Annotated in this window: 52 protein-coding genes (1 of these 52 running past the window's edge); 39 read left to right on the top strand and 13 right to left on the bottom strand. The window is 48.0% G+C overall.

The window, feature by feature from the left end:
* From H9L42_RS11965 to H9L42_RS11940, 6 genes are all read left to right on the top strand, one after another.
* A protein-coding gene (locus tag H9L42_RS11965) for a hypothetical protein (RefSeq protein ID WP_187303636.1) crosses the window boundary here: on the top strand, positions 1-425 show its 3' portion. Its footprint begins 409 nt before the window's first position; the window shows 425 of its 834 coding nt (coding positions 410-834); the start codon falls outside the window, past its left edge; it ends in the stop codon at positions 423-425.
* A 268-nt stretch (positions 426-693) separates the two neighbouring features.
* Positions 694-1359 carry a response regulator transcription factor gene (locus tag H9L42_RS11960; protein ID WP_465270665.1) on the top strand — a complete coding sequence of 222 codons (666 nt, stop codon included), beginning with the start codon at positions 694-696 and terminating at the stop codon, positions 1357-1359.
* Positions 1356-2348: a sensor histidine kinase gene (locus tag H9L42_RS11955; RefSeq protein ID WP_187303634.1), complete on the top strand. Its 993-nt coding sequence runs from the start codon at positions 1356-1358 to the stop codon at positions 2346-2348. Before H9L42_RS11960 ends, H9L42_RS11955 begins: the two co-directional genes overlap by 4 nt.
* A 114-nt stretch (positions 2349-2462) precedes the next feature.
* Positions 2463-3230: an ABC transporter ATP-binding protein gene (locus H9L42_RS11950; protein ID WP_187303633.1), complete on the top strand. Its 768-nt coding sequence runs from the start codon at positions 2463-2465 to the stop codon at positions 3228-3230.
* Positions 3223-5175: an FtsX-like permease family protein gene (locus H9L42_RS11945; RefSeq protein WP_187303632.1), complete on the top strand. Its 1953-nt coding sequence runs from the start codon at positions 3223-3225 to the stop codon at positions 5173-5175. The genes H9L42_RS11950 and H9L42_RS11945 overlap by 8 nt, the downstream gene beginning before the upstream one ends.
* A 230-nt stretch (positions 5176-5405) precedes the next feature.
* Positions 5406-5969, top strand: a complete 564-nt coding sequence (locus H9L42_RS11940) for a manganese efflux pump MntP (RefSeq protein WP_187303631.1) — start codon at positions 5406-5408, stop codon at positions 5967-5969.
* 49 nt (positions 5970-6018) lie between these two features.
* Here the strand turns inward: H9L42_RS11940 and H9L42_RS11935 are convergent, their stop codons facing one another.
* The 4 genes from H9L42_RS11935 to H9L42_RS11920 all read right to left on the bottom strand — a co-directional run bounded on the left by H9L42_RS11935 (position 6019) and on the right by H9L42_RS11920 (position 9826).
* Positions 6019-7047, bottom strand: a complete 1029-nt coding sequence (locus tag H9L42_RS11935) for a 1-aminocyclopropane-1-carboxylate deaminase/D-cysteine desulfhydrase (RefSeq protein ID WP_187303630.1) — start codon at positions 7045-7047, stop codon at positions 6019-6021.
* Between the two features lie 16 nt (positions 7048-7063).
* Complete coding sequence (locus tag H9L42_RS11930; protein WP_465270664.1) at positions 7064-8413, bottom strand: DUF711 family protein; 1350 nt, start codon at positions 8411-8413, stop codon at positions 7064-7066.
* Positions 8414-8442: 29 nt separating this feature from the next.
* Positions 8443-8706 (bottom strand): ACT domain-containing protein, encoded by a 264-nt coding sequence (locus H9L42_RS11925; RefSeq protein WP_187303628.1) that lies wholly within the window; start codon positions 8704-8706, stop codon positions 8443-8445.
* Between the two features lie 64 nt (positions 8707-8770).
* Complete coding sequence (locus H9L42_RS11920) at positions 8771-9826, bottom strand: elongator complex protein 3 (protein WP_187303627.1); 1056 nt, start codon at positions 9824-9826, stop codon at positions 8771-8773.
* A 93-nt stretch (positions 9827-9919) separates the two neighbouring features.
* Between H9L42_RS11920 and H9L42_RS11915 the strand changes: the two genes are divergently transcribed.
* Both H9L42_RS11915 and H9L42_RS11910 read left to right on the top strand, forming a co-directional pair.
* Positions 9920-11158 (top strand): polysaccharide deacetylase family protein, encoded by a 1239-nt coding sequence (locus tag H9L42_RS11915; RefSeq protein WP_187303626.1) that lies wholly within the window; start codon positions 9920-9922, stop codon positions 11156-11158.
* A 345-nt stretch (positions 11159-11503) separates the two neighbouring features.
* Positions 11504-12043: a putative immunity protein gene (locus H9L42_RS11910; protein WP_187303625.1), complete on the top strand. Its 540-nt coding sequence runs from the start codon at positions 11504-11506 to the stop codon at positions 12041-12043.
* A gap of 241 nt (positions 12044-12284) precedes the next feature.
* Here the strand turns inward: H9L42_RS11910 and H9L42_RS11900 are convergent, their stop codons facing one another.
* Positions 12285-12776, bottom strand: coding sequence for a YczE/YyaS/YitT family protein (locus H9L42_RS11900; RefSeq protein WP_465270663.1), 492 nt, complete (start codon positions 12774-12776; stop codon positions 12285-12287).
* A gap of 320 nt (positions 12777-13096) precedes the next feature.
* On the opposite strand from H9L42_RS11900, the gene mraZ reads away from it, so the two are divergent.
* The 27 genes from mraZ to H9L42_RS11765 all read left to right on the top strand — a co-directional run bounded on the left by mraZ (position 13097) and on the right by H9L42_RS11765 (position 42931).
* Complete coding sequence (gene mraZ, locus H9L42_RS11895; RefSeq protein WP_187303623.1) at positions 13097-13528, top strand: division/cell wall cluster transcriptional repressor MraZ; 432 nt, start codon at positions 13097-13099, stop codon at positions 13526-13528.
* On the top strand, positions 13518-14456 hold the full coding sequence (gene rsmH, locus H9L42_RS11890; RefSeq protein ID WP_187303622.1) for a 16S rRNA (cytosine(1402)-N(4))-methyltransferase RsmH: 939 nt from the start codon (positions 13518-13520) through the stop codon (positions 14454-14456). Before mraZ ends, rsmH begins: the two co-directional genes overlap by 11 nt.
* A gap of 3 nt (positions 14457-14459) precedes the next feature.
* Entirely contained in the window at positions 14460-14894 is a 435-nt protein-coding gene (locus H9L42_RS11885; RefSeq protein WP_187303621.1) for a cell division protein FtsL, read from the top strand.
* 118 nt (positions 14895-15012) lie between these two features.
* Complete coding sequence (locus H9L42_RS11880) at positions 15013-17013, top strand: penicillin-binding transpeptidase domain-containing protein (RefSeq protein ID WP_187303620.1); 2001 nt, start codon at positions 15013-15015, stop codon at positions 17011-17013.
* An 8-nt stretch (positions 17014-17021) separates the two neighbouring features.
* Entirely contained in the window at positions 17022-18212 is a 1191-nt protein-coding gene (locus H9L42_RS11875) for a UDP-N-acetylmuramoyl-L-alanyl-D-glutamate--2,6-diaminopimelate ligase (RefSeq protein ID WP_187303619.1), read from the top strand.
* Complete coding sequence (locus H9L42_RS11870; RefSeq protein ID WP_187303618.1) at positions 18184-19584, top strand: UDP-N-acetylmuramoyl-tripeptide--D-alanyl-D-alanine ligase; 1401 nt, start codon at positions 18184-18186, stop codon at positions 19582-19584. Before H9L42_RS11875 ends, H9L42_RS11870 begins: the two co-directional genes overlap by 29 nt.
* 2 nt (positions 19585-19586) lie before the next feature.
* Positions 19587-20546 (top strand): phospho-N-acetylmuramoyl-pentapeptide-transferase, encoded by a 960-nt coding sequence (mraY, locus tag H9L42_RS11865; RefSeq protein ID WP_187303617.1) that lies wholly within the window; start codon positions 19587-19589, stop codon positions 20544-20546.
* Between the two features lie 10 nt (positions 20547-20556).
* Complete coding sequence (gene murD, locus H9L42_RS11860; RefSeq protein ID WP_187303616.1) at positions 20557-21933, top strand: UDP-N-acetylmuramoyl-L-alanine--D-glutamate ligase; 1377 nt, start codon at positions 20557-20559, stop codon at positions 21931-21933.
* A gap of 22 nt (positions 21934-21955) precedes the next feature.
* Positions 21956-23083 (top strand): putative lipid II flippase FtsW, encoded by a 1128-nt coding sequence (gene ftsW / locus H9L42_RS11855; protein WP_187303615.1) that lies wholly within the window; start codon positions 21956-21958, stop codon positions 23081-23083.
* Between the two features lie 13 nt (positions 23084-23096).
* On the top strand, positions 23097-24200 hold the full coding sequence (gene murG / locus H9L42_RS11850; protein WP_187303614.1) for an undecaprenyldiphospho-muramoylpentapeptide beta-N-acetylglucosaminyltransferase: 1104 nt from the start codon (positions 23097-23099) through the stop codon (positions 24198-24200).
* 53 nt (positions 24201-24253) lie between these two features.
* Positions 24254-25507 (top strand): UDP-N-acetylglucosamine 1-carboxyvinyltransferase, encoded by a 1254-nt coding sequence (murA, locus tag H9L42_RS11845; RefSeq protein ID WP_187303613.1) that lies wholly within the window; start codon positions 24254-24256, stop codon positions 25505-25507.
* Positions 25504-26349, top strand: a complete 846-nt coding sequence (locus tag H9L42_RS11840; protein WP_187303612.1) for a cell division protein FtsQ/DivIB — start codon at positions 25504-25506, stop codon at positions 26347-26349. The genes murA and H9L42_RS11840 overlap by 4 nt, the downstream gene beginning before the upstream one ends.
* A gap of 134 nt (positions 26350-26483) precedes the next feature.
* Entirely contained in the window at positions 26484-27608 is a 1125-nt protein-coding gene (gene ftsZ, locus H9L42_RS11835; protein WP_187303611.1) for a cell division protein FtsZ, read from the top strand.
* Between the two features lie 56 nt (positions 27609-27664).
* Positions 27665-28456 carry a TrmH family RNA methyltransferase gene (locus tag H9L42_RS11830; RefSeq protein WP_187303610.1) on the top strand — a complete coding sequence of 264 codons (792 nt, stop codon included), beginning with the start codon at positions 27665-27667 and terminating at the stop codon, positions 28454-28456.
* A gap of 19 nt (positions 28457-28475) precedes the next feature.
* Complete coding sequence (gene pheS, locus H9L42_RS11825) at positions 28476-29498, top strand: phenylalanine--tRNA ligase subunit alpha (protein WP_187303609.1); 1023 nt, start codon at positions 28476-28478, stop codon at positions 29496-29498.
* 12 nt (positions 29499-29510) lie between these two features.
* Positions 29511-31943, top strand: coding sequence for a phenylalanine--tRNA ligase subunit beta (gene pheT, locus H9L42_RS11820; protein ID WP_187303608.1), 2433 nt, complete (start codon positions 29511-29513; stop codon positions 31941-31943).
* Positions 31944-31954: 11 nt separating this feature from the next.
* A complete protein-coding gene (locus H9L42_RS11815) occupies positions 31955-32509 on the top strand; it encodes a cell division protein ZapA (RefSeq protein WP_187303607.1) in 555 nt (184 codons plus the stop codon).
* Between the two features lie 8 nt (positions 32510-32517).
* The gene (locus tag H9L42_RS11810) at positions 32518-34896 is read left to right on the top strand and encodes an endonuclease MutS2 (RefSeq protein ID WP_187303606.1); all 2379 of its coding nucleotides are present in this window, start codon (positions 32518-32520) and stop codon (positions 34894-34896) included.
* 10 nt (positions 34897-34906) lie between these two features.
* Positions 34907-35356 carry a 2-thiouracil desulfurase family protein gene (locus H9L42_RS11805; protein WP_187303605.1) on the top strand — a complete coding sequence of 150 codons (450 nt, stop codon included), beginning with the start codon at positions 34907-34909 and terminating at the stop codon, positions 35354-35356.
* Positions 35343-37058 (top strand): arginine--tRNA ligase, encoded by a 1716-nt coding sequence (argS, locus tag H9L42_RS11800; RefSeq protein WP_187303604.1) that lies wholly within the window; start codon positions 35343-35345, stop codon positions 37056-37058. Before H9L42_RS11805 ends, argS begins: the two co-directional genes overlap by 14 nt.
* Before the next feature lie 11 nt (positions 37059-37069).
* Complete coding sequence (locus tag H9L42_RS11795; protein WP_187303603.1) at positions 37070-37942, top strand: radical SAM protein; 873 nt, start codon at positions 37070-37072, stop codon at positions 37940-37942.
* Position 37943: 1 nt separating this feature from the next.
* A complete protein-coding gene (locus H9L42_RS11790) occupies positions 37944-39440 on the top strand; it encodes a B12-binding domain-containing radical SAM protein (RefSeq protein WP_187303602.1) in 1497 nt (498 codons plus the stop codon).
* Positions 39441-39449: 9 nt separating this feature from the next.
* Positions 39450-40679: a tetratricopeptide repeat protein gene (locus H9L42_RS11785; RefSeq protein ID WP_187303601.1), complete on the top strand. Its 1230-nt coding sequence runs from the start codon at positions 39450-39452 to the stop codon at positions 40677-40679.
* A gap of 11 nt (positions 40680-40690) precedes the next feature.
* On the top strand, positions 40691-41476 hold the full coding sequence (locus H9L42_RS11780) for a DUF2238 domain-containing protein (protein ID WP_187303600.1): 786 nt from the start codon (positions 40691-40693) through the stop codon (positions 41474-41476).
* Between the two features lie 78 nt (positions 41477-41554).
* The gene (locus H9L42_RS11775) at positions 41555-41755 is read left to right on the top strand and encodes a hypothetical protein (RefSeq protein WP_187303599.1); all 201 of its coding nucleotides are present in this window, start codon (positions 41555-41557) and stop codon (positions 41753-41755) included.
* A gap of 20 nt (positions 41756-41775) precedes the next feature.
* On the top strand, positions 41776-42150 hold the full coding sequence (locus H9L42_RS11770; RefSeq protein ID WP_187303598.1) for an adenine nucleotide alpha hydrolase family protein: 375 nt from the start codon (positions 41776-41778) through the stop codon (positions 42148-42150).
* Between the two features lie 25 nt (positions 42151-42175).
* On the top strand, positions 42176-42931 hold the full coding sequence (locus H9L42_RS11765) for an HdeD family acid-resistance protein (protein ID WP_187303597.1): 756 nt from the start codon (positions 42176-42178) through the stop codon (positions 42929-42931).
* Positions 42932-43006: 75 nt separating this feature from the next.
* Here H9L42_RS11765 and H9L42_RS11760 read toward each other — a convergent pair whose 3' ends face one another.
* Positions 43007-43858, bottom strand: a complete 852-nt coding sequence (locus H9L42_RS11760) for a metallophosphoesterase (RefSeq protein WP_187303596.1) — start codon at positions 43856-43858, stop codon at positions 43007-43009.
* Positions 43859-43997: 139 nt separating this feature from the next.
* Here H9L42_RS11760 and H9L42_RS11755 point away from each other — a divergent pair, with 139 nt between their 5' ends.
* Positions 43998-45203 (top strand): aminoacetone oxidase family FAD-binding enzyme, encoded by a 1206-nt coding sequence (locus H9L42_RS11755; RefSeq protein ID WP_187303595.1) that lies wholly within the window; start codon positions 43998-44000, stop codon positions 45201-45203.
* Entirely contained in the window at positions 45178-46674 is a 1497-nt protein-coding gene (locus H9L42_RS11750) for an NAD(P)/FAD-dependent oxidoreductase (RefSeq protein WP_187303594.1), read from the top strand. Before H9L42_RS11755 ends, H9L42_RS11750 begins: the two co-directional genes overlap by 26 nt.
* A gap of 208 nt (positions 46675-46882) precedes the next feature.
* Here H9L42_RS11750 and gpmI read toward each other — a convergent pair whose 3' ends face one another.
* Positions 46883-48412: a 2,3-bisphosphoglycerate-independent phosphoglycerate mutase gene (gpmI, locus tag H9L42_RS11745; protein WP_187303593.1), complete on the bottom strand. Its 1530-nt coding sequence runs from the start codon at positions 48410-48412 to the stop codon at positions 46883-46885.
* A gap of 96 nt (positions 48413-48508) precedes the next feature.
* On the opposite strand from gpmI, the gene addA reads away from it, so the two are divergent.
* Positions 48509-52000, top strand: coding sequence for a helicase-exonuclease AddAB subunit AddA (gene addA, locus H9L42_RS11740; RefSeq protein ID WP_187303592.1), 3492 nt, complete (start codon positions 48509-48511; stop codon positions 51998-52000).
* A gap of 95 nt (positions 52001-52095) precedes the next feature.
* Positions 52096-52572 carry a hypothetical protein gene (locus H9L42_RS11735; RefSeq protein WP_187303591.1) on the top strand — a complete coding sequence of 159 codons (477 nt, stop codon included), beginning with the start codon at positions 52096-52098 and terminating at the stop codon, positions 52570-52572.
* Here H9L42_RS11735 and H9L42_RS11730 read toward each other — a convergent pair whose 3' ends face one another.
* From H9L42_RS11730 to H9L42_RS11705, 6 genes are all read right to left on the bottom strand, one after another.
* Positions 52573-53154 (bottom strand): GDSL-type esterase/lipase family protein, encoded by a 582-nt coding sequence (locus H9L42_RS11730; RefSeq protein WP_187303590.1) that lies wholly within the window; start codon positions 53152-53154, stop codon positions 52573-52575.
* An 18-nt stretch (positions 53155-53172) separates the two neighbouring features.
* Positions 53173-54099: an AEC family transporter gene (locus tag H9L42_RS11725; protein WP_187303589.1), complete on the bottom strand. Its 927-nt coding sequence runs from the start codon at positions 54097-54099 to the stop codon at positions 53173-53175.
* The gene (ytvI, locus tag H9L42_RS11720) at positions 54096-55238 is read right to left on the bottom strand and encodes a sporulation integral membrane protein YtvI (RefSeq protein WP_187303588.1); all 1143 of its coding nucleotides are present in this window, start codon (positions 55236-55238) and stop codon (positions 54096-54098) included. The genes H9L42_RS11725 and ytvI overlap by 4 nt, the downstream gene beginning before the upstream one ends.
* A gap of 99 nt (positions 55239-55337) precedes the next feature.
* Positions 55338-56075, bottom strand: a complete 738-nt coding sequence (locus H9L42_RS11715) for an amidohydrolase family protein (RefSeq protein ID WP_187303587.1) — start codon at positions 56073-56075, stop codon at positions 55338-55340.
* On the bottom strand, positions 56069-56614 hold the full coding sequence (locus tag H9L42_RS11710) for an ECF transporter S component (RefSeq protein WP_187303586.1): 546 nt from the start codon (positions 56612-56614) through the stop codon (positions 56069-56071). Before H9L42_RS11710 ends, H9L42_RS11715 begins: the two co-directional genes overlap by 7 nt.
* 180 nt (positions 56615-56794) lie before the next feature.
* On the bottom strand, positions 56795-57418 hold the full coding sequence (locus H9L42_RS11705; protein ID WP_187303585.1) for a thiamine diphosphokinase: 624 nt from the start codon (positions 57416-57418) through the stop codon (positions 56795-56797).
* Positions 57419-57671: the final 253 nt, after the last annotated feature.

Here is a 57671-nt window from a genome sequence, read left to right as displayed (position 1 = left end):
GATTTAAAGCCGTTCCGGAGATGTTCCGAGCCGTGGGCGCTTTTCTGGACAAGGACCCTTGGTACATTCTGTTTTTCGTGGAAGGAGTGATTCTGATCCTCCTATCCCTGCTGAAAAGCATTTACCAGATCTACGCGTCGCTGGCTATCGGGCAGCTTGCCAATAAGCACAGAGTGCTACTGGCCCTTGGCGCTTATATCGGGCTGAATCTTGTGATTACAATCCTCTCCGCGATTGTCATGGTGGCGGCGGAAAACCTGGGGATCAGCCAATGGCTCAATACGGTTATTTCCGGAGGAGCGGATAACGTCTTCCGGGCCGGGCAGATTGGCGCGGGAATTCTGTTTCTCCTAACCGCGGTCCAGCTTGTGGGGTTCCATGTGATAACGGAACGGATTCTCAGCTTAAAGCTGAACCTGCAGTAAAGCCTGAATTGTATTGGAGTGGAGAGTAAAGGGAAAAGGATATGTATCAAGTGCCCGATACATATCCTCTCCTTTTATTAAGGTCGCTTTTTTCTTGCTGATTTTGACATTTTCTATTTTGTCTGGAGTCATTGTACTATAATTTAAAGCACTTGAAAAGAGGAGAAGTATTCTTAAAAGTCAGGATTGTATCAACTGCTTATTTTTGATAAACTGAAAATAAATCAGGAGGGAATGATAGAAAAAGGGGGAACGTGATTTGTACAAAGTGTTGATTGTGGAGGATGATCCGACCATAGCGGGAATTGTGGCGGAACATCTGGGAAAATGGGGATATGAGACAAAGAAGGTCAGCGACTTTGAGAAGGTGATGGAGGAATTCGGCGCCTTTCAGCCCCACCTTGTTTTGCTGGACATCGGTCTGCCTTTTTTCAACGGCTATCATTGGTGCGGCGAAATTCGGGCTGTTTCCAGGGTGCCTATTGTGTTTCTTTCCTCGGCGGATGATAATATGAACATCGTTATGGCGCTTAACATGGGCGGAGATGATTTCATTACAAAGCCCTTTGATCTGAATGTGCTGACGGCGAAGATTCAGGCGCTGCTACGGAGAAACTATTCCTTTCAGGAGCCATCCGCCGCGCTGGAATATCAGGGCGCGGTACTGAATCTGAGTGACGCGACGCTCACTTATGAGGGAAAGCGCGTTGAACTGACGAAAAACGAGTACCGGATTCTTCAGTGTCTGATGTCCCGCGTCGGGGAAATCGTTTCCAGAGACGCGATTATGAAAGCGCTGTGGGAGGATGACAGCTTCGTGGATGACAACACTCTGACCGTCAACGTAACGCGTCTTCGCAGGAAGCTTTCTGACGCCGGTCTTTCGGACTTTATACGGACAAAGAAAGGTATTGGCTATATGGTGGGAGCATGAGGATACTGGGAGATTATTTGAGATATCATAAAAAAGCGATCCTCCTGTTCTTTGTATGTGTGTGTATTTTCTCCACCGTATTTTTTCTGAGCAGGATCCCTCTGGACGCGGTGCTGTACGGAGGGCTTTTATGTCTGATTGCGGCAGGGGTTATAGCGGCCTATGATTTCCGCAAATATGCCGTCCAGCACAGGCAGCTGCAGCGCTTAACGGAAGTCATTGACGCGCAGATCGAAGATCTGCCGGAACCTGGAAACCAGATCGATGAGGATTATACCGAAATTATCAAAGAACTTCACCGGCAAAAACGGATGTCGGAATCCCGCGCCTATGTGGAAAAGAAAGAACTGATCGACTATTTTACGCTGTGGGCCCACCAGATCAAAACTCCCATTTCGGCGATGGGACTGCTCCTTCAGAAAAAAGGCGCCCAGGCAGGTGAGGACGGCAGGCAGATGTCCATGGAGCTTTTTAATATTGAGGAATACGTGGATACCGCCATGTCCTGGGTGCGGGCGCGGGATATTTCTTCGGATCTGATGTTTGAACAGGTGGAGCTGGACGCCCTGATTGCCAGAGTGCTGAAAAAATACGCGGCCCTGTTTATCGGCAGGAAGATCCGCGTGGATTTTCAGAAAACCGGCTATACCGCCGCCACCGATGAAAAATGGCTGTTTATCGTATTGGGGCAGATCCTTTCCAATTCTTTAAAATACACGCCGCCGGGCGGGAGCATTTTCATCTGGATGGAAGAAGAACAGCTTTTTATCCGGGATACGGGAATCGGCATCCGGGCAGAAGATCTGCCCCGTGTATTTGAAAAGGGCTTTACCGGGGAAAACGGACGGCAGTACAGCAAATCCACAGGTCAGGGGCTGTACCTGTGCAGGCTCATTATGGAAAAGCTTTCCTACGGAATTCGCGCTGAGTCGGAAGAAGGTAAGGGAACCGTGGTGATTCTGGATCTGAGGCGGGAAAACTTTTCCTGAAGGGGGCAAGGTTACGAAAATGTAAGGTGGATGTAAGCCGGATCGATGGCAGAGCATCCGCCTTTTTTCTATAATGTAGACAGATTCAATGAAGAGGGAAAGGAGAAAAACAAAATGCCATTACTGGACGTTAAAAACGTTGAAAAAATTTATACCACCCGGTTCGGAGGCCAGAAAGTCCGGGCTCTGAAGGATGTCAGCTTTACGGTGGACGAAGGAGAGTACATTTCCATTATGGGGGAATCCGGGTCCGGAAAGACCACGCTGCTCAATATCCTGGCCGCCCTGGACAAGCCGACGAAAGGGGAGGTGCTGCTGGAGGGGCAGAGCATTGTATCCATTAAAGAGAAAAATATCGCGGAATTCCGGAGAAACAATCTGGGATTCGTATTTCAGGATTTTAACCTTTTGGATACCTTTTCCGCGGAAGACAATATCTATCTGCCTCTGGTGCTGGCAAGAAAGAATTATCAGGAAATGAGCCGCAAGCTCACTCCCATTGCGGAAAAACTGGGGATTTCCGGGATCCTGAAAAAATATCCCTACGAGCTTTCCGGCGGGCAGAAACAGCGGGTTGCCATTGCCAGAGCCCTGATTACCGATCCTAAGCTGATTCTGGCTGACGAACCGACAGGAGCCCTGGATTCCCGCGCTTCCGAACAGCTTCTGAGCCTGTTTTCAAAGGTAAACGGAGAAGGGCAGACCATACTCATGGTAACCCACAGTATTCAGGCTGCCAGCAAAGCGGGACGGGTTTTGTTCATCAAAGACGGGCAGGTATTCCATCAGATTTACAGAGGGGATATGAGCAATGACCAGATGTACCAGAAGATCTCCACCGCTCTGACGGCGCTGGCTACAGGAGGTGGAAACCGTGCGTAAATCCTTTTACGGAAGCCTGGCGCTGAACAATGTGAAGAAAAACGCTAAAGGCTATGTGCCTTATATGCTGACCTGTATCATCAGCATTATGATCTTCTATATTATGGCCGCGATTGTCTACAATCCGGATGTAACGAAGATGTTCGGGGGTACGACTCTGCGGAGCCTGCTGCAGTTCGGAATGTGGGTGGTAGGTATTTTTTCCGCTATTTTTCTGTTCTATACAAACAGCTTTCTGATTAAACAGCGGAAAAAAGAACTGGCCCTTTACAACATTCTGGGCATGGCGAAACGCCATATCGGAAAAGTCATGCTGCTGGAAACGCTCTTCGTTTCCGCTGTCTCGCTGATCATCGGGTTGATCGCGGGCATGGTATTTGGAAAGCTGTTTTTTCTGCTGCTGCTGCGGATTCTGGTTGTGGAGCTTCCCATGGGATATCAGATTTCCGCGGACGGGGCGTTGCTGACAACGGTGCTGTTCGGAGCGATTTTCCTGGTAGTACTGCTGTGCAATCTGGGAAGAATCAGCCTGGCAAACCCGATTCAGCTTATGGCGGGAAGCCGTCAGGGAGAAAAAGAGCCTAAGACAAAATGGTTGTTGGTTTTGCTGGGTCTGGGAATGACGGGAGCCGGGTATTATATGGCGATTACCGTTGTTTCTCCGATTCAGGCTCTGGGTGTGTTTTTCGCGGCCACCATTCTTGTAATCGGGGGAACCTATCTTCTATTTACCGCCGGGAGCATCGCCCTTCTGAAAATGCTGAAAAAGAAAAAGTCTTTTTATTATAAGACCGAGCATTTTACCGCTGTTTCTGGCATGCTCTACCGGATGAAACGCAACGCGGCGGGACTTGCCAGCATCTGCATTCTCAGCACCATGGTTCTGGTAACTATTTCCACGACGGTTTCCATGCAGGTGGGAATCAGCGATATTCTGGATCGGCAGGTTCCCTATGATATTCAGGCCAGAAGTCAGAAGCCACTGACAGAAAATAAGGCGGCGGAGCTGGAAAACCAGTTTGAGACGATTCTCAGCCGATATGGAGCGGAGCATGGAAAGGTGGTGTCCTACCCCTGTGTTGCCGCTTATGGGGAAGAACAGGGAAACCGCGTGATTCCGATTGACACCTTCTCCGTGGATAAGGAACTGGTGCAGATTTATCTGGTGCCTATGGAAGGGAGCCGTCTGGAAAAGGACTACGGGCCTCTTGAGGAAGATGAAATTATCATCGGAGGCGAGCGGGAAGTGAATTCGGAGACCTTCGGCATCGGTTCCATGGAATTTCGGGTAAAGGATGGGTCTTCGGATTTTAAGACCGCCGCTGAGCTGGGAACCATTGCCATTCCTTATTATATCCTGGTGAAAGACCAGCAGGTGGTCGATGAGATTCGGAACACGGCCAAAGAAGCGTTTTCTGAGGAAACCTATTTTACCGGTGTGGATCTGGATATTCAGAGCAACAGCAAAACCCGGGCGATTGCGGACACACTTTCAGAAGAAACCGGAAGATCGATTTATATTGAAAACCGGGAGACCAGCGCTATGGAGCTGCATTCCGTTTACGGAGGGCTGCTGTTTGTAGGGATTTTCCTGGGCCTTCTGTTTACCATCGCTACGGTTCTGATGATTTATTACAAGCAGATTACCGAAGGCTATGAGGACAGTGAAAACTATCACATTATGCAGAAGGTGGGCATGAGTCTTGCCGAGGTGAAGCGGTCTATCCGCAGCCAGATTCTGATCGTGTTCTTCCTGCCGCTGATCGCGGCCATCTTCCATGTGGCGGCTGCCTTTAATATGATGAGCCGGCTCCTGATTGCCATTCAGATTACAAATGTATGGCTCTTTGTGGGGGCTACGGCCGCTACCATCCTGGCCTTCGCGGTTATCTATATAGCCGTATACAGCCTGACAGCGAGGGAATATTACAAACTGGTAAAATAAGCGCGGGCGGATTTTCTCAAAAACTGCTTGCATATTCTCAGAAAATCCTTTAGACTACTAATGAAAGAGTAAGGGAGTAGTCAGCGCCTTGTGCGTGATAAAGTCAACACACTGGAAGAATTAAGAATTCCTGGCTTTGTATGAAATGACGAGACTTATCTGTGTTTTGAATGCAGAGGAGTCTCGTTTTTGTTTGCTCTCTTTCTGAAGCAAAAGGAGACATACATATTATGAGTTTATGGGAGTTGTTTGTAATTGCGGTAGGGCTGTCCATGGACGCTTTTGCGGTATCCATCTGCAAGGGTCTTTCTGTACGGCGGCTGAAGCCGAAACATGTTTTAATCGCAGGACTGTATTTTGGAGGATTTCAGGCGCTGATGCCGCTTTTGGGTTATTTTCTGGGCAAGCAGTTCCAGTCGCTGATTACCAGCGCGGATCACTGGATCGCCTTTATTCTTCTGGGGCTGATCGGCTTTAATATGATTCGGGAAGCCAGAAATGGAGACGAAGAGAACCTCAATGATTCTATGGGGGTAAAAGCCATGCTTCCTCTGGCTGTGGCTACCAGTATTGACGCTCTGGCTGTGGGTATCACTTTCGCGTTCCTGCAGGTGCAGATCGCGCCTGCCGTTTCCTTTATCGGAGTAACGACCTTTCTCCTTTCCGCCGCGGGTGTGAAAATCGGAAACGTTTTTGGAATGAAGTACAAGGCGAAAGCGGAACTCTTCGGCGGGATCGTTCTGATTCTCATGGGTCTGAAAATCCTGCTGGAGCATCTGGGTATTTTAGGATAAAAAAACGCTTCTGTTTCGGTTTGTTCCGAATTCAGAAGCGTTTTTTCGTTTATAAGATTTTAATTCCGTCCATCAGTTCCTGTTCCATTTCCAGACGGTGGTGGGGCGTATTAATGCCGGGCTGTCCGCCGGTATGGACAAAGATGATGGTCTCTCCCTGTTCAATTTTCCGGTCGCGGATCATCTGGCAGATGCCGTTGAAGGCCTTGCCTGTGTAGCAGGGGTCCAGAATAATGGCTTCTTTTCTTGCCATGTTATAGATGGCTTCGCGCACTTCCGGAACCGGATTGTTGTAGCCTCCGCAAGTATAATCTTCATCAATGTGGAAATCGGATTTTTCCGCGTCGAATTCCAGTCCATAGCACTCCTTTACCTTATCAAAATAGGATTTGGCAAAGGCGCGGACGCTTTCCTCGTAAGGCGCGATCAGAACCCCGCTCAGAGTAAGGGGGGATTCCAGATCTTTTAATCCGCAGAACAGCCCCATGTACGTTCCCATGCTGCCGACAGGAACGATAATACGGCTGTCGGAAATTCCCAGTTCCGCAGCCTGCACGGTCAGCTCTTCGGCGCAGTCGTAATAGCCGAGGATACCCAGTTCGTTGGAACCGCCTGTAGGAATGTAGTAAACCGTCTCGCCCTGCGCTTCATATCGCTCTTTTACCGCCATCGCGGTCTCATGGGTCTGCACCTGCAGAGAACGCAGATGATCGTCTTCCTTTAAAATTACGTCCGCGCCCATCATGCGATCCAGGAGAATGTTGGCGGAGATTTCGCCGGGATACTCGTCAATGGCGACAATCGCGCACTTTAATCCGTATTTCGCGGCGACGGCAGCTGTCAGCCTGCCGTGGTTGGTCTGGACGCCGCCGGTTGTCAGCAGCATAGTGGCGCCCTGCTGCTGCGCGTCATAGAGAAAATATTCCAGCTTTCTCAGCTTGTTCCCTCCCATGCCAAGACCAGTCAGATCATCTCTTTTTAAGTATAAATTGATCCCCAGCTCGCGGGAAATATTGGGGAGATATTCGATTGGAGTAGGCAAATCCAGGAAAGGAACCTTTTTACATCCAAGTGACATATCAAAACACCTCTTTTTAGTTCTTCAGACTCTGCAGCGGCGCGGGAATCCGGCCTCCGCGGTTGATCATTTTCGCGGGGGACTTTGTGTTGAGCTTCATAACCGGACCGTTCCCAAGCAGTCCGCCGAAATCCAGTTCCTCGCCTTCCGCCAGGCCGACCGCGGGGATCACTCGAACCGCGGTTGTCTTGGAGTTTACCATTCCGATGGCCGCTTCATCGGCGATAACCGCTGAAATGACTTCCGGCTCCGTCTCGCCCGGAATAATGATCATATCAAGGCCGACCGAGCAGACAGCGGTCATGGCTTCCAGCTTTTCAATGGACAGAGTGTTGTCTCTGGCAGCCTGAATCATGCCCGCGTCCTCACTGACCGGAATAAAGGCTCCGGAAAGCCCACCGACATTGGAGGACGCCATAACGCCGCCTTTTTTCACCGCGTCGTTTAACATGGCGAGGGCGGCTGTCGTTCCATGGGCGCCGCACTGTTCCAGACCGATTTCCTCCAGAATATGGGCGACTGAATCTCCAACCGCGGGAGTCGGGGCCAGAGACAGGTCAATAATTCCAAAAGGAACGCCCAGACGATGGGAAGCCTCTGTTCCGACCAGCTGTCCCACACGGGTAATTTTGAAGGCAGTCTTTTTAATTTTATCCGCAACTTCCGTCAGATCCGCGTCATCGGGCATTTTAGACAGGGCCGAACGGACTACACCGGGGCCGGAAACTCCTACGTTAATGACACAGTCCGGTTCGCCGGGCCCATGAAAGGCGCCGGCCATAAACGGGTTGTCTTCCGGCGCGTTGCAGAATACGACCAGCTTGGCGGCGCCGATGCACTGGCGGTCCTTTGTCAGTTCCGCCGCTTCTTTCACCGCTTTTCCCATCAGCTTTACCGCGTCCATATTGATTCCGGTTTTGGTGGAACCAACATTGACCGACGAGCAGACAAAATCCGTTTCCGCCAGAGCCCGGGGAATGGATTCGATGAGAGCCTTATCTCCGGGTGAAAAGCCTTTCTGTACCAGAGCCGAATAACCGCCGATAAAGTTGACGCCCACTTCTTTGGCGACTTTATCCAGCGTCTTCGCGTATTTCACCGGATCGCCGCCGGAGGCTCCGGCCAGCATGGCGATGGGGGTGACGGAAATCCGTTTGTTTACAATGGGAATCCCGTATTTTTTTTCAATGTCCTCACCGGTTTTTACCAGATCTTTGGCGCACCGGTAAATTTTATCATAGACCTTCTGGCAGGAGCGGTCAATATCGCTGTCGCAGCAGTCCAGAAGGGAAATCCCCATCGTGATGGTCCGGATATCCAGATTTTCTTCCTGTATCATGGTAATCGTTTCCATGATGTCATTCATATTGATCAAAGTATCAGTCCTCCGCTAAATTAAATTCTGTGCATGGAATTAAAAATGTCTTCGTGCATAACATGGATTTGCATGCTCGGAACATTTTCCTCCAGCTTTGCTTTCAGTTCCTCCAGGCTGCAGGTCATCTTCTGGATATCCACGATCATAATCATGGCGAAATAATCCTGCAGGACCGACTGAGTGACTTCCGCCACGTTGGCGTTTACTTCGGCACAGGTTCCGCTTACTTTGGCGAGAATCCCTACCATGTCTTTTCCGATCACTGTAATTACTGCTTTCATAACTCCTCCTAAGATTTATATATTCCGCTGTTTTTACGGATGTTTCATTTTTTCCATAACTAAATTATTTTACCATAAGACCAGGCTTCCCTGCAACCGAAATACCGATTTGTCCGTCCGGCAGCGGGCCGGTTCGCCAGAGGATGTTCAGACGCGGATAGGCAGAGGCGAAATAGGCCTTATTACATCCCTTATGTCCGATTAAATTGGAAAACCAGCGATCATTGCTGACAAAGGTGACTGTTTCGGAGCAGTCCGGTGAAGGCAGAGCGTCCGTCAAAAGCGTCCGCATTTTTTCCCGGGAAATGGCGCCTTCTACCAGCTGGCGGAAAGCGGGGTGAAAGGTATGGCCCTGAATTTTTCCGTTTTCCTGAATCAGATCCGAGCTTTTCAGACCCACGCGGAGGATCTTGATTCCGGCGTCCGTTAAAATTTTATACATTTCTTTTGTCGTTTCCACCGCGTCTTCCAAAGAAAGGGGAGTGTAAATCCCCTGCCGATACATATCCATCAAGCGGGTATCTTCGATGACAATGGTCGGATACAGTCTGGCGGAAGAAGGTCCGATTTTGACCGTTTCTCTCGCGGAATAAAGGCAGGAACGCAGGCTGTCTTCCGGAAGGCCGATCATCAGCTGAATACCAAGCTCGAACCCGTAGTCCTGAATCAGAGAGCAGGCCCGGTAGACCGTCTGGCTGTCGTGTCCTCTTCCGGAAGCTTTCAGCACACGGTCGTCGAAGGACTGCACTCCCAGTTCAATTACATCCACACTCCAGAATTTCAGGTTATCCAGAATTTCTTCATTAATATAGTCCGGTCTGGTGGAAAGGTGGATTTTCTGAACCAATCCCTGCTGTTTATAAGACGAAGCGAGGGACAGATAGCGGGACTGCTGTTTTAAGGGAATCCCGGTAAAGCTTCCTCCAAAGAAAGCGATTTCAATGGTTTCGATTCCCGGACGGCCGGTCAGAGTAGACAGCCAGGTTTCAATTGTGTTTTTTATTTCATCGTCCGTCACATCCGGCTGCCGGGCGGTGATTGTCTTTTGATTGCAGAACACACAGTCGTTGGGACAGCCCTGATGGGGGATGAATATGGGGATAATCGCATGTTTTTTCATGGGCTTATTGTAACATAAATTTTAGGAAAAAGAAAAATATGTTATAATGGCGGAGCGACAGAAATTTAGAATCTGTGAAGGAGGAAAGCGAGGATGAAACGAGGAAAGAAAAAGCGGGCGGGGATCGTGATTCTGGCCGCGGTGATTGTGCTGGTGGGGGCCGGTATTTTTTTCTACTATCAGACTCAATACTATCTGGTGCTTAACGGAGAAAAAGAGGTGGAACTAAACCTCTGCCAGACTTATGAAGATCCGGGGGCTTCCGCGAAAAAAGGCGGCGAGGATGTCAGCGATCAGATTGAAGTGAGGGGGACGCTTGATCTGCAGACGCCGGGGACCTATACGCTGGTATATTCCATAGGAGATTTGTCTGTAGAGCGACGGATTACGGTGGGAACGAAGATGGATCCGGTGTTGGAACTGGAAGGAGAAGATCCCCTCCAGGTTCCGCTGGGAGTAGAGTTTGAGGAACCCGGATTTTCTGCCGAGGATAGTAACGGAAGGGATCTGACCGATGAGGTGAAGGTGGAGAGACCGGAATTGAAGCGCGCGGGAAAATCAGCGATTACCTATACTGTGGAAGATCATGAGGGCAACAGCACAACGGTAGAGCGCGCGGTGGAAGTGCTGCCTAATACGTATTATGAGACTCCGGGGCTCCCCATCTGCATGTATCATTATGTGTACGATGAAGCGGACCCGCCGGAGGATCTGTACAGCCGCTACGGCAACTACATCGAGGTGCATGACCTGGAGGAAGAGCTGCAGTGGCTGGTTTCTGAGGATTATTATTTCCCGACATGGAAGGAAGTGCGGGATTATGTGGACGGAAAGCTGCTGCTGCCGGAAAAGAGTATCGTACTCTGCTTTGACGACGGGGCGAAAAGCTTTCTGGAAGTGGGAATCCCGGCGCTGGAGAAATATGAGGTCCCGGCGACCTGTTTTATGATCACAAAGGGAGCGGGCGAGGAAAAGGTAAAGAATTATCCCAGTAAATATGTGTCGTACCAGTCCCATTCCGACAATATGCACCGGGCGGGAGGCTTTATCGGACACGGCGGGATTTTTACAGCCATGCCGGAAGAAGAAGCGCTGGCGGATCTGAAAACTTCCATTGAGAAATGTGGAAACAGCGACGCCTTTGCCTATCCTTACGGGGACTATACCCAGCAGTGCCGGGATATTGTGGAGGAGGCGGGATTCCTCTGCGCGGTAACAACCGAGGGTGGAAAAGCGAAGCCGGGGATGGATCCGCTGCTGCTGCCGCGGGTTCGGATGAGTATGGGGCAGAGCCTGGCGGATTTTCAGTATATGGTGGCGCCAGAGGTGTGAAAGGCTGGGGGTTCCGCAAAGGAGGCGCTCCCAACTTTATCAACTAATTCCATTTTCGCCAAATTGTTTCTATCATTTCAACGTTTAAAGGCTCTGTTTGCCAAGAAATATTCTGTTTTAGGCAGGAGGAGCTTTTTTAACCGCTGGAATCCAGTCTTTTTTAGTAACATTTCTTATTTTTTGTCAGTTGTTTCTAAATGGAGCCCACCTATGATGGAAGATGACCATGTCCCACAGTTCCAGCAGAGGAAATCTTCATAATTTTTAGCTTCATTGCATTTCTCTTTTCCGCCAACTATAATAAAGAGACAAAGAACGTATATTTGGCAGAAGAAAGAAGGAACTATGGACTGGATAGAAGAGACGAAACTGAAATTAAAAAAGAAAAATAAAATTTTGTTTTCTGACCGCAGTATCCTTTTAACGGATTTGGCGGAAGCTTTAGCCGGGGAAAACCGGCGGGTGCTGATTTTGTGGGCTTTTGATCTGGCGCAGCAGACAGCGGGAGTGCTGGAAGAACGATATCCCTTTGATACGCGGCCAATGCGGGCTTTGGAGGTCTGCGGGCTGTGGGCGCAGGGGAAGGTGAAAATGCCGGAAGCAAGGCGGGCGATTTTAGACTGCCACAGAGCGGCAAAAGTAAGAGATTCAGAGGAGGACATCGCCTTGTATCACGCGGTGGGGCAGGCCTGCAGCGTTGTGCATACAGGGCGCCATGCTATCGGATTTCCTATTTACGAACTGACGGCTCTTGTCAGAGGCTACGGGATTGAAGCGTGCAGGGAACCGGTGGAAAAAAGGGTAGAGGAGTACTGGGAAAAGCTTCGGTTCTGGAGTACTCATGAGGAGCAGGCTCCATTGCAGTGGGCGGAATTCCTTCGGTGATGGAAACAACTCTACGGAGCGTCGAGGGGTTCTCCTTTCCGGTGACCTGGACGAAAATGATAGATTAGGAGGAAATATGAAACATACGAAATTCTATTACCTTTGTCGCGCTGCTTACCGGCGACGGCATGATGATACGGAAACAATATCCGGAATGGGATCTGCAGGTGCGGATTCCGGCCTTCGGGCATGGGAAGCTGCTATGGTACTGCAGCAAGCACGGTCTGTTTTATCAGAACGTTTAATGGCAGGAATGTACAGCGGAAAGCTTATCTTTTTTCGCCGTAAGAAATCGCTGCTCGAACATATGGAGGGGCCTGTTTATCTGGCGAGAAATTAGACCGACCAGAAGCGCCGCGGCAATGGTTCCCTCCCGGATTCCCATAAGACCTCCAAGAAAGAGGAAAGAAAGCGAAGCGGCAATGATAACAAGACTCACATCAAAGATGATCTTCATCGTTCCGAACTTTACAGGCGTTACCTGGCAGATTGCGAGAATCAAACCTTCTCCTGCCAGGGTTACCACGTTCGCCGTTACTTCAAAACTGACACCAATTCCTACTAAAAGAATACCAAGGAAACAAAGCAGCCACTGCTGCCGGTAAGAGGATACGGTTATCCCCTGGATCGCCCAGCTCCCAAAGTCTGTCAGGTAGCCGAAAACAATTGCCACTGGCAGCCGCAGGAGCTGTATCCATTTGTAATTTTTTCTCAAAATCAGAATCTGCAGCAGAATAAACGCAAGACAATTCCAATCTATCCATAATGAATCAATTACTCGCTTCCTTTATTTTTGATCTGACATGTAAACTCACTTAGGAGACAACTTGCGTCTGTGTGGACGAGGTTGTTCAATTTGCGGATATTTTCCATATTTGGGTGAAGGGAACGTGAAAGGGCCCATATATGGTGTATCCGATTTTCGAGTGCCCAAAAATAGAAAAGAAAAATGAGAAAAAGTGGGGTAAAAAAGATGGGAATTGGTGAGAAGTGGTTGTAAAGTGGAGGAATGTGGAGTAAAATGGTTCTATCCTAACATAGGGGGAGTGGCATATGCTGGTAGGCAAGTACCAAAATTCCATAGATGCAAAATGCAGAATGATTGTGCCTGCCAAGTTCCGCGATGAGTTGGGACATAAATGCATCCTCAGTAAAGCCATTGACAAATGTCTGGAAATTCACCCTATGAGCGAGTGGGAACGATTCATGGAAAAGCTCAGCAAACTGCCTTCTGCTGATCCAAAGGCCAGGCAGCTTGCGAGACACTTCTTTGCCAGCGCGGTGGAATGTGAGATTGATAAACAGGGGAGAATGACTCTTCCACAGGAACTTCGGGAGTACGCGGGGATTGAAAAAGAACTGGTAACCGTAGGAGCCTACGAAAAAATCGAAGTGTGGAGCAAAGAAGAGTGGAACAGCAATGAAAATGCTGCGGAATTGGATCCGAGCCAGCTTGCGGAAAGCATGATGAACTATGATTTTTAAACATACTTCTGTTTTGTACGATGCGTGCATGGAAAATTTGAATATTGAGCCAGAGGGGATCTATGTAGACGGCACCCTGGGAGGAGGCGGACATGCCCGCGGCATCTGTGAAAGACTCGGCGAAAAGGGGACGCTGATCGGAATCGATCGGGATAAAGACGCTCTTTCTGCAGCGGAAGAACGATTGAAGCCTTATCCTTGCAGAAAGTTTTTTATCCAGAGCAATTACGCGGATATCCGAAGGGTGCTGGATCAATTAGGGGTTTACGAGATAAATGGCGCACTTTTGGATCTGGGAGTATCCTCCTTTCAGTTGGATAACGAGGCAAGAGGATTCTCCTATATGAAAGACGCGCCGCTGGACATGAGAATGAGTCAGGATGATTCCTTTACGGCAGCACAAGTTGTTAATACATACAGCGAACAGGAGCTGACAGAGGTCATTCGGAATTACGGGGAAGAACGATGGGCCTCCAGAATCAGTAAATTCATTGTACAAAAAAGAAAGGACAAGCCTCTGGAAACAACCGGAGAGCTGGTAGAAATCATAAAAGCGGCAATTCCCGCATCAGCCAGACGCAGCGGGCCGCATCCGGCGAAACGCACGTTCCAGGCGATCCGCATTGAAGTTAACGATGAGCTGGGCCAGCTGAAGCGGGCTGTCGAAGAATTCTGCGACGTGCTTGCTGATAAAGGAAGGCTTTGTATCATTACCTTCCATTCGCTGGAGGATCGGATTGTAAAGGAAGCTTTCAATAAAAGGGCGAATCCATGCACATGTCCGAAAGAATTTCCAGTATGCGTCTGTGGGAAAAAAGCGGATGTTAAGAAAGTGACAGGAAAACCAATACTCCCTACAGAAGGGGAAATTGAAGAAAATCCCAGAGCGAGGAGCGCGAAACTCAGGGTAATTGAAAAAAAGAGGTAAGAGATGATAGCAGCAGAAAAATGGTATGAATACCAGGAGAATTATCAAAAATACGGGCTGGATATGAAGCCCAAGGCACCTAGAAAAAAACCAAAGCCCCAGAAAAGCGGCATTACAGCAAAGGACAAAACGCGTCTGCTGCTTCTTACCGTTGTGGCAGGAATTCTTTGTATTGGTTTAATTATTACGACTGCCTTCGCTGCGTCCATCAAATACGAAACAAATCAGATTATCCAGCAGAACCATGAACTGGAAGCGGAGATCGAAAACCTGAATGTAGCGGTTTACAGCGAGAGCAATATTGAAGCTCTCGAAGAAAAAGCCATGGACAAACAGGGAATGGTATATCCGTCGTCTAAGCAGGTTGTATATCTGACAGAGGAAGACTTGCCGAAAGATGGGTTTGCGGACATCATGAGGAAGCAGGCATATAATTGACCCTGCAAAAGTATAATTTAGGAAGAAACTAAAATAAGAAAAAAAGATACCAGATATTTTGATGAGGCAGCAGGATGCGGAAAAGATATCTGGACTTTTTTGTAGTATGGGGGAGCGTATGACAAAGCCACTGAATAAAAGTAAAAAGAGAATCATCGCGGCGGCAGCGATTTTATATGGCATGTGCATTCTTTTGTGCTTCCGCCTGGGGTGGATTCAGATTGTCAAAGGGGAAGAATATTCAACAATGGCCACCGAACAACAGACCAGAGACACGCCGATTGCGGCAAAGCGAGGCGTTATTTATGATACCAACGGTAATGAGTTGGCAGTCAGCGCCACATGCTATTCGGTATGGGCCAGACCTGCCAATGTCCGGACAGGAAAAACGGAGGCCAAAAAAGAAGCCAACGTTGAAAAAACTGCCCGCAAGCTGGCTGAGATCCTGGGAAAAGAGGAAGATGAGATCAAAGAACTGATTACCCAAAACCAGGCGCTGGTAAAGGTGGATAAATACCTGAACAAAGAAACTGCCGATAAAATCAGAGATGCGGAACTTCCGGGCATAGAGATCGCCGAGGATGTGAAGCGGTATTATCCTATGGGGGCTTTTTTGTCTCATACACTGGGTAGCGTTACAGATGACAACACCGGTCTTTCCGGCCTGGAGCTTCAGTATAATCAGTATCTTTCCGGTATTTCCGGCCGCTGGATTAAAAATACAGACGTAGCAGGAAACGATCTCGCGTATGGAGATGAAAAATACTATCAGGCGGAAGACGGCCTGGGACTGGTTCTGACCATTGATGAAACCATTCAGCATTATGTGGAAAAATCCCTGAAAACGGTTCAGAAAAATACGAAGGCGGATGGAGTCATGTGCATTATGATGGAGCCGAAGACCGGTGATATTCTGGCTCTGGCCCAGACGCCGGAATTTGATCCCAACGACGCGAAAACTCCGCTGTCGAAGAGCGAACAGGAAAAAGTAAACAACATGTCAAACAGCGAAAAAACGGAATACTGGAATAATATGTGGAGAAACTCCCTGATCAGTGACGTTTACGAGCCGGGCTCCACATTCAAGCTGCTGACGACTGCGATGGCCCTGGAAGAAGGAGAGACCACCATCAACGAACACTTTACCTGTACAGGAGCCATTGACGTATCGGGAACAACCCTTCACTGTTGGAGAAGAGGCAATCCGCATGGAACGCAGACCCTGGAAGAAGCGGTCGGAAATTCCTGCAACCCGGTTTTCGTAAGGCTGGCGCAGAGACTGGGGATCAACAAATTCTACAACTATCTGGAAACGTTTGGCATTACGGAAAAAACAGGAATTGATTTTCCGGGAGAAGGAAATTCGATCCTTCAGGATAAGGATACGGCCGGCCCGGTAGGCCTTGCAACGATGGGATACGGGCAGGGGGTGGCTGTAACTCCGATTCAGCTGATTACAGCGATATCTTCTCTTGGAAACGAAGGGAAACTGATGCAGCCCCGTCTGGTAAAAGCACTGGTAGATGAAAATGGAGACACGGTAAAAGAGTTCAGCACCAAAATCGTAAAACAGACAGTCTCTAAAAAGACCGCCGAAGAGATGTGCGAAATCATGGAATACGTGGTAGATAAAGGCGGCGCAGGAACAGCGAAAGTGGAAGGCTATAAAGTCGGAGGTAAGACGGGAACTGCCAACAAACCAAAGGAAAATGGCGGGGGTTATAGTGAGGAAACCTATTCATCCTTCCTGGGGATGGCCCCGATGGATGATCCTCAGGTAGCGATCCTGGTAATCGTTGATAATCCAAAAGGCGTGAAATATGGAAGCCAGACTGCGGCTCCAGGCGCGAAAATGATTTTGGAAGATACTCTGCGGTATATGGATCTACAGCCACAGTTAACGAAAGAAGAAAAGGAAGCGTTAAACGAGGATCAGGTTACGGTTCCTGACCTGAGAGGCGAAGGCCTGGAAGAGGCTGTCGGCATCCTCGGAGGACTGTCTTTGGAATACGAAGCTTCCGGTGGTACACAGGATGAGAATTTCATCATCAACGATCAGTACCCGAAAGCAGGAGAAAAGATTGAAAAGGGTGGAACCGTTTATCTGTATAGGAAGTGATGAAAATAATGACAAGGGTTTTTGGGATTACAGGAACCAACGGCAAGACGACAACCGCCTGTATGCTGAAAGAAATTTTAGAACAGGCAGGGAACCCATGCGGGTTGATTGGGACAATTGAATACCAGATAGGGGGGAAACGGCACATTCCTGTTAATACGACGCCGGGAAGAGACCTGCTGCGCGACCTTTTTGCGGAAATGAAAGAAGAAGGGGTTGAGCAGTGTGTCATGGAAGTGTCCTCTCACGGTATTGACCAGGGCAGAATTGATGATATCCGGATTGATTACGCAGGCTTTACGAATCTGAGCCAGGATCACCTGGATTATCATAAAACTATGGAAAATTATTACCAAGTAAAAAAGCAGCTGTTCCTTCGGTGTACGGAAGGAGCGGTTATCAACTGGGATGATCCATATGGGAAAAGACTTTACGCAGAACTGCGGGAAACGGTTGACAATTCTTCCATAAAGAGATATTCTCTTAAAGATACAGCTGCCGATTACTATGGAAAAATTCTTGAGAAGTCCCTTTTGCGCAGCCGGTTTCAGTTTTTTGAGAGTGGAAATCTTTTAGGGGAACTAGAAGTTTCCATTCCGGGAGAACATTTTGTCTATAACGCAATGCTGGCAGCTTCTATGGCCAGGCAGGCCGGAATTGAGTTTTCCCATCTGCGCGCAGGCCTTCTCGAGCTTCATGTACCCGGCAGAATGCAGCAGATTGGAAGTGAGGAAGATACGCTGGGGGTTGTGGACTACGCCCATACTCCGGATGGACTGGAAAAACTGCTGGCAACTCTTTCGGATTTGAAGCGGGGGCGCATGCTGTGTGTATTCGGCTGCGGCGGTTTCCGCGACAAGGGAAAGCGGGAGATGATGGGAAGAATCGCAGGATTTTATAGCGATTACTGTATTATAACAAATGATAACCCAAGAGGAGAACCACCGGAGAATATTGCGCAGGCAATTGAAGAAGGTCTTCGTCCAACCGGCTGTCCCTACTGTATTGTTTTGGATCGTTACCAGGCAATAAAAAGGGCGGTTTCTCTGGCGGATAAATGGGATATAATAGTAGTAGCGGGAAAAGGACATGAGACTTATCAGTTATCAGGAGATCAGAAACTGCCATTTGATGACAGAAAGACGTTAAGAGAACTGTTGGAGAAAAAATATGAAAAAACTTACGGTGAATCAGATTAAAGAGGGAACCGGCGGCAGGCTCCTGAATGGAAATGCGTTTGATACAGCGGAGAATATTTGTACCGATTCCAGAATCGCACAGGCTGGAGATGTATTTTTTGCGTTGATTGGAGAGCTTCACGACGCGCATCAGTACCTGCCGCAGGTTTTGGAATCAGGATGCCGCTGTGTCGTAATCTCGGATGAAAACGCGTGGAAACAGGCCGCGGAACAAAGCGGCGAGGCGGGAAATGTCAGTGCAATCCTGGTGGAGGATACAACCAGGGCCCTTCAGGAACTGGCAGCTTTTTATCTGGGGCTTTTGAATCTAAAAAAAATTGCGGTAACCGGAAGCACGGGAAAAACCTCCACGAGAGATCTGACCGCGTATGTCTGTAGGGAAAAATATAAGACACAGAAAAATACCGGAAATCTAAATAATCATATTGGAGTTCCTCTTACAATTCTGTCGTTTGAAGAGGATACCCAGGTCGGCGTTTTAGAAATGGGAATGGATAAGCAGGGAGAAATCGATTTGCTCGCGCGGATTGTAAAACCCGATATTGGAATCATTACCAACATTGGCCTGGCACACATTGAAAACCTGGGAAGTCAGGAAGGTATCTTTCAGGCGAAGATGGAATTGACCGGATATTTTGATGAAACGAATGTTCTGATTGCGGCGCGGGATGAGGAATTCCTGAATCGGGAGAGGATACAGGGACCGTATCGCCTGGTCCTTGCGGGAACAGACGGCAAAAGTGATTTTATTATCTCGCATATTGAAGATTTCGGCGCGGATGGGATTCAATTTTGTCTGGAACATCTGGGAGAAATGCATCGCTTTCGTCTTCCGATTCCAGGCAGACACAATGCCTTTAACGCGGCGTTGGCTGTGGCCGCGGGATTAGAGCTTGGGATTACCATGGAAGAGGCGGCCAGAGGGCTCGCAAAAGCGCAATTGACGGACAAACGGCTGACAGTCAGAGGGAAAAACGGCATTAAAATTATTGACGACACTTATAACGCCAGTCCGGACTCTATGCGCGCCGCGATCGATGTGCTGATGAAAACCAGGGGAATCCGCAATATCGCTGTTTTGGGAGATATGTTTGAATTAGGTGAAACCAGCCTCACGCAGCATGAGTTAATTGGGCGGTACGCCGCGCAGCAGGGAGTACAGCTTCTTGTAGCTATCGGGCGGGACGCGGAGCAAATTGCCCGGGGCGCCGAAAAGGAAGGCTTGGAGAAGAGCTTCTACTTTGAGAGGAAAGAAGAATTTCTGGAACATATGGATTCCATTATCGAAAGGGGCGACGTGATTCTGGTAAAGGGTTCAAGGGGAATGGAAATGGAGAAAATTGTTAAGAAGATTATGGAGCAACAGGAGTAGTTATGAGTTATTTTACCATTGGATTCATTGTAGTAGTGGCATTTTTGGCTTCCGTCCTGCTTACATCAGTGGAAATTCCGATCCTCAGGAAGAAACAGGCGGGACAGAATATCCGGGAAGAAGGGCCGAAATCGCATTATGCAAAAGCAGGAACGCCGAGCATGGGGGGAATCGCCATGATCGGCGCAGTTATTGCAGCCTGCGCAATTGGCCGGTATTACTCTGTGAACCTTGCAGCCGTGATTCTGGTTTTTCTTTTGTTTGGAGCAATTGGCTTTTTTGACGATTATCTGAAAGTGGTTAAAAAGAATAACCTGGGTCTTAGAGCTTATCAGAAATTCGGCTTGCAGATTATCATATCGGTGGCCTTTGCCGTGTATATGGCCTATTATTCCGGAGACGGCACATCTGTTTGGATTCCGTTTGCGAATATTAATGTGGACTTTGGAATCTGGTATGTTCCATTTATCGCGTTCGTCCTTCTGGCTATGACGAACGCGGTTAATCTGACAGATGGGTTGGACGGCCTGGCCTCAGGGACGACGGCTCTTGTATCACTCTTCTTCGCGGTTGCGGCGGTAACCTACGGAGCGGGAGAAGGCGGGGGGATTTTTTGTTCTGCTATGGCGGGAGCGTGCCTTGGATTTTTGGTGTATAATAAGAACCCGGCAAAGGTTTTTATGGGGGACACCGGTTCTTTGTCGTTGGGCGGCGGCTTGGCGGCAGCGGCCATTGTAATGCATTTTGAGCTGCTGCTTCCGATTGCGGGTTTTGTTTATGTACTGGAAGCATTGTCTGTGATCATTCAGGTCGTCAGCTTTAAGCTGACTGGAAAGCGGGTATTTAAAATGGCCCCAATCCATCATCATTTTGAGCTGAGCGGATTGAAAGAAAAACAGGTTGTAGGACTGTTCTGGGGGCTGGCGCTGATTTGCTGCGTCATTGGACTCGGAATTTTGTAGAGGTAGAAAAATGCGAACGAATTTAGATAATATGAAAAATAAGAACGTATTAGTGATCGGACTTGGCAAGTCGGGAATCGCCGCGCTGCAGGCTATGCTCAAGCTGGGAGCCGTTGTGTCTGTGCAGGATTCTAAGCCTGCGGAGGAAATCGATCCACAGCTTCTGGCTTTCCTGGAGGGACGCAGCGTAACGTGCTATTTTGGAAAAAATCCGGAGGATATGAGTGTATTTGATATATTGATTCTCAGCCCAGGGGTATCACCGGATCTGGACTTTATCCAGGAGGCACAGAAAAAGGGAGCGGAAATTATTGGAGAGCTGGAGATCGCTTACCGGATCAGCAGGGGCAATTTTGTAGCGATTACCGGGACCAATGGGAAGACGACCACGACAACCCTGGTAGGGGAAATTTTTAAAAAAGCCAAAAAGAAGACGTATGTAGTGGGCAATATTGGCGTGGCTGTTATCTCCAAGGCTCTTTCAGCAGAGGAGGATTCCTGGATGATCACGGAAACCAGCAGCTTTCAGCTGGAAACCACCCGCTATTTTAAACCGGTGGTTTCCGCGATTCTAAATCTGACTCCGGATCACATGGATCGGCACAAAACTATGGAAAACTATGGAAAGGCAAAAGCAAAGATTTTTGAAAATCAGGATGAAAGCCAGCATCTTATCATTAATTACGATGACAAGACCTGCTTTGCGCTTTCAGAGGGATGCCGGGCTAAAGTGGTGCCTTTCAGCCGCAGGGAAATTCTGGACTTTGGCGCTTTTGTTGAAGACGGGATATTGGTGATAAAAAACGAGCAGGGAGAGAAGATTCCCCTTTGCCGTGCGGAAGAGCTGCAGATTCCAGGTACCCACAATCTGGAAAACGCTCTGGCTGCAGCGGCGACCGCCTATTTTGCGGGTATTGAACCAGAAGCGATTCGGGAAGGATTGAAAGAGTTTCAGGGGGTGGAGCACCGAATCGAATACTGTGGAGAGGTAGACGGCGTACGGTTTGTCAATGACTCAAAAGGAACAAATCCGGATGCGTCCATAAAAGCGGTGGAAGCGATTAAAGGGGGAATTGTTCTCATCGCGGGAGGTTATGATAAGGGATCTTCCTATGAGGAACTGATTCGGTCCTTTGATGGAAAGGTAAAACACATGGTGCTTCTTGGAAAGACAGCTCCAAAGATTAAGGAAGCGGCGGAGAAGCTGGGGTTCAGAAACTCTGTCATTGTAAAGGATATGGAAGAGTGCGTGAAAGAGGGGTTCCGGCTGGCAGAGCCGGGAGATACGGTGCTTTTATCCCCTGCCTGTGCCAGCTGGGATATGTATACCAGCTTTGAGCAGAGAGGCAAACATTTTAAAAACTGCGTGGAACGGTTGGGAAAATAAAACGCGCAGGCTGGAGGGATCAATGAGAGGAACGAAAATCAATTTAAAATCAGGGGATTTCCTGCTGGTGATCCTTACAATCGGGCTGGTGATTTTTGGAATCATTATGGTGTTTTCCGCGAGTTATTATCAGTCTATCAATGAGAGTGAGAACGGATCACCTTATAACTATCTGATTCGTGATATTATATGGGCGGCGCTGGGCTTTATCCTGATGCTGGTTACAACGGCGCTGGACTATCGGATCTACAAAAAAATTGCCCTGCCGGCGCTGATCATCAGTTTTATACTTCTGGTACTTTTATTGATTCCGGGGGTTGGACATGAGAGCAACGGCGCGGTCCGGTGGCTGGGAGTCGGGGGACTTACGATTATGCCCGGTGAAATTGCCAAAATCGCGGTGATCATTTTTGTCGCTTGGTTTCTCAGTGAAAAACCAAAACGCATTCAGTCCGTCACCAGAGGAATCCTTCCACTTTTCGGACTTTGCGGTGTTTTCGGGGGATTGATTTTGCTGCAGCCCAATATGTCCACAGCGATCACGGTTGTTGCGATTATTGTTGTAATGATGTTTGTGGCGGGCCTGAAGCTTCGCTACTGTTTTGGACTGGTGGGGCTGGGAGCGGTCGGAATCGCAGGTATTCTCATCGCTAACCCGGACAGCCACTGGGCGGATCGAATCACCAGCTTTCTGGATCCTTTCGCGAACCCTCTTGGGGATGGATACCAGGTGGTGCAGTCTCTGATGGCGCTGGGATCCGGCGGCCTTTTCGGCGTGGGTCTGGGAAAAAGCATACAGAAAAATCTTTATCTCCCTGAGCCTCAGAATGACTTTATTCTTGCGATTATTGGAGAGGAACTGGGATATATTGGACTTCTTATTCTGATGTTGGTTTATGTGGTCCTGATCTGGAGAGGGATTCATGTCGCGGTTAACGCGCCAGACCAGTTCGGTATGTTGCTGGCTTCCGGAATTATTTCCATGATCGCGATTCAGGTAGTGCTGAACATTGCAGTTGTTACATCATCTATGCCGCCGACTGGCGTGACTCTGCCGTTTGTAAGCTATGGCGGAAACGCGCTGATGCTGTTTATGGGGAGCATGGGGATCCTTTTGAACATTTCGCGGCATACAGTGCAGGTAAAATAGGGAGCAGACAATCATGAAAGTAATTATGACAGGCGGCGGTACGGGAGGACATATCTACCCGGCTATTGCCATCGCAGATAAGATCAAAGAACGCTATCCGGAAAGCCAAATTTTGTTTGTAGGGACAAAGCATGGACTGGAGAAAAAGATCGTACCGGAAAACGGATATCCCATTGAGTTTGTGACAGTCGCGGGGTTTAACCGTAAAAACCCGCTGAAAAACATCGAAGTGATGAAAAAACTCAGGGAGGGAAGCAAACAAGCAAAAAGACTAATGAAAGCTTTCCGGCCGGACCTTGTGATAGGAACCGGCGGATATGTGTGCGGACCTGTCGTGCGGGCAGCCCATAAAGCAGGGATCAAAACTTATACCCATGAACAGAATGCTTTTCCGGGAATGACAAATAAGCTTCTGGAAAAATATGTGGAAAAAGTGTTCCTGGGGTTTGAGGAGGCGCAGAAATATTTTAAACACAGAGAAAAGCATGTGGTGACCGGAAATCCGGTGCGAAAAGCTTTTTTCGAAGCAGATAAAAAGAAATCCCGGGAAAAACTTGGATTTTCGCAAAAAGATTTTATTTTGCTGGTTTTCGGCGGAAGCCAGGGAGCGGGCCGTATTAACAAGGCAATGCTCCGGGTGATCGAAGCTTTGAATGGCATGCCGGGAGTTCAGGTATGCATGGCCACGGGAAGCCGGTATTACGACGCGATCCTTCATACGCTTCAGGATGAAAAAAAGCTTGAACTTTCCGAGAATATTCACATTATGGAGTATATCAGCAATATGGACGAATATTTGTCCGCGGCGGATCTGGTTATCAGCAGAAGCGGCGCGCTGACTGTGGCGGAGGTGACCGTATGTGGGAAACCGGCGATCTTCATTCCGTCTCCCATTGTAACCGGCAACCACCAGTATTACAACGCGAAAGCGGTAGCGGATCGCGGCGGCGCGATTATTATGGAAGAAAAAGAGCTGGATGATGAAAAACTGATCGCGCAGATCCTCAAATTTAAAAATGATCCGGAGCTGACGGAAAAAATGTCTGCCGGCAGCAGAGCGTGCGCGCCTCTGGACGCGGTGGAGATTATCTGCAATAACCTGGAACTAAAGCAGTAACTTAAACGGCGCCTCCGGCATACTATGGAGTATGTTTCGGAGGTGTTTTGAATTTGGGGAGCTATCAGATACAGGGCGGTCGCCCGATTGAAGGCGAGTATACAGTCAAGGGCGCGAAAAACGCGGTTCTGCCGATTCTTGCCGCGTCCATTGTGACGGGCGAGGAAAACCTTTTTTCCAGGTGCCCGGACATTTCGGATGTTCAGATTATGCAGGAGATTTTGGAAAGCCTTGGCTGCAAAGCGGTGCGCAGTGATGAACGAGTCTGGATCGATACGTCGGGAGTAAGCTGCTGTGAGGTGCCGCGCGTACTGATGGAGAAAATGCGATCTTCTATCTTTTTAATCGGCCCTCTGCTGACAAGATGCGGAAGAGCGGTGATCAGCCAGCCGGGAGGATGCGCCATCGGCAGACGTCCGATCGATTTACATATGAAAGCCCTTAGTCAGATGGGAGCGGATATTGAAGAAAAGGATCAACAGCTGATTGTTACCGGGAATCGGCTGTATGGGACAAATCTGATCCTGGATTTCCCCAGTGTGGGAGCCACGGAAAATATTATGCTGGCAGCTCTGGGAGCAAAGGGGGAAACGGTAATTCATAACAGCGCCAGAGAACCGGAAATTGTCGATCTTCAGAATTATCTCAATTGCTGCGGAGCGCAGATAAAAGGCGCGGGGACATCGAGGATCGTTATAAAAGGGCAGGTCCCGCTGCATGGAGCCTACTATCCGATTATGGGAGATCGGATCGAGGCAGGGACATTTCTTATGGCGGCAGCGGCTACAGGGGGAGAATTACTCCTGCGAGAGGTCGAAAGCGACACTCTGCGGAGCTTAATCAAATATCTCCGTTTTGCTGGATGCAAGATAAAGCGGTATCCACGGGAAATCTGGCTGCGGGCGCCGAAACGACTTTACGGTATTGGCAAAATAAAGACAGAACCTTATCCGGGATTCCCTACCGATTTACAGCCCCAGCTTTGCGCGGTTATGGCCGGCGCGGAAGGGCAGACAAAAGTGGAAGAAACGATCTTTGAAAATCGTTTCCGATACACTGCGCAGCTTGCAAAACTAGGAGCAGATATTGAAATTTTGCAGCGAACCGCTATAATAAAGGGAGTAAAACAGCTTGTTGGAACACGAGTGGAAGCGGAAGATCTTCGGGGCGGAGCGGCGCTCGTCCTGGCAGGCCTTTCGGCCTCTGGAGAGACGATTGTAGAAAATATCGAATTTATAGAACGCGGATACTCCGGATTTCATAAAGAATTGGAACAACTGGGAGCAGATATTAAACGAGATTTATGAATAACGATTACGAAAAACAGACAATTGAATATGAGAATGGGGAAGTGCAGGAAGAAGATGTCGAACAGGGGAATGAGATAAATACAGAGGAGGCGCCTCAACCTTCCGCCCAAAAAAAGAAAAAGCGGAAGAAAAAACACTATTTTCTGAAACTGCTGATTTTGATTGCTTTCTGTGTGGCCCTCTATTTTTTCCTTCATTCCAGCCTTTTTAACGTAAAGTCAATCAAAGTTTCGGGCAGCACGCATTTTACTGCGGAGCAGATTCAGAAAACGGCAGGCCTGAAGACAGGAGAAAATCTCTTTGATTTTAGCGCGGGTGACTGCGAGGACAGACTGGAAGAAAATCCGTATATCCAGGAAGCGCAGGTGAGCCGAAAACTCCCCTCGTCCATAGAGATTCATGTAAAAGAGCGGCAGGAGGCTGCGGTCATTCAGATGGATCAGGAGTATGTCGTGATTGACGAGGGAGGATTTGTCCTTCAGATTGCGGAAAAGGCTCCGCGGTTTACCCTTTTGACAGACATTACGATTACAGACGCGAAAGAAGGGGAAGTAGTAAGCGTAGAAGAAAAAGCGACTTTTCAGCAGATGTTGCGGCTCGTGAAAGCAATGCAGGAAGCGGATTTGTTTTTTAAGAGAATTTCGATTTCCGGAAATACCGTGTCCGCCTATGCGACCGACAAACTTTGGTGCACTGGGACCGCGTCTAATCTGCTGACCGGAATGAAAGAAGGAAATCTGAAAACAGTACTCTATGATCTGTATAAAAAGAAGATTACAAAGGGAATTATTACCATTGGTGATGATCAGTATTATGCTTTCAGTAAGAAAATAAAATGAGGAAAAAGGCGGAAGTCGTAGTTTTTTTCCGGTAAAAAAATGGTATTTTAATTGGAAAAACAGGTGCAACGGGCGATTCTTTATGCTATAATGGACTGTAGTTGTATAGAAAAAAACAGGGGAGGTAATTTCTGATGTTACAATTTGAGATGAACGAGTCAACTCCGGCGAAAATCAAAGTAGTCGGTGTCGGAGGCGGCGGGTGTAACGCAGTTAACAGAATGATAGATGCAGGGCTGCAGGGCGTGGCCTACATTGCTATAAATACAGACAAGCAGGCTTTGGCTAAATGCAAGGCGGAGACAAAGCTTCAGATTGGTGAAAAACTGACGAAAGGTCTGGGCGCGGGCGGCAATCCGGAAATCGGACAGAAATCCGCGGAAGAAAATCTGGAGGACCTTTCCAAATTTATTACCGGAGCGGATATGGTTTTCATTACAGCCGGTATGGGCGGCGGTACGGGAACCGGAGCGGCGCCGATTGTCGCCAAGGTAGCAAAAGATTTGGGCATCCTGACCGTCGGAGTTGTAACAAGACCGTTTACCTTTGAAGGAAAAAAACGGGGAGAACATGCGGAACTGGGAATCAAATTTTTGAAAAAATATGTAGATTCTCTGGTGATTGTTCCCAATGATAAGCTCCTTGAGACCGTAGAAGAAAATACATCCCTTCTGGAAGCCTTTGAAATGGCGGATGAAGTGCTGAAACAGGGAATTCAGGGCATTTCCGAACTGATCATTAACGATGCGCTGATTAATCTGGACTTTGCGGACGTGACAACGGTTATGAAAGACAGAGGCATCGCCCATATGGGGGTAGGAAAGGGATCCGGAGAAGACCGTGTGGCACAGGCCGTAAAAGACGCGATAGAAAGCCCGCTTCTGGAGACTAGTATCGATGGGGCGAAAGCAGTACTTATCAATGTTACGGGCGGTTATGATCTGGGAATGCTGGAGGCGAATGAAGCAGCCAGTGAAATTGAGAAAGCGGCGGACAGCAATGCGATTATTATCTTTGGTGCTGCGATTAAAGAAGATATCAAGGATGAAATATTCATTACCGTGATTGCCACAGGCTTTGAGAAACGGCCGAATGAAGATGTTCTGGGTGAGGTTTCCATTCCGGAAAACGATGCTGACAAACAGGCGGATAAAGGCGGAGCTTCTACGGATTCGATCCGCAAAGAGGACAGCGACAAGGAAAACAGCGGAAGCCTGTTAGGAGATGATTTTAAAATCCCGCCCTTCTTAACAAAGTAGAATTCATAGTGGTAGAATGAAGCCGGCGGTTGACCGGCTTTTCTTCGTAAGAGAATATGAGGCTGATTACATCAAAAGAAAACCAAATATACCGACTCTGCGTTCGACTTTCAGCCCGCAAGTACCGTCAGAAATACGGAGAATACCTGATCGAAGGGGAAAAGATGGTACGGGAGGCTGTAAAGACGGGACAATGCTTAAAAATCGTGGTGGCGGCGGAAAGCAATAAAAATGCCGACACGGTTCTTGAACAAATTTCCTGTGAAACTGTGAAAGCAGCGGATTCTCTTTTTGCACAGATGACGCAGACAGAAAACAGTCAGGGAATTCTGGCAGTGGTACAAAAAGAAGAAATTGATGAGTCCGTGTTTCGGAAGAAGATCCGGGAAAAGCAGGGTAACGTGATTCTTTTGGACCGGCTGCAGGATCCGGGAAACATCGGAACGATTATCCGAACCGCGGACGCGGCGGGATACAGCGGTGTGATGACGATTAAGGGAACGGCTGATCTTTACTCCCCTAAGATTGTAAGAGCCGCGGCCGGATCGCTTTTCCGAATGCCGGTGTTTTCCGCAGACTCTTCCGAAGAGGCGGTTCGCATTCTGGAGGCGGAAGGCAAAACGATTATCGCAACCGGTTTTGAGACAGAGATCTTTTATTATGATGCGGAGCTTACCGAAAATGTGGGACTGATTATCGGAAACGAAGGAAACGGTATTTCCGCGGAATTGATGCAGATGGCCCATAAAATTGTAAAGATTCCCATGAGCGGCGAGATCGATTCTTTGAACGCGGCAGTCGCGGCAGGGATCCTGATGTATGAATCCATACGGGAAAACAGACTATAAATTTGGAGAGGTAACGTATATGCAAACTCAACTGAATCAAATTTTGCAGGAGGCAAAAGAACAATTAGAAAAAGCGCAGACCATGGCGGAAACAGAGGAAGTCAGAGTCCGGGTACTGGGAAAAAAGGGACAGCTTACTCAGATTCTGAGAGGAATGGGAAAGCTTGCGCCAGAAGAGAAAAAAGAGCTGGGCAAGGCAGCCAACGCGGTGAGAGCTGAAATCGAAACACTGCTGGAAGAAAAAAAGGAGCAGGTGAAGGCTGCGGAAAAAGAAGCGCGGTTTCGGGAAGAAAAGATCGATGTGACCGAGCCGGGCGAAGATGTGAGCCTGGGAGTAAAGCATCCCATCACCATTACGATAGAAGAACTCTGCCGAATTTTTATGTCCATGGGATATTCCATCGCGGAGGGTCCTCAGGTGGAAAGCGTGTTCAATGCCTTTGATGCGTTAAATTCCCCTCCGAACCACCCGTCCAGAGACATGACGGATACCTTTTATATCGCAAAAGATACGGTTCTGAGACCTCATACATCGTCTGTGCAGATTCGGACGCTGGTAAGTCAGGAACCTCCGATTAAAGTCATCGCGCCGGGCAGATGCTTCCGCTGCGATACGCCGGACGCTACCCACTCCCCAATGTTCCACCAGGTGGAAGGCCTGATTGTGGACGAGGGAATTACCATGGCGGATCTGAAAGGAACGCTGGACAGCATGGCAAAACAGCTCTTTGGTTCTTCTACAAAGACCAAGTTCCGTCCCCATCATTTCCCATTTACAGAACCGAGTGCGGAAATGGACGTTTCCTGCTTTAAATGCGGCGGAAAAGGATGCAGCATCTGCAAGGGCAGCGGATGGATTGAAATCCTTGGTTGTGGAATTGTTCATCCAAAAGTTCTCGAAGTCGGCGGCATTGATACGGAAAAATATACCGGGTTTGCTTTTGGCGTCGGCGTCGAACGGCTGGCGATGTTAAAATATGGTGTTGATGATATTCGTCTTTTCTATGAAAACGACATGCGTTTCATCAACCAGTTCAAATAGGAGGTGCCGTAGATGTTAGTTCCAATCGAGTGGCTGAAAGATTATACAGATATAAATGTAGATACAAAGGAATTCTGCGACAGAATGATTATGTCGGGCTCCAATCTGGAAACCTGTGAATACTTCTGTGAAGAAATGGAGAACGTAGTCGTAGGAAAAATCGAGAAAATTGAAAAGCATCCGGACGCGGATAAGCTGGTGATATGTCAGATTAATGTGGGAAAAGACGATCTGCTGCAGATTGTAACGGGAGCTCCCAATGTGTTTGAGGGAGCATATGTACCGGTTGCTCTGGATGGGAGCAGGATCCCGGGACCCCTTCACGGACAGGAAAAGCAGGATGGCGGAACAGTCATAAAAAAGGGAAAACTGCGTGGAGTAGAATCCGCGGGAATGCTGTGTTCCGCAGGAGAACTGGGATTCGAGGATAAAGTCGTGCCTATTGCCCATAAAGACGGAATTTGGATTTTGGAGGAAGAATATCCTCTGGGGCAAGATTTCGCCGAGGCCCTGGGTCTCAGACAGGCGGTAGTGGATTTTGAAATTACGCCGAATCGACCGGATTGTCTGTCCATGGTGGGCATGGCCAGGGAAGCGGCAGCTACCTTTGGGGAGCGTCTGAATTATCCGGATACGGCTTGCCAGGAGGAAACAGAGAAAAAAGCGGCGGACTTTATCCAGGTGGAAATCCGGGAGCCGGAGCTGTGCAGGCGCTACGCGGCGCGAATTGTAACAGATGTAAAAATCGGGCAGTCCCCGTGGTGGCTCCAGAAGCGGCTGATGTACGCGGGAATGCGCCCAATTAATAATATCGTAGATATTACCAACTTTGTTATGCTGGAGTTCGGTCAGCCGATTCATGCTTTTGATATCCGTCAGATCGCGGACAGCAAAATTATTGTAGAGCGGGCCGCGGAAGGCGAGAAGTTTACAACTTTAGATAACACAGAGCGGACCCTGACCGACGACATGCTGCTGATTAAAGATGGAAAAAGAGGCGTCGCCATTGCCGGCGTTATGGGCGGACTGAATTCCGAGATTGAGGCGGATACGACAACGATTTTGGTGGAATCGGCGAACTTCAACGGAGATAGTGTGCGCGCCACATCGAAAAAGCTGGGACTTCGTACAGAAGCTTCATCCAGGTTTGAAAAGGGGATTGATCCAAATTTGTGTCAGGCAGCTGCGGATCGGGTATGCCGCCTGATTGAAATTCTTGGATGCGGAAAAGTCGCCACCGGTACTGTAGATGTCTATCCGAAAGAATTCGAGGCAAAGCCGATTGACGTAAGAGTGGATCGGGTTAATAAAGTCCTGGGAATTGAACTTCCTGCCAGTGAGATGATTCGCATCTTTGAAAGCCTGGAGATGAAAGTGGAAGGAGATGGACCGATCCTGAAGGTGACTCCGCCAACCGTTAGGCAGGATATGATCTCGGAAGTGGATTTTATAGAGGAAGTTGCCAGGATGTACGGCTACGATAATCTGCCGGTAACTTTACCGAAAGGAAACCAGGAGTCTGGAAAATCCAGAGAACGGGCGCTGATGGATCTGGCGAGGGATACGCTGTGCGCGCTGGGACTGAACGAAGTGCAGACCTACTCCTTTGTAAGTCCGAAGGGCGTGGACCAGGTGCGGATTGATGAAGATTCCTGGGAGCGGGCCTTTGTGAAGATTCTTAACCCCCTGGGAGAAGAAAATTCCGTAATGCGGACAATTTTGACTCCTAATATGCTGGAAGTAATGGGGCGGAATTATTCAAGAAAAATCGAGAATGTAAAAGCCTTTGAAATTGGAAACACTTTTATGGCGAATCTTATGGATCCGGAGCAGCTTCCCGATGAAATGACGGGGTTGTGTATCGGACTTTACGGTGAGGGAACGACCTTCTTTACTTTGAAGGGTATTTTGACGGAACTGTTAAAGATACTGGGAATCCGCGATATAACCTTTGTTTCGGAAAGCGAATACGGCGTCTACCATCCGGGCCGCTGCGCGAGAATCCGAGTTGGTGAAGAAGAACTGGGAATTATGGGAGAGGTTTATCCGGATGTAGCGGAAGAATTCGGAATCGGGACCAGAGCCTATGTGTGCGAACTGTTCTTCGACGCGATTATCCGTCATGCGAATGTGGAAAAACATTATGAACCTCTGCCGAAATATCCATCCACTTCAAGAGATATCGCTTTACTGGTAGATGAGGACGTACAGGTAGGCGATATTGAAAAAGTAATTCGGGAAAAAGGAAGGCCAATTCTGGAAAGTGTGAAGCTGTTTGACGTGTACAGGGGAAAACAGGTGGCTGAAGGAAAGAAGAGCGCGGCGTTTGCACTGACCTATCGAGATAAAAATAAGACACTTACAGATGAGGAAGTGGCAAAAGTCCACGAAAGCGTTTTAGAAGCACTAAAAAATGAAGTCAATGCAACTTTAAGGGAGATGTAAGGAGAATCACGATGGATAGCAAAGTAAATGTTAAAATTTATGGGCAGGAATATGTGATATCCGGAGAGAAACCCAGAGAGCAGATTGTAAAAGTCGCTGCTTACGTGGACGGCCGGATGCATGAAATTGCCAACGCGGCGCCTTCCTGTTCGGTTTCCGATCTGGCAGTGCTGTCGGCTGTCAATATTGCGGATGAAAGCTTCGACAGCAAAGATGAGGTAGAGGAACTGAAAAAGCTTAACGTTCAGCTTGAAAAGGACGCGCAGCATTACGTGCAGCTGTGGGATGAAGCGAAGAAGAATCTGATTCAGTATAAAGAAGAAACACAGGGGATCGTTCAGGAAAGAGATACTCTGCGTAAAACTTTGATGGAAAAGGAACAGGAAATTCAGAATATTAAACTGGCAAGCCAGTCCGCGGCGGAGAAAATGCAGGAAAGCGCCAAAGCGGAACTTGCCGAGTCTGAAGCGAAATGTAAGGAGCTTGAGAACAGTTTCTTCGACCTTCAGATGGAAAATCTTCAGCTGAAAAAGGAACTGGAGACTTATAGACGAAAAATGGAATAAGGAAATCAATGAGAGAAAAAACAATTCGTATTTTAGAATACAATAAGATCCTGACAAAACTAGAAGAACAGGCGGGCTCTGAGATGGCCAAAAAGGTGGTCTCAGGGCTCAGACCTTTTCACGAAATTCCGGTAATCCGGGATATGCTGATGGAAACCACAGAAGCGGTGCGTCTGATCCTTCATAAAGGACCTCTTCCGCTCGGTGGTTTTTATGATATTGAGGACAGCCTTCACCGGGCGAGAAAAGGCGGAAGCCTCACTATGAAACAGCTTCTGCAGATCCATTTCAACCTGAGTCTTGCCCGGCGCGTGACGACTTTTCTGAAAAGCGATTTGCCGCCTCTGCCTGTGATTCAGAGCATCGGAGAAGTCATCGCGGTGCATAAAAATTTGGAAGACGAAATTGACCGGTGCATCCTTTCGGAAGATGAAATGGCAGATAACGCAAGTCCGGAGCTGAAACAGATTCGAAGGGCGATCCTGCGTCAGAATGACGCTCTGAAATCGAAGATCAACCACATTATCAATTCAGCGGAAAACCGGACCATGCTCCAGGACGCGATTGTAACCGTCAGAGACGGACGGTATGTGATTCCAGTCAAGCAGGAGCATCGGGGAAAATTTCCGGGTATTGTTCACGATCAGAGTTCGACCGGCGCGACCGTATTCATTGAACCCCAGGTTATCGTTAATCTCAACAATGAGCTGCGTCAGCTGGAGCTTCAGGAAAAGGCGGAGATTGAACGCATCCTCGCGGAGCTGACCGCCAGAGTCGCGGAGCATTATCACGATCTTCTGAACAATCAGAAGCTGCTGGTGCAGTTGGATGTGATTATGGCAAAAGGAAAGCTGTCTATGCTCCAACATGGTGAAGAACCGCAGATTAGTGAAGATGGAGAACTGGTGCTGAAAGAGGCAAGACATCCTCTGTTGGATCCGAAAAAAGTAGTGCCGATTGACCTTTCCATAGGGGGAAGCTACAATACGCTGGTAATCACAGGTCCTAACACAGGCGGAAAGACTGTGACCCTGAAGACAGCAGGGCTTTTATCTATGATGGCGCAGACAGGACTTCATATCCCGGCGGCAGGAGGCAGCCGGATTCCGGTGTGGAAGGATATTTTCGCGGATATTGGAGATGAACAGAGCATCGAACAGAGTCTGTCCACTTTTTCCTCCCATATGACGAATATCGTGGATATTGTAAAACACGCGGGGGAAGGATGTTTGGTGCTTGTGGACGAGCTGGGAGCCGGAACCGATCCGACCGAAGGAGCGGCCTTGGCGATTGCTATTTTAGAGGACTTGGAGAAAAAGGGAGCGGCCACGATTGCTACGACTCATTATACCGAACTAAAAAAATATGCCATCTCCACGGAGGGAGTTGAAAATGCTTCCATGGAATTTAATGTGGAGACTTTGAGTCCCACCTATAGGCTGGCTATCGGCGTTCCAGGAAAATCGAACGCTTTTGAAATCTCGCAAAAATTAGGGCTGCCGGGAGAAATTATCGAAACATCCAGGCGGCTGCTGGATGGAGGGGATATTCAGTTCGAAGAAGTCATTTCCGCGCTCGAAGCGGACAAAAAAGCTGCGGAAGAAGAGCGAGACGAAGCGGTGCGCCTGAATCAGGAAATGAAGATCCGGAAGGAAGAGCTTGAGCAGCAGGCGAAAAAGCTGGAAGAAAAGAAAACGGAAATTTTAAATAAAGCGAAAGAGGAGGCGCGGCAAATCCTGCAGGAGGCGAAAGATGTTTCGAAAGAGGTTCAGGAAGAACTGCGGGAACTGAAAAAAATCGAAAGCCTTGGACAAAGAAATCGGATCTTTGATGAAAACAGAAAAAAGCTGAGAGACGCGGCCGGAAAATATCGGGAAAAAGTAATCCGGGAAGTGAACGACAATCCGGTGTCTGCGGAAGAGCTTCGACTGGGCGACAGGGTCAAAGTGCTGAGCCTTGGACAGAATGGGGAGATTGTGACTCTGCCGGATGAAAAGGGCGAATTGACCGTGCAGGTTGGGATCCTGAAAGCAAAGGTGAATCTGGATGACATTATGCTGATCGAAGGGGGCGCGCTGGATGTCAACCGTCCGAGAAAAGTCCGCAAAAATTATGGTTCTATGTACAAGACAAAGACTCAGAACGTGTCTATCTCCATTGACGTAAGAGGGAAAAGCCTGGATGACGCTGTCATGGATGTAGATAAATATCTGGATGACGCGACCATGGCGGGTTTGAAAGAAGTGACGATTATACACGGAAGGGGAGAAGGAATTCTCAGAAAAGGTCTGCAGGAGATGATGCGTTCTCATAAACATGTAAAACGCTTTCGCAAAGGAAATTTTGATGAAGGCGGAGATGGTGTGACAGTCGTTACACTGAAATAGAGGTGATGCCATGTATATTATAAGCGCCTGCCTTCTGGGTGAGAACTGTAAATATAAGGGCGGGAATAATTTTTGCGCGTGGGTGGAGGAATTCGCGAAAAGTCACAGCTTTCTTGCGGTCTGCCCGGAAGTTCAGGCTGGAATGCCGACACCGAGGCCTCCGGCGGAAATTTCCGGGGAACGGGTAATCAACAGCAAGGGAGAAGACGTAACGGAAGGGTTTGTCCGCGGCGCGAAAGAGTGCTGGGAACTGGCGCAGCAGGCTGCCCGCAGCCGGAAAGAACCTGTGGAGGGAGCGATTCTGAAAGCAAACAGTCCTTCCTGTGGAAAGGACAGAGTATATGACGGAACTTTTTCAGGAACTTTGACGGACGGAGACGGATACTTCGTGCGTTTGCTGAAAAAAGAAAACATAGATGTGATTACGGAAAAGGAGAATAAAGTCAATGGTGAATTATAAGGAAAAAATTGCCCGGATTCTGAATGAGGCGGTTGAAGGTATGGAACGGGAAGACCTGCAGAATCTGATAGAAATTCCTGCGGACAACAAGATGGGGGATTACGCGTTCCCTTGTTTTAAGCTGGCAAAGGTGCTGCGCAAGGCGCCTCCAATGATTGCGAAGGATATTGCGGAAAAAATCGGAGGGGATCCTATTTTTGCCAAAGTTGAACCGGTTAACGCCTATGTGAACATGTTCCTGGCAAGAGACGTATACGTGAAGGATACCGTAGGAGAAATTATCGATAAGGGAGACTCTTACGGCCGCAGCGATATGGGAGAAGGAAAAACGGTAATTGTGGAGTATTCTTCCCCGAATATCGCAAAGCCGTTCCATATCGGACATATCCGGAGCACGGTAATCGGAAATTCGATCTACAAGATCTATGATTTCCTGGGCTATGACACCGTGCGGATCAATCATCTGGGCGACTATGGAACCCAGTTCGGCAAGATGATCTGCGCCTATAGAAGGTGGGGAAATAAGGAAGACGTCATGAAGGAGCCGATTAAGACGCTTCTGTCCTATTATACAAAATTCCATGTGGAAGCGGAAAAGGATCCGAGTCTGGATCAGGAAGCAAGAGACATTTTTACCAGACTGGAAAAAGGGGAACCGGAGGAAGTGGAACTGTGGCAGTGGTTCCGGGATGAAAGCCTGAAAGAATTTAACCGGGTTTACGCGATGCTGGGAATCGAGTTCGATTCTTATGCGGGAGAGAGCTTCTATTCGGATAAGATGCCGCGCATTGTGCAGGAGTTGAAAGATAAGGGCCTTCTGGAAGAATCCCAGGGAGCCCAGATTGTTAATCTGGAGGAATATGGTCTCTCTCCGGCTCTGATTACAAAATCAGACGGCTCCACACTCTATATTACAAGAGATATTGCGGCGGCTGTTTACAGAAAAGAACATTACGATTTTTACAAGAACCTTTATGTGGTCGCGTCCCAGCAAAACCTTCATTTCCAGCAGTGGATCAAAATTGTGGAACTGCTCGGATATGACTGGGCGAAAGACTGCGTACACATTCCTTTTGGACTTGTCAGCCTGGAGGACGGCACCATGTCCACAAGAGAAGGCAGGGTTGTATTCCTGGAGGATGTGCTGAATCGAGCTGTGGAACAGACAAGGGATATTATCCGGGAAAAGAATGTAAATACGGATAATATTGACGAGACGGCAAAAATGGTCGGGATCGGAGCGGTTATTTTCCAGGAGCTTTCCAATAATCGGATCAAGGATTATGTTTTTTCCTGGGATAAGGTCCTTAACTTTGAAGGAGAGACGGGTCCTTATGTCCAGTATACTCACGCCCGTGCGGCCAGCGTCTTAAGAAAGGCCGGGGAAGAGGCAGTGAAAAAAGCCCAGACAGGAGAATTTGACGCGTCTTATATTTCTTCGGATAACGCCTATGAACTGGTGAAGCTGCTGTACGCTTTTCCGGAAGTGATTGCGGAAGCCGGGGTAAAATACGAACCTTCTATTGTTACAAGACATATTGTAGATATTGCGCAGGCCTTTAACCGTTTCTATCATGACGAACACGTTCTGGTAGACAATGAGGACGAGAAAACAGCAAAACTTGCCCTCGTTATAGCGGCGAAGGACACGATTAAAAATGGACTGGGGCTTTTAGGAATCAAAGCTCCGGAAAAAATGTAAGGAGAGTCAAAATGAGATATGAAGGAAATATTTTCAGACCGCCCAGCGAAGCTTACAGCCTGATTGTACAGGTGACGATCGGCTGCGCTCATAACGAATGTACGTTCTGCAGCATGTTCAAGGATAAGACCTTCCGGGTACGCAATTTGGATGAAGTACTGGAGGATTTGGATACAGCCAGGGGACATTACCGCAGGGTAGAGCGGATTTTTCTGGCAGACGGAGATGCGCTGGTGCTTTCCAACGATAAACTGATGCGGATTCTGACTCATATTCAGAAGGTGTTTCCGGAATGTGAGAGAGTCAATGTTTACGGCTCTCCCCAGGATGTACTCCGTAAAACTCCGGAAGAACTGAAAGAGCTGTATGAAAACGGGGTGAAAATTATTTACATCGGAGCCGAGTCCGGAAGCGATAAAGTCCTCGCGGATATTCATAAGGGGGCCACAAGAGCGGAAATCATCGAAGCGGTCCGTAAAATTGAAGACTCGGGAATCAAAGCTTCGGTTACCTTTATTTCCGGTATGGGAGGAAGAGACGGATGGGAGGATCACGCCATCCAGACGGGTACCATGATCAGTGAGATGGAGCCATCTTATATGGGGCTTCTGACTTTGATGGTGGAACCGGGAGTTCCACTGGAAAAAGATATCCGAACCGGAAAATTTCAGGTTCTTACAGCAGAAGAGGTGGTTGCGGAAACCCTGCTGATGCTGAAGAATGTAGATGTGAAGCGCAAATGCGTGTTTCGCAGCAATCACGCGTCCAATTACGTTTCTCTGCGGGGGGATCTGCCTCAGGATAAGGATAAGATGATCGCTATGCTGCGGCGGGCAATGGAGGATCATAATATGCTCAAAGACGAACGGTTCCGGATGCTGTAACATGAGGATCTTGCTGACTACACTTAATTCTAAATATGTCCACTCCAGCCTGGCGCTCAAATACCTGTATATGGCGGCCCAAAATTGCTGCCAGGAACTGGAGGTAAAGGAGTTTACCATCAACAACAGCAGAGATTACATCTTTAACGAGCTGGTGTCCGGACATTATGACGCAGTCTGCTTTTCCTGCTATATCTGGAATATTCGGCAGACTGCGGAGCTGGCTTCCGATCTGAAAAAAGCGGCGCCCCGGTGCCGAATTCTTTTTGGCGGGCCGGAAGTCAGTTATGACGCGGAGGCCTTTTTAGAGGAGCACCCCTATGTAGACTTTTTGATCGCGGGGGAAGGCGAAACGGCTTTCGAAAAATGGTGCCGGGCATTTAATGGAGATGGTTCCTACAGCCAGGTGCCGGGACTTTTTTTCCGGGACGCGGCCGGTATCTTCGCGGGACCCGCGCAGGAAGCGGCTGCTTTTGCGTCCATTCCGTTTCCCTACAGCAGTTTTCCATGCAAAGCGGATAAAGTCATTTACTATGAATCCGCGAGAGGCTGTCCTTTTTCCTGCAGCTATTGTATGTCCTCGATCGATCGCAGCTTGCGGGAACTTCCGGTGGAGCGGGTAAAAGAGGAGCTTTCCTTTTTTCTGAAGCAGGAAGTAAAACAAGTAAAATTCCTGGATCGAACCTTTAACTGGCAGCCGGATCGCAGCCGGGAGCTCTTTGCTTATCTGATGAAGCATGACAACGGAATCACGAATTTTCATTTTGAAATTTGCGCGGATCTTCTGGACGAGGCATGTCTGGAACTTCTAAAGGACGCGAGAAAGGGATTGTTCCAATTTGAAATCGGAATCCAGTCCGTAAACAGGCAGACGCTGCAGGCCGTAAATCGGAGAAGCGACAGCAAGGCTGTGCTGCAGAAGACAAAAATGTTGATTGATCTGGGAAACATCCATGTACACGTAGATTTAATCGCTGGTCTTCCCTTTGAGGACTATGCTTCTTTCGGCCGTTCTTTTGACGCGGTTTACCAGCTGGGCGCCGATCATTTTCAGTTAGGTTTTCTTAAACTTTTGAAGGGTACGCCGATCTGGCAGGACGCGGCTTCCTTTTCTTATGTATGGATGGATCGTCCGCCCTGGCAGGTAATTTCCAATCGGTTTATCTGTGCCGAAGAGCTTTGCCGTCTGCAGAGAATTGAGGAAATTCTGGATCTGTATTACAACCGGGGAGGATTTTCCCGTTCGCTTCCATGGGCGATCCGGCAGATGAACGAAGGTCCCTTTGTCTTTTACGAAAACTTTTCCGAGTATTACTATGACAGAGGATTCCAGCATCGTTCTCATAAAAAGGAGGATTTATACCGGATTTTTTATGCTTTCGGGCAGGAAAAAAATCTGGGACAGGTCTTTACAGAGTTGCTTTTGCAGGATCTGGAGCAGACTATGAATTTTGACGCGGTGAAAAAATTTAAAAGAAAGGGATGGAACATCCGGTAGGTGAAGGAAATGGCAGGAGAAGATAAAAGAACACTGGCTCAGAAAATGGGAATTACCAGGACCGTGATACGGGATCCGTCAGAATCGGATATTCAGCTGAGAGAGGATCGGATCGGCCGATATTTCAGAAAGTACTTGAATAAGTTTGTTTTCGACGAATTTTCTCCGGAATTTATGGAAAAATCAAAGGCCGGGGACCTGATGAAGGGCGTTCCGATTCCTTTAAGGAAAAAAGACCTGAAAGCCTTTGCCGGAGGAGAGGGACTGCCGATGCTGGTGATCGCCGAAAATATGGCCTGGGTTATGGGCTGCGATCCTCATTTTAAGCATACGAAAGATTATGTGGCAATTCTCAGCAAACTGTACAACTATAAGTTGTATGAAGGTATGCTGAAAGAAGGGAGAGACGCGGCGGAACGAGGCGCTATGGATGACGCCTGCATTCATTTCCGGGCGGCGCTGTGCATGAAACCGGACTACCTTCACGCTATGTACAGCTATGCCAGGGCATGCAGGGCCATGTATCTGGACAGCGGCAACGAAGAATATGTAGGGCGATTTAAAGCGGAAGCCCTGGATTATTTTGAACTGACGACAGAGACACACCCTCGCTTCGCGCAGGCCTATTATTATTTGGGATACGCATACCTTAATATGGGGCTGTACATAAAAGCGGATCTGACGTGGAAGGAATTTCTCCGGTTCAGCCGAAACGGAAAAGATAAAAAAGAAATACGCAAACGCCTTGAACAGCTGGCAGAACCTGTTCAGATTGAGCAAGGTTACAATGATGTGATGTCCGGACGGTATGAAGAAGGTCTTGCGCGGCTGGAGCCTTTCCTCAAAAGCCGCTTTGAATCCTGGTGGCCATTGCACTATTATCTGGGAGTCGCTTATGAAATGACAGGGCGGAGAGGCCAGGCAGTGGCCAGTTTTAAGCGGGTTCTTACGATGAACGCCAGCCATATTGAAACGATGGAGGAATTGGCGGCCATTTACAGGCAGGAAGGCGATCGGGAAAACAGGCGTAAATACGAACAGAAAATTGAACTGATCCGAAAAAATACCCAAGAGGATCAGAAGGCTTTGAAGAAAGAAATTCTTGAGGAAGATAAAAAGCTGCGGGAAAGGGAGCCGGAAAACCAAAAGCCGGAGTTTATCGAAGAAATAAAAAGCGAGGATCCGGAAGAAAAAACAGTGGGAAAACACCGGATTAAGAGGTTGGATAAGAAGAAATAGAGGAGGAACCATTGAAAGGGGATAAAAAAAAGATTCTGTCGATAGAATACGGAAGCAAGTCGAAGATGATTGTCTATATCATCATACGCGCCCTGGTTATTGGAGTAATGATTGCTCAGATTTTAAATAAAAACTGGGACAATGTGTTTATCTGCGGACTGACGTTGATTTTGCTGCTGCTTCCATCGCTTTTGTCTTATCAACTTAAGATTGTCCTTCCCAATACGCTGGAAATCATTATTGTCTGCTTTATTTTTGCGGCGGAAATTCTGGGAGAGGTACAGGAATATTATGTAATATTTGAAGGATGGGACGATATGCTTCATACGATAAACGGCTTTCTGGCAGCAGCCGTTGGCTTCGCTATGATTGATGTTCTGAATGAGCACGAACGGGTTTCCATGACCCTTTCTCCTGCTTTTGTGGCGGTTGTAGCCTTCTGCTTTTCCATGACGATTGGAGTTTTATGGGAATTCTTTGAATTCTCTATGGATTATTTCTTTGGAAAGGACATGCAGAAGGATACATGGATATCTTCCTTTCATTCTGTTGCCCTCAATCCGGAAGGGGCCAATGTCCCTGTTGATATGAATGTTGAAAGTGTAACGGTGAACGGACAGCGTTGGGAGCAGTATCTGGATATCGGTCTGTATGATACGATGAAAGATCTGTTTGTAAACTTTGTGGGAGCGGTTGTTTTTTCCGTCTTTGGGCTGATTTATATAAAAAACAGAGGCAGGGGCTTTGCGGCTCGGTTCATTCCAAGGCTCAGGGAAGATAAGAAAAAAGAAGGCTGAATGAATTGTCAAAGATTTGTGAAAGATCGAAGATAGGGGTTCGGACAGCGAAAAAATTATGTTATAATAGAGGATAACATGAATTACAAAAGAAAGAGAAGGGATATCAAAATGATAAAAGCGATCAAAAAACTGAATAGAATTCTGAGAGTACTCTTTATCGGATTCATTGTAATCTACGGACTCGTTAAAATATTTGACATTGTGCCAAAGAACAAAAAAGAGAGCGCGAAGGGAAGTGTTGACGAGGCAGCCAGCGAGTTTGACGAAATCTGGTAAAGACAGGGGTTTGTTTTATTATGAAAAATGTAATGGTGTGTGTGACGCAGCAGAAAACGTGCGATCGCCTGATCCGCTACGGGCATGAAGTCCTGGATGGACAGGAGGGGGAGCTGTTTATTATTCATGTTGCGCCAAAGGATTTTAAAATCCTGGGAAGTTCCGAAGAAGGGGAGGCCCTGGATTACCTGTACGGAAAAGCCATCGAGTACGGCGCGAACCTTACGGTGGTTCGCTCTAATAATATTCTGGAGACACTGGTGGATTTGGTGGATAAAAACCAGATCACCCATGTGATCCTGGGGCAGTCGGGTCAGGTAAAAAATGAAGACAACCTTATTAACAGATTCAGAGAAAAGATTTGTCAGCAGGCGGAACTGACTGTGGTTCCGTGAGGAAAGGTGATAAGGAGGTAAGATTTTGAGAGTTTTTACGATTATCAGCGGCGTGTTGCTGGTTTTGACCGGGTTGTTCTGCTTTGCGAATCCTGGTGAAACATTTTTGTCGCTGGCCTTTATACTGGGAATGATTATGGTAGCCAGCAGTGTCATACAGGGGGTCGCTTACTGCTGGGGCAGGGCAGGTATGCAGAACAGTCAGAAGGATAACAACGGATGGATTCTTACAGAAGCCATTATTACATTAATTCTGGGGATTCTTGTTCTTACCAGTCAGATTGCGGCGGATGTGGCGATTCCGATGGTCTTCGGCATGTGGGTTATGTTTTCCGGAGTTCTGCGGGTCGTAACAGCGACGCTGATCGATCGATCCAATAAAAGGACGAATTTCGCATGGACCCTCATAACAGGAGTACTCTGTATACTCGGAGGGCTTTACGCTTTTCTGAACCCGATTATCGCGGGGCTTGCGATTGCTGTTCTCCTGGGTATTATGTTCCTGCTGCAGGGAATCAGTACCTTGGAACTGGGCATTCATATGCCCCATGAGAAGAAAGTAAAAAAACCGAAAACAGGAAAGAAACGGAAAACAGAAAAGTCCCAAAAGTCGCCAGCAGCTCAGATGCAGCGAGAAAATACAGTTCAGAAAACACAGGAAGGACAGCCGCGGGAAGTAAATTCAGCAGCTGCGCAGCCGGAAGCGAACAAAAAACAGACGTCGAAAAATGATGTGGAACGCGCGTTAGAACGTGTGGAAGATATTTTTTGGCAGAATTAATTCTGCTTGTGAAAAAGTGATAAAAACAGCCTTGAAGATAGCCTTCAAGGCTGTTTTTTAGCTAAAAGGGCTCTTTTATGATGCATCTGGCTGTATGGTAAGATAGGTCAGCTCCGGAACCGCGCCCAGCCTGGCGGGAAGCTTCGTAGTCCCGAGACCGGAATTGACATAGAGGAGCGTCTGGTTTCCATTGTCCAGCCGGTATTCGCCTTTTACATATTTTTCTCCGTAAGAAGGCAGAAAGTCTTCCGTGTAAAAAGGAATCCGGATCTGTCCCCCGTGGGTGTGGCCCGCAAGCATACAGTCAGTATTGGAAGCAAGCACCTTCTCCACAATATCCGGTTCATGGCAGAGAACTAAGTTATACATGTCAGAGCCCGCACGGTTAACAACGGATGGATCTCCATAGCCGATGAGCAGATCATCAATTCCGATAAGACGGAAGTTGTAATCTTTAAAGGTAACGGTTTCGTTTACCAATACCTGAAAACCTCCGGCGTTCATAATATCTTCGTACTGATGTTCCGCGCCACCGCCATAATCGTGATTTCCAAATACCGCGTATTTTCCAAAATTCGCTTTCATTCGTGATAAGGCATTGGAAATTTCCACAGGATCACCGGAGTATTCATTTAAATTATCGATCAGATCACCGGCAAAAAGTAAGAGATCCGGCGGGTTTTCGTTAATTTCATTGACAGCCTTCTCAAACTGTTCCAGATCGTATTGAAATCCAAAATGGGTGTCCGCGAAAAGGGCCACCGTAAGAGACTCTTTCATGGAACCGCTGGTATCTTCAATATGGGTTACTGTAAGCCGATTTGGTTCGATAAAGTGGGCATACCCGATAAGAGCAAGAGCCAGGAAAATAAGAATCAGAATTACAGAAATAATCATTTTAAAAAGCTTTCCAATGGCTTTTAACACATTCGTACCTCTTTTCTGTCTGAACTTAAGCCGCTTTCTTATCATACCACTGATTTGATTTTGTTTCAATGCGGGGCGGGTGGAGATTCCTTAAAATGTGTGCTATAATTTCCTTAATAATTTATGAATAAGAGGAGAGATGATGATTGATATCTGCATCATTGGAGGGGGAGCGTCCGGCCTTGCGGCAGCGGTCAGCGCGGCAGAGCAGAAGCAGGGACGCGTTTTAATTTTAGAAAAGAAGCAAATGCCTGGGAAAAAGATCGCGGCTTCGGGGAATGGAAGGTGTAATCTGACCAATCGAAAGTGTTCTGGAGCGTTAGAAACTCTAGATTTTTTCGCGTCATTGGGGGTTTTTACATATACAGATGGAGAAGGAAGAGTTTATCCTAATTCCAACCAGGCGAAAGATGTTGTCTACGCTTTAGTGCGGGCAGCGAAGTCGCTAGGGGTGGAATTGAAGACAGAATGCACAGTAGAAAAGATTCTGCCTCTTTCTGGAAGAGGTGGTTTTCAGGTGCGGTATAAGGGCGGAACTCTGGAAGCAAAAAAGGTTTTGCTGGCTTGCGGGGGAAAAGCGGGACCGCAGCTTGGGACTTCCGGGGATGGGTATGGGTTGGCAAAAGCTCTGGGGCACAAAGTGACACGTCTGGCCCCGATACTGACCGGACTGGAAACGCGGGAAAATTTAAAACAGCTGAAAGGAGTCCGGGCTATGGCCCGCGTAGGTCTGAGAAAAGACGGCAAATTGATGGCAGAGGAAACCGGTGAAGTGCAGTTTAATGAAGACGGGATTTCCGGAATCTGTGTTATGAACCTGAGCAGGCAAGTTAAGCTGGAGCCAGGAGAAACGTTTGCTGAGGGGATCGCCCGTTATCAGATCTGCTTTGATTTTTTGCCGGAAATGGACTGGGAGGAAACGATCGTCCTTCTTCACAGGCGGCAGAACATTATGGAGCTGGCAGTGGAGGATCTGTTTCTTTCTATCGTTCCCTCAAAATTGAAACAGGTTCTCGCGGAAAAATCCGGTCTTGCCTGCGGAACACAGGCAGCCTTGCTTTCAGAGGGGGAAGTGGAGTCCGCGGCGCGGATTCTCAAATCATGGACGCTTTCTCTCAGCGGTGTGAAGGGCTGGAATTATGCCCAGTGTACATCAGGAGGTATTCCTTTCGGAGAAGTGAATGGAGATACTATGGAATCACAGCTGATTCCAGGGCTTTATTTCTCCGGAGAAATTCTGGATTTTGATGGCCCATGCGGCGGCTTTAACCTGCAGCACGCATGGGAAACGGGAAGAAAAGCAGGAAAGGCGATGGCAAATGCGATATCGAATTCATCAGATTAAACTCAGACCGGGGGACTCTAAAGAGCGGATTCCGAGGTTGATTCAGAAGAAAATCGGAGCGGAGATAAAAGACTGGGTGATCCGCAGAGAATCCGTTGACGCCAGGGACAAACAGAAGATCCGGCTGGTGTATACAGTAGATTTTACCTGCAGGAAAAAACTGAAACTGGATCCGGCTCCGGACCTTTCATACAAGGAAGCGCAGGCGGGGAATACGATTTTAAACCACCGCCCGGTGGTTGCGGGGTTTGGTCCCTGTGGTATCTTCGCGGCGTTGATTCTGGCGGAACGGGGGTACTGCCCCATTGTGCTGGAACGGGGGCGCGCTATGGAAGAGCGGGTGCGGGATGTGGAGCAGTTTTGGAAGAACGGCCTTCTCAATGAGGAATCCAACGTGCAGTTTGGAGAAGGAGGCGCGGGAACTTTTTCTGACGGCAAACTGACAACAGGGATTAAGGATCCTCGTATTTTTAAAGTATTAGAAACCTTTGTTTCCGCCGGGGCTCAAAAGGAGATCCTTTATAAACACAAGCCTCACATTGGTACGGATGTATTGCGGAAGGTAGTGGTAACCCTCCGGAAACGGATTCTCGCGGCAGGCGGGGAAATCCGCTTTGAAAGCCGGTTGACCGATCTGATCCTGGAAGACGGGAGACTGAAAGGTGTGGAGATAAACGGGAGAGAAAGTCTTTCCACAGAACATCTGATTTTGGCCCTCGGGCACAGCTCACGAGATACACTGCATATGTTGCGAAACCGGAGTGTCCCCATGGAGCAAAAGCCTTTTTCCATCGGCGTACGAGTGGAGCATCCCCAGGAATGGATTGACCGGGCCCAGTATGGGGACCCGAAACTGGCGGAGATCTTGGGGCCCGCCGATTACAAGCTGAGCTGGCACTGCGAAAACGGAAGGGGCGTCTATACGTTTTGCATGTGTCCCGGAGGAGAAGTCATTATGGCAGCCTCAAAAAAAGGACAGACGGTAACAAACGGCATGAGCTACAGCGCAAGAGACGGAAAATTTGCCAACAGCGCGCTGCTGGTAGATGTGCGGACCTCAGATTTTCCTTCGGATGACGTCCTTGCGGGAGTGGACTTTCAGGAGCGCTATGAACGATTGGCCTTTGCTAACGGAAACCCGCCCCAGGGCAGGTGGAAAGATTTTGGAACGGACGGCAATCCGGTGGCCGCGTCTCTGCCGGAGTTTGCTGTGGAAGCCATGAAAGAAGCAATGCCTCATTTAGGGAGAAAATTAAAGGGATTTGATGATCCGAATACCCGGCTTACCGCGGTTGAAAGCCGCAGCTCCTCGCCTGTAAGGATTCTGCGGGGAACGGAACAGGAATCTCCCGTGGCGGGAATTTATCCGGCAGGGGAAGGCGCCGGCTATGCGGGAGGAATCATGTCCGCCGCGGTAGATGGAATTCGGGCCGCGGAAGCGGTGATAAAGAGCGGACAGCCGGGATGGTGAAAGCCGCGCGGGACGGCGGATATTAGAAACAAATCCTAAATTTATCTCATTGTTACAAAAAAATCAACGGTTTCAGGCCGCGAAAGGGCAGCTTCCGGGTAGCTTGCGTCCCGACCCTTCAATTCGCCGCTTGAAGCCGTTGAAAATTTATCAACAAAAATGAAAATTGGCGGTTTGTTGATAAAACCGCCAAACTTTCAACCGTCGTCTATTTTTTCACCAGGCTGTGTCCGGTCATTTCCGCGGGAATTTCAAGCCCCATAAGATCCAGCAGAGTAGGAGCGATATCCGCCAGCTTTCCGCCGTCTGCCAGCTGCGCCGGCTCCTTTGCGATATGCACGAGAGGAACATCGTTTAGGGAGTGGGCGGTGACAACCGCGCCTTGCTCATCCAGCATCTGATCCGCGTTACCATGATCCGCGGTCAGAAGGATCTGTCCTCCTTTTGTAAGAACCGCGTCCACGATTTGGGGAACGCATTTATCCAGAGCTTCAATGGCGGCGACTGCCGCGTCCATAACTCCAGTATGTCCTACCATATCCGCGTTGGCGAAATTGAGGATAATCACATCATATTTATCGGAAGCGATCTCCTCCAAAACTTTATCCGTAACCAGGTAAGCGCTCATTTCCGGCTGCAGGTCGTAAGTGGCAACCTTGGGCGATGGAATGAGAATCCTATCTTCGTTCCGGTTGGGCGCTTCCACGCCGCCGTTGAAAAAGAAAGTGACATGGGCGTATTTTTCCGTCTCCGCGATCCGCAGCTGCGTCAGTCCCAGATCCGCCAGATATTCTCCAAGAGTCGCTTTGAGAGTCTGCGGCGGATAGGCGATTTCTACATTTGGCATCTGGGCATCGTATTGGGTCATGCAAACATAAAAGAGATCGTCAATTTTTTTCCCGCGTTCAAATCCATCAAAATCATCGGCAACAAAGGCGCGGGTGATTTCTCTTGCCCGATCCGGACGGAAGTTGAACATAATCATGGAGTCCCCGTCCTTTACCGGCTGGCCTCCCGCGACGCAGGTCGGCTGAACAAATTCGTCGTTTTCATCCCGTTCGTAAGCCGCGGAAACCGCCTCTGAGGCCGTTTCCGTCTGAAATCCCTCCCGCAGGGTCATGGCGTCGTAAGCCTTTACAACACGCTCCCAGCGCTTGTCCCGATCCATGGCGTAATACCTTCCTGATACTGTGGCGATTTTTCCGAGACCGATTCTTTTCATATGCTCTTCCAGCTGAGCGATGTACTTATCCGCGCACCGGGGCGGTACGTCCCGCCCGTCGAGGAAGCAGTGGACATACAGCTCTTTTACTCCTTTTTTCGCAGCCAGATCGATGAGAGCCAGCAGATGGCGGATATGGCTGTGAACGCCGCCATCGGAAAGCAGACCCAGCAGATGAAGGGCGGAGTCGTTTTTCAGCGTATGAGAAACAGCGCGGTCTAAAACCGAATTTTCTTCAAAAGAACCGTCCTCGATTGCCTTTGTAATGCGAGTCAGCTCCTGATAGACAATTCTCCCGGCGCCGATATTCAGGTGTCCCACTTCGGAATTTCCCATCTGACCTTCCGGAAGCCCCACGGCCAGTCCGCAGGCTTTCAGCGTAGTCTTCGGGTAGGTGGAAAGAATACGATCCAGAGCGGGAGTACTCGCCTGGGCAATGGCGTTTCCATAAGATTCGTTATTGATGCCGAATCCATCCAGAATCATCAGCATGGTCGGCCGTTTAAAATTTTTCATAAATGAAACCTCCAGTATAAGTTATTATACCACATCTTCATTGCGGGAATCAGCATTTTTCCGTATAATAAAGGGCAGGAAAGGAAACAGAAGCAAATGGTTAAATGGACAAAGCAGCAGCAGCAGGCCATCGAGCTGCGCGGTAAAAATATGCTGGTATCCGCGGCGGCAGGGTCGGGAAAAACCGCGGTTCTCGTAGAACGGATCAAACAGCTCATCCTGCGGGATCGAATCCCTCTGGATCAGTTTCTCATCGTTACCTTTACAAACGCGGCGGCGGCAGAGATGAAAGAAAAACTGGTGAGCGCCATTACAAAGGCCATCGAGGAGGATCCGGGCCACGCCTCCTTTTTAAGAAGGCAGCTAGACTTGGCGGCAAACGCCAATATCAGCACCTTCCACTCCTTTGCCCTGGAGGTGATCCGCAGATATTTTTATCTGATCGATGTGGAACCGGATTTTAAAATTGGAGATGAAGGAACCGTGGAAATTCTCAAGTGGGATGTACTGGATGAGATTTTCGCGGAGCGGTTTGAATCCGGAGATGAGGAATTTCTGGAGTTTCTCAGAGCTTATGCTTCGGATCGAAATGAACGGGCGCTAAAGGAATCGATTCTCAGATTATATACGACGATTCAAAGTATTCCTCATCCCCTTGCCTGGCTTTCGGAGCATGTACAGGATTTGAATCTGGATTCAGAGGAATTTAGAGAAAGCAGGTTGTTCCATTTTATCCAGGAGGATATCTATTTTAGTGTGAACCAGATCCTGCGGGCCTTTGAACAGGCGGGAGATATTGCGGAAACCGCGGGAGTGGAAAGCGTCTATCGAAAAAATCAGGAGGATCTGGAAAATTTGCAGCCTCTGCAGAGCCTGGCGGAGAAGGGAGATTTTGAGGGGATCCGCAAACTGCTTGCTTCGTTTAAAGCGAATATCATGCGGGCTTCCAAGGAGGAAAAAGAAGACTACGAGCCAGTCAAGGAAGCAGTCAAAAATGCCAGAGACTACGGAAAAAAGCAGTTGAATGCTTTGAAAGAACGGTATTTTGCCCAGGATATTTCGGTATACCTGGAGGATTTGAGGAAGGTGTATCCGGCAGCTCGCTATCTGGAAGCTCTTATTCGGGAGTTTGACGAAAAGTTTTGCGGGGCAAAGAAGGAAAAAAAGATCATCGACTTTAACGACATCGAGCATTACGCGCTGGAGATTCTGGAGCATGAGGAGGCGGCGGCTGAATACCGGGAAAAATTCACCTGCATTTTTGTAGACGAGTACCAGGACAGCAACGTGCTGCAGGATACGCTGATTGAACGGATCCGCAGGGAAAATAATCTGTTTCTGGTAGGAGATATCAAGCAAAGCATCTACAAATTCCGCCTGGCAGAGCCGGAAATTTTTCAGGACCGTTACCGGACTTATGCTTCCGAGGAAGAAGGATGCAGCATGAAACTGGATTTGAACCGCAATTTCCGTAGCAAACGGAGCGTTATTGAGACGGTAAACGCTGTTTTCTCACAGATTATGGCAGGATATGACGACGCGGCGGCTCTGCATCAGGGCATTTCTTACGACGGACCTATCGACTACCGGACCCAGCTTCACGTCATTGACAGCCGGGTCAGCGAGGATATGGACCTGGACGGGGAAGTGGCGGAAATGAAAAATTCACAGCTTGAAGCGTATCAGGCGGCGGAAATCATAAAAGGAATTCTCGGAAAACCCATTTTTGACAGCAAACGGGGATGTGAGAGGCCGATTCAGAAGCGGGATATTGTCATTCTGATGCGGGGTACCAAAAATTACGCCGATGTTTTTCAGGAAGTGTTCACAGAGCTGGATCTGCCTTCTTATATGGATGACAGCGCCGGGTATTTCGATACGGTGGAAATCCAGGTGTTTCTTAATCTGCTGCGGCTGATTGATAATAAACAGCAGGATTTGCCGTTGCTCAGCGTACTTAGATCGGCGGTATTCAGCTTTTCCATTGAAGAATTGATACAGATCCGTCTGAGCAATAAAAGAGTTTCCTATTACGAAGCCTTCTTCCGGTACAGTATGCGGAAAGAAACGGATGCGCTTACCGAAAAGTGCAGGAATGCTTTAGAACGGCTGGAGCGCTATCGAAAAAAGGCGCAGGCCCTTCCCCTCGAAGAGTTTATCTGGGATCTGATGTGGTCGACGGGCTATTACACTTACTGCGGAGCTCTTCCCGCGGGACAGCAGAGGCAAGCGAATCTGAGGGCGCTGGCAGACAAGGCCAGAGATTTCCAGGAAACCGGATATGGAGGGATTTACGGATTTCTTACCTATATACAGGCGTTGGAAAATCGGAGCATTCCCACCGGACAGGTAAAACTGATCAATGAAAATGAAGACCTCATTCGCATCATGACCATTCACAAGAGTAAAGGGCTGGAATTCCCAATCGTTATCGTAGCCGGACTTGGAAAACGTTTTAATGTAGGGAAGACAGGCAAGGGATTTCTCGCCCATAAGGACCTGGGGCTGGGACTGACACGGGTCAATTACAGGGAGCACTGGCACAGAAAAACTTTAATGCAGACAGCAATCGAGCGGAAACTGCGCCAGGAAGATCTGGAAGAGGAAATACGAATTTTATATGTAGCTTTTACACGAGCCATGGATCAGTTGATTCTCCTTGGAACGGCGAAAACGGGGAAAACCGGGGAATTTGCTTCAGCTCAGGCTAAAAATTGCTTTCTGGATTATCTTTTCCCGTTGGCACAAGAATGCGAAATGGAGATGAATCTCCATGACCGTAGTCAGATGAGCGCGGAAAACAAAACAAGGGGTAAAAATCGGGAGAAAGTGCGCTCCCTGTTTTTTGAGGCAGAAGCCAGAGCGGCGAAAGAAACCTGTTATGAGAAGGAGAATGGGCTGAGAGATGAGATCAATCGGAGATTGTCCTTCGTATACCCCAATCAGCAGGCTCTTCGTCAAAAATCCAAATACTCCGTTACCGAGCTGAGCCGCATGGGGCAGACCGCGGCACAGGAAGATATCATATTAAAGACACCGGCCTTTCTTCAGGGAAGTGTTGAATTTTCCGCTGCTCAGAGAGGGACGATCATGCATAAAGTCATGGAATGTCTGGATTTCAAAGAAGCGCTGCGTCAGGTGGAAGCGGGGGGAGGTACCGCTTATGTGTCAGGTCAGGTGGAGCAAATGATACAGCAGGAGCTGCTGCTTCCGGAAGAAGCGGAAGCTGTGGAACCTGAAAAAATCGCAACCTTTTTTAAAAGTGAAATCGGAGCGAGGGCTGCCCGCGCGGAAAAGCTTTTTAAAGAGACAGAATTTAATCTGCTAAAAGAAGTTGACGGATCGGAAGTGATGGTGCAGGGAATCATCGATTGCTACTTTGAGGAAGCGGAACATTTGATCCTGATCGATTATAAAAACAGTTATATCGATCCTACTAAGAAAGAATCTGCGTTGGAACAGCTAAAAACTACTTATGCGGGTCAGATTAAAATTTATAAGGAGGCTCTGGAGACGATCCGTAAAAAGCCTGTAGCCGGCGCTTACTTATATTTGTTCAGTGAAAACGCTTTTTTTGAAATGGAATGATCAAAAAACAACAACCCATACACACAGAATCTTCAGAGAGACAACAGAATCTTCCTGCATAATGAATAAATATTGTAAAAGAAAGAGGTATGGGAATGAAAGAAGAACTGAAAATCCTGGAAGAACCGGTGAAAAAGAAGCTGCCCGCATGTACGGTAATTTTATATGTGCTTGCGGCAGCATCTCTGATTTGCGCGGGCTTTATGCTGTATTACTCTATCACATATGTACAGAGTTATTATGAGAGCTACGGAATGTCCATATCGGATGGAATTACGGAGGTAATACAGTATGTAATTTCCGGCAGTGGGACTTATTTGGGATTCGCGGTGTTGTTTTGGGCGGCAGGTCTGATTCTGGCTAAGCTCAGTAGATTGGATAAGCAGAATCGCGGAGAAACTTCGGGTTCAGGGGTTCCGCAGGGGACAGTGACAATGGAGTCACTGGATCCGGCGTTAGCGGAAGAATTACGGGACCCGGAAGAAGACGGGGCGGACGGCGGTGAAAAAGCCGCTGAAGCTGAAAGTGAAGAAAAATCTCCGGCCCAGGATGAGCCGGAGAAAAAAATCTGATTAAAGGGACAGCTGCCGCAGAGCGTCTACCGCAATATCACGCATAACCTGATGGCCTTCAGCTGTAGGGTGGATTCCATCAAGATACCAGTCCTTTTCCGGATTCCGGGAAAGGACTTTTGCGAATTCTCCGTAAAAATCCACATAGGCCAGCTTGTAGCTCCGGCAGAAGGAAAGAAGCCAGTCCCGGAGTGTTTCGTAACGCCTTTTGATAAGTTCAAAGCTGGTGAGTTCCGGCCAGCATCGTCTGGCCGCGTTGGGATCAAAAGGAGGGCAGGTACAGATCACAGGGATCATCCCGTGATGAAGAGCCTGATGAACCATTGCAAAATAGTTGGCCTGTACTGTGGTTTCCGGTGAACCGGCCAGAAGGTCATTGAGTCCTCCCAGAAGAAACAGATAGTTCGGCTTTTCTGGAACGACGTCACATCCGAAACGGGCCAGCATTCCGCCTGTTGTATCTCCACAGATGCCATGGTTGATAAAAGTGCTGCAAGGTGTATTGAGAAGAAACACCCAGTTTTCGTCCGCTTTTACACCAAAGCCGCGGACAAAGCTGTCACCAAAACAAACGCTGCGCATAATTGATTCCTCCTAATACTAAAGTAAAATTCCCGCATATACGGGTATGGTGATCAGACTTACCAACGTGGAAAGGCTGACTAAATTAGACGCGTACTCTCCCTCTACATCATAAAACTGAGCTAAAATGGCAGTCTGGGCGTGACAGGGAAGGGAGGCGGCCATAATAAACACTTTCAGGGGAAGTCCGGATACCCCCATAAGAGAAAAAGCTCCCCAGATAAGCAGAGGGTTTAAAACAAATTTTCCAAAGAGGATCACAATTTGGTCGATGGTGATTTTCATCATACCCTTTGAAAGAGAGGAAGAAAGATTCGCACCGATTCCAAGCAGGGAAAGAGGAACACATAGATCACCCAGGTAGGTAAGGGTGGTTTCCAGCACAAGGGGCAGTTTGAGACTGAATCCTGCCAACAGACAGCCGATCAGCACACCGATGAGCCCCGGACTGAAAATGCGGCGCACCGAAAAAGCTCGGAATCTGACTTGATCGGAAGCCTGAGAAATCGTCCATGCTCCCAGACTCCAAAACAGAGTAATCGTCACCAAATAAAAGGTGAAAAGGTACGGAAGTCCATCATGGCCGAAGATGATGCTGATAATCGGAAGCCCGATGAACATACTGTTGTTAAAGGTAAAGGTTGTTGTAAAAACTGCCTTTTTCTTTTTAGGCAGATTCATAAGGTTCCCCAGCAGTCTGCCGAGAAAGTGCATAAGAAGCATGACACAGGCAACGATCAGAAGATTCCAAAGAGAAGACTTTAAAAGCGCCGGTGTGAATCGATTTTCGATGCTGACTATGGCAAGGGCCGGCGCCGCGATTTGAACCACGACCGTAGAAAAAATCTGGCTTGTGCCCTGAACCCACTTTTTTGTCCTTGTAAAGTAAAACCCGGTGCCCATTAAAAGAAAGACCACCAGGACACTTATAATTCCGTTTATCACTTTCTTCTCCTTTTCATGATTCGCCGATTTGCTTTCGGTGATTCCGTTGATTCCTTGGACTCATCCATTTTAAACAGATGAATTGTTCCGTTTTTATTCAGGTTTACAAGAAGCGACAGGAAAATCGGAAAACCGAACAAGCCGACTACGCCGAAAAGCTGAGCTCCTACAAAAAGACTGATGAGTGTTACAACTGGATGAAGACCGATGTTTCCTCCAACAATTTTCGGCTCAAGAATATTACGGATAATTGTAATCACTACATACAGCACCGCCAGCCCAATAGCCAAAGAGTAATTCCCTAAGAGGAATGTGATGATTGCCCAGGGGATCATAATCCCGCCCGTTCCCAGAACAGGGAGAATATCAAAGACCGCGATGAGGAGCGCGATTAGGAACGCATTTTCAACCCGAAGAATGTGAAGTCCAATCGAAAGCTCCACAAAGGTAATGCTCATAATCAGGGCATAAGAACGGATGCAGACGAACAGGGTGCCAATGATATACTTTTTTATCTGGAAGAAAAGCTCTTGTGTACGGTCGTTGAACTGACGAAGAATAAAGCCCATGAGTCTGTCATAGTCCATAGATATAAAAAATGTAGAAATTACCATCAGAAGCAGACGGATCAAAAAACCGGGAAGAGAGGATGCCGCGCCTGATACAGCACCGGCGACCGTCATGGACAGCCCGGAAATAATCTCTCCAATAGAAGCCGCTGAGTCTTGAATCAGGGTATCCAGAGCATTCATAAGCTCCGGATCCAAGCGGATGAACGAGCTTTCCAGGCTGTCGTAAATTTTTCCGATCAGAGGATTTATATGGGCCTCATAAAGAGCAGGGAGGCTGGCAATCAGTTCGCCTACTGCGGAAAATGATTTAATAATCAGAAGGGCGATCAAAAGTCCAATCGTGCAGTAAAACAACAGAACCAAAAAGATTGCCAGGATTTTTTTGTGAACGCGCAGTTTCTCCGATAAAAAGCGGATTGGCCTCTGCAGCGCCCAGGAAATTAAAAAAGCAATGATAAACGGCATTATAAGGGACAGGCCCCATTCCAAAATGACCCAGACAATAGCCAGGATAATCGCAAAATACAGTATGTTAATAATAAATTTTCGCTTTTTTTCGATTTCCATAGATCCCTCTCCCAATCACTCTTCGCATAAATGCAGAAAAGATATGAATAATCCCAATCTCAGGATTATTATAGGAGAAAGCGGTATCCACTGTCAAGGTTATAGCTTCAGCAGTTTTTTGATGTTATTGTAAAAAACATCTTCGAGCTGTTTATCGGAAAGGCCGCTGACAATGGCTTTCTGCATTTCCACAGTTGGATGGTGAAACGGCGCGTCCAGTCCCCACATGATTCGGTCGCTGCCTACTTGTTCATAAGCTTCCTTAATTTTCGTATGCATCGGCATTCCGGATGTTTCCAGATATAGGTTCGAATATTTTTTTGCCATATCAATGGCAGCCTGTACATACATTCCGTTCCCATGTCCCATATGGATCATGACCATCTTTACATCGGGGTAACGCTCCGCCAGTTGGGCTACGCTCCATGGCAGGGAAAAGGGCGGATGGCCGGTATGAATCATCAGAGGAATATCCAGATCCCGCGCCAGTTGCGCGATGGGGAAGACGCATTCGTCATTGGGGAGATAACTCTGGGAAAGGGGGTGCAGTTTGACCGCCTTAAATCCGTGATCCTCTACTGCGCTGCGAATTTGTGAAACGGCGTCCTTTTCCATGGGGTTAACCCAGGCGGCGCCGATAAAACGATCCGGATATTGGTCGACTGCCGCAATGCTTTCTTCTATGGGGAATGTGCAGATTACTGCCTTTTCCACATTGTACTCATCCATCTGGCGGATCAGCTCTTCCGGTGTAATGCTCACATTGGACCAGCCACCGAAATGCCCTACATGGCTATGGGCGTCGATCTTTTTAAACTGTTTTATCTTTTCTAACATGTCTGTGCTCCTTTCCCATCAGTTGTGTAAATGAAGTGTCTTTTTAAGCTTGTCTTCTGCAGGGCTTCTGAAATCGCAAGAGCGATGATGATTCCGGATACAGTCTGGAAGAGCAGGCCTGGAACCGCGGCAATGGCAGCCGCCCGTCCGAACAGCAGAAGCCAGAATAATACGTAGCAGATGCCCTGAGCGATTCCGCTGGCAGCGGCAGCTACGATCCAGAGGGGGCGTCCTTTCAGTCCAAATGCGTGGCGTTTGATCATGAAGCCCATGAGTAGAGCCATAATTGCTTTGCAAATAAAGGTAGGCAGCGCCCAGATCGTATAGCCGCTGACAATATCCGCGACAGCCGCCCCCAGTCCCCCGGCGGCAGCGCCTCGTTTCCCTCCCAGCATAAGAACGGAAAGGAAAATCATAGAATCACCAATGTGGGCGTACCCAAAAGGACCGGGGAATTTAATGATAAATACTCCTAAAAATACAATTGCGATAAATAGTGCGGTTTCACACAAATTTTTTACTTTCTGTGTCTGTCTCATTCAATCTGACCTCCTGAAATTTGATTTCTGAAACAGGATAGCACGAAACTGTATCTTTTAAAAGAGACAAAAAATATAAAAAAGAAAATAACACTTTATAAAAAAGAACTTAAAATACAATTTAAAAGAAAAAGCAGGGAACACTTTGTACAAAATAAAAAGGTACAGAACTCGGAGGCGTCAGTCAGAGGACAGTACAATCAGAAGCGTGCCATCGCCAACACGTACTGTCGCGTAATCATCTGCGAATTCATTGCTGACACCTAAAGGAAAGGTTCCGGTAAGGGTGTAATCTGAAAGAAGATATTTGACACCGGAGAGGCAGACTCCACGACTTTGCTCAGTCATCGAAAAGACGGACAGATGAAATCCTTCCTTTTTCTGAAGATGTATCTCCCCATTTTTGAGTACCGTACAGTAATTTCGGCCGTCCTTTATCGCAATATGATCCACCAGGTCAACGACTCCAAGCATCAACTGAATATTCGCTACCGAGTGATCAAATCGTCCGCCGAGACCGCCGGCAATTAAGATGTCCGTGCAACCGCGGCTGATAGCGGTTTTCAGACACAGGCCCGTATCCGTATCATCTTTTTCCGCGGGAAAAGTAATGATTTCGATATCTGAGGGAGCGCATCCCTTCATGGAGTCAAAATCACCAATAAGCAAATCCGGCGTAAGACCGGCTTGAAGCGCGTGATCCCATCCACCGTCCGCGCAAAGGATAAAATCGAAAGCTTCATCTCCGATTATTTCTGAAAGAGAACCTTCTATATAAGATGTAATAATTAAACATTTTTTCATAATTGAGATACCTGAATTCTTAAATTGGATAATCAAAGAAATAGCGAATTATGCGGGTAAAAGTTATTATAGCATAAAAATTCTAAGAGAAAAGGAAATGAATTGTAAAATCGAAACAAAATTTCCTGAAATAAGGTGACTTGTAAAAATAACGTCCAGTTTGTAAGAGTAAAATCCATGTTGTAAGAGTTAAGTCTACAGGATGGATTTTACTTTTACAAAAATAGAGAATTATGGATGGATTTGTGCCGGT

The organism is Zhenpiania hominis (assembly GCF_014333425.1).
Taxonomy (GTDB): Bacteria; Bacillota; Clostridia; order Peptostreptococcales; family Anaerovoracaceae; genus Hominibacterium; species Hominibacterium hominis.
This window is presented reverse-complemented; position numbering and strand designations above follow the sequence as displayed.

Bases quoted from the DNA above. Each gene is read 5' to 3' on its own strand.
- H9L42_RS11955 (WP_187303634.1), top strand. From the start codon at position 1,356: ATGAGGATACTGGGAGATTATTTGAGATATCATAAAAAAGCGATCCTC.
- H9L42_RS11950 (WP_187303633.1), top strand. From the start codon at position 2,463: ATGCCATTACTGGACGTTAAAAACGTTGAAAAAATTTATACCACCCGG.
- H9L42_RS11940 (WP_187303631.1), top strand. From the start codon at position 5,406: ATGAGTTTATGGGAGTTGTTTGTAATTGCGGTAGGGCTGTCCATGGAC.
- H9L42_RS11935 (WP_187303630.1), bottom strand. From the start codon at position 7,047: ATGTCACTTGGATGTAAAAAGGTTCCTTTCCTGGATTTGCCTACTCCA.
- H9L42_RS11930 (WP_465270664.1), bottom strand. From the start codon at position 8,413: ATGAATGACATCATGGAAACGATTACCATGATACAGGAAGAAAATCTG.
- H9L42_RS11925 (WP_187303628.1), bottom strand. From the start codon at position 8,706: ATGAAAGCAGTAATTACAGTGATCGGAAAAGACATGGTAGGGATTCTC.
- H9L42_RS11920 (WP_187303627.1), bottom strand. From the start codon at position 9,826: ATGAAAAAACATGCGATTATCCCCATATTCATCCCCCATCAGGGCTGT.
- H9L42_RS11915 (WP_187303626.1), top strand. From the start codon at position 9,920: ATGAAACGAGGAAAGAAAAAGCGGGCGGGGATCGTGATTCTGGCCGCG.
- H9L42_RS11910 (WP_187303625.1), top strand. From the start codon at position 11,504: ATGGACTGGATAGAAGAGACGAAACTGAAATTAAAAAAGAAAAATAAA.
- mraZ (WP_187303623.1), top strand. From the start codon at position 13,097: ATGCTGGTAGGCAAGTACCAAAATTCCATAGATGCAAAATGCAGAATG.
- rsmH (WP_187303622.1), top strand. From the start codon at position 13,518: ATGATTTTTAAACATACTTCTGTTTTGTACGATGCGTGCATGGAAAAT.
- H9L42_RS11885 (WP_187303621.1), top strand. From the start codon at position 14,460: ATGATAGCAGCAGAAAAATGGTATGAATACCAGGAGAATTATCAAAAA.
- H9L42_RS11880 (WP_187303620.1), top strand. From the start codon at position 15,013: ATGACAAAGCCACTGAATAAAAGTAAAAAGAGAATCATCGCGGCGGCA.
- H9L42_RS11875 (WP_187303619.1), top strand. From the start codon at position 17,022: ATGACAAGGGTTTTTGGGATTACAGGAACCAACGGCAAGACGACAACC.
- H9L42_RS11870 (WP_187303618.1), top strand. From the start codon at position 18,184: ATGAAAAAACTTACGGTGAATCAGATTAAAGAGGGAACCGGCGGCAGG.
- mraY (WP_187303617.1), top strand. From the start codon at position 19,587: ATGAGTTATTTTACCATTGGATTCATTGTAGTAGTGGCATTTTTGGCT.
- murD (WP_187303616.1), top strand. From the start codon at position 20,557: ATGCGAACGAATTTAGATAATATGAAAAATAAGAACGTATTAGTGATC.
- ftsW (WP_187303615.1), top strand. From the start codon at position 21,956: ATGAGAGGAACGAAAATCAATTTAAAATCAGGGGATTTCCTGCTGGTG.
- murG (WP_187303614.1), top strand. From the start codon at position 23,097: ATGAAAGTAATTATGACAGGCGGCGGTACGGGAGGACATATCTACCCG.
- H9L42_RS11840 (WP_187303612.1), top strand. From the start codon at position 25,504: ATGAATAACGATTACGAAAAACAGACAATTGAATATGAGAATGGGGAA.
- ftsZ (WP_187303611.1), top strand. From the start codon at position 26,484: ATGTTACAATTTGAGATGAACGAGTCAACTCCGGCGAAAATCAAAGTA.
- H9L42_RS11830 (WP_187303610.1), top strand. From the start codon at position 27,665: ATGAGGCTGATTACATCAAAAGAAAACCAAATATACCGACTCTGCGTT.
- pheS (WP_187303609.1), top strand. From the start codon at position 28,476: ATGCAAACTCAACTGAATCAAATTTTGCAGGAGGCAAAAGAACAATTA.
- pheT (WP_187303608.1), top strand. From the start codon at position 29,511: ATGTTAGTTCCAATCGAGTGGCTGAAAGATTATACAGATATAAATGTA.
- H9L42_RS11815 (WP_187303607.1), top strand. From the start codon at position 31,955: ATGGATAGCAAAGTAAATGTTAAAATTTATGGGCAGGAATATGTGATA.
- H9L42_RS11810 (WP_187303606.1), top strand. From the start codon at position 32,518: ATGAGAGAAAAAACAATTCGTATTTTAGAATACAATAAGATCCTGACA.
- H9L42_RS11805 (WP_187303605.1), top strand. From the start codon at position 34,907: ATGTATATTATAAGCGCCTGCCTTCTGGGTGAGAACTGTAAATATAAG.
- argS (WP_187303604.1), top strand. From the start codon at position 35,343: ATGGTGAATTATAAGGAAAAAATTGCCCGGATTCTGAATGAGGCGGTT.
- H9L42_RS11795 (WP_187303603.1), top strand. From the start codon at position 37,070: ATGAGATATGAAGGAAATATTTTCAGACCGCCCAGCGAAGCTTACAGC.
- H9L42_RS11790 (WP_187303602.1), top strand. From the start codon at position 37,944: ATGAGGATCTTGCTGACTACACTTAATTCTAAATATGTCCACTCCAGC.
- H9L42_RS11785 (WP_187303601.1), top strand. From the start codon at position 39,450: ATGGCAGGAGAAGATAAAAGAACACTGGCTCAGAAAATGGGAATTACC.
- H9L42_RS11775 (WP_187303599.1), top strand. From the start codon at position 41,555: ATGAATTACAAAAGAAAGAGAAGGGATATCAAAATGATAAAAGCGATC.
- H9L42_RS11770 (WP_187303598.1), top strand. From the start codon at position 41,776: ATGAAAAATGTAATGGTGTGTGTGACGCAGCAGAAAACGTGCGATCGC.
- H9L42_RS11755 (WP_187303595.1), top strand. From the start codon at position 43,998: ATGATGATTGATATCTGCATCATTGGAGGGGGAGCGTCCGGCCTTGCG.
- H9L42_RS11750 (WP_187303594.1), top strand. From the start codon at position 45,178: ATGCGATATCGAATTCATCAGATTAAACTCAGACCGGGGGACTCTAAA.
- gpmI (WP_187303593.1), bottom strand. From the start codon at position 48,412: ATGAAAAATTTTAAACGGCCGACCATGCTGATGATTCTGGATGGATTC.
- addA (WP_187303592.1), top strand. From the start codon at position 48,509: ATGGTTAAATGGACAAAGCAGCAGCAGCAGGCCATCGAGCTGCGCGGT.
- H9L42_RS11735 (WP_187303591.1), top strand. From the start codon at position 52,096: ATGAAAGAAGAACTGAAAATCCTGGAAGAACCGGTGAAAAAGAAGCTG.
- H9L42_RS11730 (WP_187303590.1), bottom strand. From the start codon at position 53,154: ATGCGCAGCGTTTGTTTTGGTGACAGCTTTGTCCGCGGCTTTGGTGTA.
- ytvI (WP_187303588.1), bottom strand. From the start codon at position 55,238: ATGGAAATCGAAAAAAAGCGAAAATTTATTATTAACATACTGTATTTT.
- H9L42_RS11715 (WP_187303587.1), bottom strand. From the start codon at position 56,075: ATGTTAGAAAAGATAAAACAGTTTAAAAAGATCGACGCCCATAGCCAT.
- H9L42_RS11710 (WP_187303586.1), bottom strand. From the start codon at position 56,614: ATGAGACAGACACAGAAAGTAAAAAATTTGTGTGAAACCGCACTATTT.
- H9L42_RS11705 (WP_187303585.1), bottom strand. From the start codon at position 57,418: ATGAAAAAATGTTTAATTATTACATCTTATATAGAAGGTTCTCTTTCA.